Below are 52,393 nucleotides of genomic sequence, written 5' to 3'. Positions count from 1 at the left end.
GATTAAATTCCGAAACCCCTATCTGCGTATGCAGGTAGGGGTTTTGTTTTTTTCGCAGGAAAATCTGGCTTCGGGGTTTCTATGCAACGGCTCGGGGCATGGCTATCATGCGGGCCTCATTGTGAGGCGAGACTTGCATGCTGACGTTGTTAAAGCTTCTTAAGGATGGCAAGTTCCATTCGGGTCAGGCCCTGGGCGTCGCCTTGGGCGTCAGTCGTAGTGCGGTATGGAAGCAGCTACAGCATTTAGAGGCTGAGCTTGGCTTGTCCATCCACAAGGTGCGCGGACGTGGCTATCAACTGGCTGCGCCACTGACGCTGCTTGATCCTGCCGGCATAAAAGAACAGGCGCCCTCATGCGACTGGCCTATTCTGCTCTTCGACTCAATTGACTCCACTAACGCTGAAGCCTTGCGCGCCATAGACCGTGGCCAGGCTGCGCCATTCCTGGTGCTCTCCGAGCGGCAGACTGCGGGTCGCGGCCGACGTGGGCGAAATTGGGCCAGTCCTTTCGCTGAAAACATCTATTACAGCCTCGTATTGCGCATCGAGGGCGGAATGCGTCAGCTCGAAGGGTTGAGTCTTGTGGTTGGGCTTGCTGTCATGCAGGCGTTGAGAGATCTCGGTATCCCGGGCGCGGGCTTGAAGTGGCCCAACGATGTTCTGGTTGGCCAGAAAAAGATCGCCGGGATATTGCTCGAGTTGGTGGGCGACCCTGCTGATGTGTGTCACGTGGTGCTGGGTGTTGGAATTAATGTGAACATGCAGGCAACCGATGAGATTGATCAGCAATGGACATCCGTGCGGCTGGAGTCGGGCAAGGTGTTTGATCGCAATCACCTTGTCGCGCAATTAGGGTTAATGCTTCAGAAATATCTGGCCCGTCATCAGACTGATGGGTTTTCCGCTATTCAGCGGGAATGGGAGCAGAACCATCTTTGGCAGGGGCGGGCAGTCTCGTTGATTGCTGGCGTCAATCAGATTGATGGTGAGGTGTTGGGTATCGATAATCAGGGTGCCTTGCGCTTGAAGGTAAATGGTGTGGAAAAAGTCTTTAGTGGTGGTGAGCTCAGCCTGAGGTTGCGTGATGATTCTTGAGCTCGACTGCGGAAACAGTTTTATAAAGTGGCGCGTTCTCCATGCGGATGCCAAGCAGGTGTTTGGAGAGGGTGTGGTGGATTCGGATCTCGCGTTACTGGAAAGCCTGAATCGACTTGAGGGGCTATCCCTCAAACAATGCCGGTTGGTCAGTGTAAGAACGACTGAAGAGACTGGTGTATTGACTGCTCTGCTGGCACAAGCGTTCTCAGTGTTCGCGATATGCGCCGCGCCAGCGCGCGAGATGGCTGGCGTCCGAAATGGTTACGAAGAGTTCGAGCGGTTGGGGCTTGATCGCTGGCTTGCGATGCTTGGTGGATTTCATCTTTCTCCAGGGGCTTGTCTGGTGCTCGATTTCGGTACGGCAGTGACAGCTGATTTTATTGCCGGGGATGGAGAGCATCTTGGTGGGTTTATTTGCCCTGGAATGCCTCTGATGCGCAACCAGTTGCGAACGCATACCCGCAAGATTCGCTATGGCGATATCGCTGCCGAGCGTGCGCTGGAAAGCCTCGTGCCTGGCCGCACAACTGTTGAGGCGGTTGAGCGTGGATGTTCGCTGATGTTGAGGGGGTTCGTCCTGACTCAGCTGGAAATGGCGCGTAGTTATTGGGGGGAGGATTTTGCGGTATTCCTCACGGGAGGCGATGCGGCGCTCGTCTCCGAAATCGTACCGGATGCCAGGCTGGTTCCAGACCTGGTGTTTGTAGGTCTGGCGATGGCATGCCCTTTGTCTTGAGGTACTTATGCGTTGGTTGTTCCTACTGTTGCTGGTTCTCAATATCTTCTATTACATCTGGCATCAACAAGAGGCCCCGCTGCGTGCGAAAGATGTAACGCCTTTGAGCTTGTATCGAGGATCACAGCAGGATATCCGTTTGCTAAGCGAGGCAACTGATACGGGGCGTGAGAAGGGAAAGTCGGCGTCGACGGACAGTGGCTGCCTTTATTTGGGTGGTTTTACTCGTCAGGAAGTCGCCTTGGCAGCTGAGCGCCGACTGGGTGGGATGGATATCAAGGTTCAATCCTTGCCAAAAGACCCCACTGATTTGGCTGGTTACTGGCTCCGTGTAGCACCTGAAAGCCGGCGTTTAGTGGATGATCTTCAGCTGCTAAACCTTTCCAAAGAATTCAATGAGTTAAAACATAAAATAATGCCGTGCGAGGGGGTTGCGCCTGCGGAATAGTTTGCATAGAATGGCGCCCGCTTCGCAGTGAAGACCTTCAACGGTCAACAGTACGAAGCGGTGTCAACGCAGCTAACCTCAGGTTTTTAATGAGAAAATGCTTGACAGAAGGTCGGCATGATATAGAATGCCGGCTCGCTTAGGAGGGGTTCCCGAGCGGCCAAAGGGATCAGACTGTAAATCTGACGTCTACGACTTCGAAGGTTCGAATCCTTCCCCCTCCACCATTTTTAGCGAGAGCTGCAAGCTTCGCGGGTATAGTTTAGTGGTAGAACCTCAGCCTTCCAAGCTGATGATGCGGGTTCGATTCCCGCTACCCGCTCCAAGTTTGCAGGTCCTGCAAGGCGTTACGCTCTTGTAGCTCAGTTGGTAGAGCACACCCTTGGTAAGGGTGAGGTCAGCGGTTCAAATCCGCTCAAGAGCTCCATATAACAAGGCAGATATGAAAATATCTGCCTTTGTTTTAATGGAGGGTATTACTGTTTAATTCTTCTGCTGGGGGTTGCTTCGATGGCTAAGGAAAAGTTCGAACGTAATAAGCCGCACGTCAACGTAGGCACCATTGGTCACGTAGACCACGGTAAAACTACCCTGACCGCTGCGCTAACCCGTGTCTGCTCCGAAGTCTTCGGTTCGGCAAAGGTTGACTTCGACAAGATCGATAGCGCCCCAGAAGAAAAAGCACGTGGTATCACCATTAACACTGCTCACGTTGAATACGATTCGGCCGTGCGTCACTACGCACACGTTGACTGTCCAGGTCACGCCGACTACGTAAAGAACATGATTACCGGTGCTGCTCAGATGGATGGCGCTATCCTGGTTTGCTCGGCTGCTGATGGTCCGATGCCGCAAACTCGTGAGCACATTCTGTTGTCTCGTCAGGTTGGTGTTCCGTACATCGTTGTCTTCCTGAACAAGGCTGACATGGTTGACGATGCCGAGCTGCTGGAACTGGTTGAGATGGAAGTGCGCGATCTGCTGAGCACTTACGATTTTCCGGGTGACGACACTCCGATCATCATTGGTTCGGCGCTGATGGCGTTGAATGGTCAAGACGACAACGAGATGGGTACCACTGCCGTCAAGAAGTTGGTCGAGACGCTGGATACTTATATTCCGCAGCCTGAGCGTGCTATTGATAAGCCGTTCCTGATGCCGATCGAGGATGTGTTCTCGATCTCCGGTCGTGGCACCGTTGTGACTGGTCGTGTTGAGCGCGGCATTGTCCGCATTCAGGAAGAAGTTGAGATTGTTGGTCTTCGTGACACTGTCAAAACTACTTGCACTGGTGTTGAAATGTTCCGCAAGCTGCTCGACGAAGGTCGTGCTGGCGAGAACTGCGGCGTGTTGCTGCGCGGTACCAAGCGTGATGATGTTGAGCGGGGCCAGGTTCTGGTCAAGCCGGGCACCGTCAAGCCGCATACCAAGTTCACTGCTGAGGTTTACGTTCTGAGCAAGGAGGAGGGCGGGCGTCATACTCCGTTCTTCAAGGGCTACCGTCCGCAGTTCTACTTCCGTACTACTGATGTGACTGGTAACTGCGAATTGCCGGAAGGCGTCGAAATGGTGATGCCAGGTGACAACATTCAGATGACTGTCACCCTGATCAAAACCATCGCGATGGAAGATGGCTTGCGTTTCGCTATCCGTGAGGGCGGTCGTACCGTCGGCGCTGGTGTTGTAGCCAAAGTTATCGAGTAAATTGTTGTAATGTCTTTTTCGGGCCGGCATAATGGTCGGCCTGATTTTGTTTTAGGTCAGTAGCTCAATTGGCAGAGCGACGGTCTCCAAAACCGTAGGTTGGGGGTTCGATTCCCTCCTGACCTGCCAGATTCACTTGGTGTATCTGGCTTTCTTTTCACAGGATCTTCATAGATGACTCCTAAAGCTGAAGCTCAAGGCTCTCGCTTCGATCTGCTCAAGTGGCTTGTAGTAGTCGCCTTGGTGGTTGTTGGCGTTGTTGGCAATCAGTATTACTCTGCTTCGCCGATCCTGTACCGCGTACTTGCATTGCTCGCCATTGCTGCCGTAGCTGCCTTTGTAGGCCTGCAGACAGTCAAGGGCAAGTCTTTCTTTGTACTGGTTAAGGAAGCACGCACCGAAATTCGTAAAGTCGTATGGCCAACTCGCCAAGAAACCACGCAGACCACGCTGATTGTTGTGGCTGTTGTTCTGGTTATGGCGTTGCTGTTGTGGGGGCTTGATTCCCTGCTCGGCTGGCTTGTTTCCTTGATTGTCGGCTAAGGGTGTCCCGTGGCTAAGCGTTGGTACGTTGTGCATGCTTACTCCGGTTACGAGAAGCATGTCATGCGCTCGTTGGTAGAGCGCGTAAAGCTGGCTGGCATGGAAGATGGCTTTGGCGAGATTCTGGTTCCCACTGAAGAAGTGGTTGAAATGCGTAATGGCCAGAAACGCAAAAGCGAACGCAAGTTCTTCCCAGGTTATGTGCTGGTTCAGATGGACATGAATGAGGGTACTTGGCACTTGGTCAAGGATACTCCTCGGGTGATGGGTTTTATCGGCGGTACCGCTGATAAGCCTGCGCCGATCACTGATAAAGAGGCAGAAGCGATTCTGCGTCGCGTTGCTGATGGTAGCGACAAGCCGAAGCCGAAGACGTTGTTCGAGCCGGGTGAGTCGGTGCGTGTCAATGACGGTCCGTTTGCCGATTTCACCGGCACGGTCGAAGAAGTTAACTACGAAAAGAGCCGGATCCAAGTGGCAGTGCTCATTTTCGGTCGTTCTACTCCGGTAGAGCTAGAGTTCAGCCAGGTCGAAAAAGTCTAGCTGAGCAAGGATCCCAACCCCGCAGCCCTAGGCTGTGGGGTTTTGTCGTCACTGGGATAAACGCGCAAGTAACCGGGGAGCCTTTCGAGGCGTTCGAACCCGTAATTGGAGTGCCTCATGGCCAAGAAGATTACCGCTTACATCAAGCTGCAAGTGAAGGCCGCTCAGGCTAACCCAAGCCCACCTGTTGGTCCTGCTTTGGGTCAGCACGGCGTGAACATCATGGAATTCTGCAAGGCTTTCAACGCCCGTACTCAGGGTATTGAGCCAGGCCTGCCGACTCCAGTGATCATCACTGTCTACAGCGACCGTAGCTTCACTTTCGAAACCAAATCCACACCTGCTTCGGTTCTGCTGAAGAAAGCTGCTGGTCTGACTAGCGGTTCCGCTCGTCCGAACACCGTTAAGGTTGGCACCGTTACCCGTGCTCAGCTGGAAGAAATCGCGAAAACCAAAAACGCGGATCTGACTGCAGCTGATATGGACGCGGCCGTGCGTACTATCGCCGGTTCTGCTCGTAGCATGGGCCTTAACGTGGAGGGTGTGTAATGGCTAAGTTGACCAAGCGTCAAAAGGCTATCGCCGGCAAAATCGAAGCAGGCAAGTCCTACAACTTTGTAGACGCTGCTGCTCTGCTGGCTGAGCTGTCGACCGTCAAGTTCAGCGAGTCGTTTGACGTTGCTGTAAACCTGGGTGTTGACCCGCGTAAATCTGACCAGGTCGTTCGTAGCGCTACTGTGCTGCCACACGGCACTGGCAAGACCGTTCGCGTTGCTGTGTTCACCCAGGGTCCAGCTGCTGAGGCCGCTTTGGCTGCCGGCGCTGACCGTGTAGGTATGGACGATCTGGCTGCCGAAATGAAAGGCGGCGATCTGAACTATGACGTAGTTATCGCATCCCCGGATGCAATGCGCGTTGTTGGTCAGTTGGGTCAGATCCTGGGCCCACGCGGCCTGATGCCTAACCCTAAAGTCGGCACCGTAACGCCAGACGTAGCTACCGCGGTTAAAAACGCCAAGGCTGGTCAGGTTCGTTATCGCACCGACAAAAACGGCATCATCCACACCTCCGTTGGCAAAGTCGGTTTCGACGCCGTCAAGCTGAAGGAAAACGTTGAAGCCCTGATCGCTGATCTGAAGCGTATCAAGCCAGCTTCCTCGAAAGGTATTTACGTCAAGCGCGTTACCCTGAGCACCACCATGGGTCCAGGCCTGGTCATCGACCAAGGTTCGCTCGACGCGTAAGACACAGGTTGGCGCAAGCGATTGCGCCAATTGAAAGATTGGGGTCCCTGCCTGGCGGGGGCTATCCAAGACCGTAGGCGACGCAAGTCTTAAACCTCAAGCCTACGCAGATGGTGCTCCCGGTTCCTTACCGAATCAGACACCAAAACGACATCTGGCCTCGGTTGGATGAAACGGTAACAAGCAGGAGTTTTTCCCGTGGCAATTAAACTTGAAGACAAGAAGGCCATCGTCGCTGAAGTCAACAAGGCTGCCCAAGTTGCTCTGTCCGCTGTCGTGGCTGATGCCCGTGGCGTAACAGTAGGCGCTATGACCGGACTCCGTAAAGAGGCTCGTGAAGCTGGCGTTTACGTACGTGTTGTACGTAACACCCTGCTCAAGCGCGCCGTTGCTGGCACTCAATATGACGTGCTCAACGACGTGTTCACTGGCCCGACCTTGATTGCATTCTCCAAAGAACATCCGGGCGCTGCTGCTCGTATCTTCAAAGAGTTCGCTAAAGGTCAGGATAAGTTCGAGATCAAGGCAGCTGCGTTCGAGGGCAAGTTCCTCGCGGCTAATCAGATCGACGTACTGGCAAGCCTGCCGACCCGTGACGAAGCAATTTCTCAGCTGATGAGCGTGATTCAAGGCGCAACCAGCAAATTGGCTCGTACTCTGGCGGCTCTTCGCGACCAGAAAGAAGCCGCTGCAGCCTAAGGCTGAGCGACACCTTTCAGCGTTTATTGTTTATTTCGATGGCCGCGTAGGCTGTCACCCCAATACAGGAATTTATAGTCATGTCTCTGACTAACGACCAAATCATCGAAGCAATCGGCGAAAAATCCGTTCTGGAAATCGTTGAGCTGATCAAGGCAATGGAAGAGAAGTTCGGCGTTTCTGCTGCCGCTGCTTCCGCTGGTCCAGCTGCTGTCGCTGCTGTTGTTGAAGAACAAACTGAATTCAACGTCATGCTGCTGGAAGCTGGCGAGAAGAAAGTTAACGTGATCAAGGCAGTACGTGAACTGACCGGTCTGGGCTTGAAAGAAGCCAAGGCAGTAGTTGACGGCGCTCCTGGCATGGTTCTGGAAGCTGTTTCGAAAGACGCAGCCGACAAAGCCAAAGCCACTCTGGAAGAAGCAGGCGCTAAAGTCGAGCTGAAGTAAGCATCGACTTTGCTCCTCCAGCCCGAGCGTTAAGCGAAAGGCTGATGGCTGGTGGCTCTTGCCACCGGCCTTTTTCCGTTATTGGCAGCCGACTGGGTCGGTGCTGGTAACGAGCTGTAACCACCCGATGCGGTGGCGCAAACCATGGGGTTTGCACGATTTTCTGGCTGCTCCCGTCGGGAGGGGCCAAACAAGCAGGTGACCAAGCTGGGGAACGCTGATGGCTTACTCATATACTGAGAAAAAACGTATCCGCAAGGACTTTAGCAAGTTGCCGGACGTCATGGATGTGCCGTACCTCCTGGCCATCCAGCTGGATTCGTATCGTGAATTCTTGCAAGCGGGAGCGACTAAAGATCAGTTCCGCGACGTGGGCCTGCATGCGGCCTTCAAATCCGTTTTCCCGATCATCAGCTACTCCGGCAATGCTGCGCTGGAGTACGTCGGTTATCGCCTGGGCGAACCGGCATTTGATGTCAAAGAATGCGTATTGCGCGGTGTAACTTACGCCGTACCTTTGCGGGTAAAAGTGCGCCTGATCATTTTCGACAAAGAATCGTCGAACAAAGCGATCAAGGACATTAAAGAGCAAGAAGTCTACATGGGTGAAATCCCCCTGATGACTGAGAACGGTACCTTCGTAATCAACGGTACCGAGCGTGTAATCGTTTCCCAGCTGCACCGTTCCCCGGGCGTGTTCTTCGACCACGACCGTGGCAAGACGCACAGCTCCGGTAAACTGCTGTACTCCGCGCGCATCATTCCTTACCGCGGTTCGTGGCTGGACTTCGAGTTCGACCCGAAAGACTGCGTGTTCGTGCGTATCGACCGTCGTCGCAAGCTGCCTGCATCGGTACTGCTGCGCGCGCTCGGCTATACCACTGAAGAAGTGCTCGACGCGTTCTACACCACCAACGTTTTCCACTTGAGCGGCGAAACCCTCAGTCTGGAACTGATTGCTTCGCGTCTGCGTGGTGAAATCGCTGTTCTTGATATTCAGGACGAGAAGGGCAAGGTCATCGTTGAGGCTGGTCGCCGTATTACTGCGCGCCACATCAACCAGATCGAAAAAGCCGGTCTCAAGACCCTGGAAGTGCCTCTGGACTACGTCCTGGGTCGCACTACCGCCAAGGCCATCGTGCATCCGGCAACCGGCGAAATCCTGGCAGAGTGCAACACCGAGCTGAACACCGAGATCCTGGCAAAAATTGCCAAGGCCCAGGTTGTTCGCATCGAAACGCTGTACACCAACGATATCGACTGCGGTCCGTTCGTCTCCGACACTCTGAAGATCGACTCCACCAGCAACCAATTGGAAGCGCTGGTCGAGATCTATCGCATGATGCGTCCTGGCGAGCCGCCAACCAAAGACGCTGCCGAGACTCTGTTCAACAACCTGTTCTTCAGCCCTGAGCGCTATGACCTGTCTGCGGTCGGCCGGATGAAGTTCAACCGTCGTATCGGTCGTACCGAGATCGAAGGTTCGGGCGTGTTGTGCAAGGAAGATATCGTCGCGGTGCTGAAGACTCTGGTCGACATCCGTAACGGTAAAGGCATCGTCGATGACATCGACCACCTGGGTAACCGTCGTGTTCGCTGCGTAGGCGAAATGGCCGAGAACCAGTTCCGCGTTGGCCTGGTACGTGTTGAGCGTGCGGTCAAAGAGCGTCTGTCGATGGCTGAAAGCGAAGGCCTGATGCCGCAAGACCTGATCAACGCCAAGCCAGTGGCTGCGGCGGTGAAAGAGTTCTTCGGTTCCAGCCAGCTTTCCCAGTTCATGGACCAGAACAACCCGCTGTCCGAGATCACCCACAAGCGTCGTGTGTCTGCACTCGGCCCTGGCGGTTTGACTCGTGAGCGTGCTGGCTTTGAAGTTCGTGACGTACACCCGACTCACTACGGTCGTGTATGCCCGATTGAAACGCCGGAAGGTCCGAACATCGGTCTGATCAACTCCCTGGCGGCCTATGCGCGCACCAACCAGTACGGCTTCCTTGAGAGCCCGTACCGTGTGGTGAAAGACGCTCTGGTCACCGACGAGATCGTGTTCCTGTCCGCCATCGAAGAAGCTGATCACGTGATCGCTCAGGCTTCGGCCACGATGAACGACAAGAAAATGCTGATCGACGAGCTGGTAGCTGTTCGTCACTTGAACGAGTTCACCGTCAAGGCGCCGGAAGACGTCACCTTGATGGACGTATCGCCGAAGCAGGTAGTTTCGGTTGCAGCGTCGCTGATCCCGTTCCTCGAGCACGATGACGCCAACCGTGCGTTGATGGGTTCGAACATGCAGCGTCAAGCTGTACCTACCCTGCGCGCTGACAAGCCGCTGGTCGGTACCGGCATGGAGCGTAACGTAGCCCGTGACTCCGGCGTTTGCGTCGTGGCTCGTCGTGGTGGCGTTATCGATTCCGTCGACGCTAGCCGTATCGTGGTTCGTGTTGCTGATGATGAAGTTGAAACCGGTGAAGCTGGTGTCGACATCTACAACCTGACCAAATACACCCGTTCCAACCAGAACACCTGCATCAACCAGCGTCCGCTGGTGCGTAAAGGTGATCGGGTTCAGCGTAGCGACATCATGGCTGACGGCCCGTCCACCGACATGGGTGAACTGGCACTGGGTCAGAACATGCGCATCGCGTTCATGGCCTGGAACGGTTACAACTTCGAAGACTCCATCTGCCTGTCGGAACGAGTTGTTCAAGAAGACCGCTTTACCACGATCCACATTCAGGAACTGACCTGTGTGGCGCGTGACACCAAGCTTGGGCCAGAGGAAATCACTGCAGACATCCCGAACGTGGGTGAAGCTGCACTGAACAAGCTGGACGAAGCCGGTATCGTTTACGTAGGTGCTGAAGTAGGCGCAGGCGACATTCTGGTAGGTAAGGTCACTCCGAAAGGCGAGACTCAACTGACGCCGGAAGAAAAACTGTTGCGTGCCATCTTCGGTGAAAAAGCCAGCGATGTTAAAGACACCTCCCTGCGTGTGCCTACCGGCACCAAGGGTACGGTCATCGACGTACAGGTCTTCACCCGCGACGGCGTTGAGCGTGATGCTCGTGCACTGTCGATCGAGAAGACTCAGCTCGACGAGATCCGTAAGGATCTGAACGAAGAGTTCCGTATCGTTGAGGGCGCCACTTTCGAACGTCTGCGTTCCGCTCTGGTCGGCCACAAAGCCGAAGGCGGCGCCGGCCTGAAGAAAGGTCAGGACATCACCGATGAAGTTCTCGACGGTCTTGAGCATGGTCAGTGGTTCAAACTGCGCATGGCTGAAGATGCTCTGAACGAGCAGCTCGAGAAGGCTCAGGCCTACATCGTTGATCGCCGCCGTCTGCTGGACGACAAGTTCGAAGACAAGAAGCGCAAACTGCAGCAGGGCGATGACCTGGCTCCAGGCGTGCTGAAAATCGTCAAGGTTTACCTGGCAATCCGTCGCCGCATCCAGCCGGGCGACAAGATGGCCGGTCGTCACGGTAACAAGGGTGTGGTCTCCGTGATCATGCCGGTTGAAGACATGCCGCACGATGCCAATGGCACCCCGGTCGACGTCGTCCTCAACCCGTTGGGCGTACCTTCGCGTATGAACGTTGGTCAGATCCTTGAAACCCACTTGGGCCTCGCGGCTAAAGGTCTGGGCGAGAAGATCAACCGGATGATCGAAGAGCAGCGCAAAGTCGCTGAACTTCGTAAATTCCTCGACGAGATCTACAACCAGATCGGCGGTCGTAACGAAGATCTGGATAGCTTCTCTGACCAGGAAATCCTGGATCTGGCGAAGAACCTGCGTGGCGGCGTTCCAATGGCCACTCCAGTGTTCGACGGCGCGAAAGAAAGCGAAATCAAGGCCATGCTGAAACTGGCAGACCTGCCAGAAAGCGGCCAGATGCAGCTGACCGACGGCCGTACCGGCAACAAGTTCGAGCGCCCGGTTACTGTTGGCTACATGTACATGCTGAAGCTGAACCACTTGGTAGACGACAAGATGCACGCTCGTTCTACCGGTTCGTACAGCCTGGTTACCCAGCAGCCGCTGGGTGGTAAGGCGCAGTTCGGTGGTCAGCGTTTCGGGGAGATGGAGGTCTGGGCACTGGAAGCATACGGTGCTGCTTACACTCTGCAAGAAATGCTCACAGTGAAGTCGGACGATGTGAACGGCCGTACCAAGATGTACAAAAACATCGTGGATGGCGATCACCGTATGGAGCCGGGCATGCCCGAGTCTTTCAACGTGTTGATCAAGGAAATTCGTTCCCTCGGCATCGATATCGATCTGGAAACCGAATAACACGTGACGCGAATCGAGAGCGGGGCAGGATTGCCCGCTCTCTGCTCCGCCAGGAGGAAAGGCCTTGAAAGACCTACTGAATTTGCTGAAAAACCAGGGTCAAGTCGAAGAGTTCGACGCCATCCGTATTGGATTGGCATCGCCTGAGATGATCCGTTCGTGGTCGTTCGGTGAAGTTAAAAAGCCGGAAACCATCAACTACCGTACGTTCAAACCTGAACGTGACGGCCTGTTCTGCGCCAAGATCTTTGGCCCGGTAAAGGATTACGAGTGCCTGTGCGGTAAGTACAAGCGCTTGAAGCACCGTGGTGTGATCTGCGAGAAGTGCGGCGTTGAAGTCGCGCTGGCCAAAGTTCGTCGTGAGCGCATGGCGCACATCGAACTGGCCTCGCCAGTTGCCCACATCTGGTTCCTGAAATCGCTGCCGTCGCGTATCGGCTTGCTGATGGACATGACCCTGCGTGATATCGAACGCGTTCTCTACTTCGAGAGCTATGTCGTTATCGATCCAGGCATGACCACCCTTGAAAAAGGTCAGTTGCTGAACGATGAGCAGTACTTCGAAGCGCTGGAAGAGTTCGGCGACGATTTCGATGCCCGCATGGGTGCTGAAGCTGTCCGCGAACTGCTGCACGCTATCGATCTGGAACACGAGATTGGCCGTCTGCGTGAAGAAATTCCGCAAACCAACTCCGAAACCAAAATCAAGAAGCTGTCCAAGCGTCTGAAGTTGATGGAAGCCTTCCAGGGTTCCGGCAACCTTCCAGAATGGATGGTGCTGACCGTTCTGCCGGTTCTGCCGCCAGATCTGCGTCCACTGGTCCCGCTGGATGGCGGTCGCTTCGCGACTTCCGACCTCAACGATCTGTATCGTCGAGTGATCAACCGTAACAACCGCTTGAAGCGCCTGCTCGATCTGTCCGCTCCGGACATCATCGTGCGCAACGAAAAGCGTATGTTGCAGGAAGCCGTCGATGCACTGCTCGACAACGGTCGTCGTGGCCGCGCTATCACCGGTTCGAACAAGCGTCCTCTGAAATCCCTGGCTGACATGATCAAGGGTAAGCAAGGTCGTTTCCGTCAGAACTTGCTCGGTAAGCGTGTTGACTACTCCGGTCGTTCGGTAATTACCGTAGGTCCGACCCTGCGTCTGCACCAGTGCGGTCTGCCGAAGAAGATGGCTCTCGAGCTGTTCAAGCCGTTCATTTTCGGCAAGCTGGAAATGCGTGGTCTCGCTACCACCATCAAAGCTGCCAAGAAGATGGTCGAGCGCGAGCTTCCAGAGGTTTGGGACGTTCTTGCTGAAGTGATCCGTGAACACCCGGTTCTCCTCAACCGTGCACCGACCCTTCACCGTCTGGGTATCCAGGCGTTTGAACCGGTACTGATCGAAGGTAAGGCTATCCAGCTGCACCCTCTGGTCTGTGCTGCGTACAACGCCGACTTCGACGGCGACCAAATGGCCGTGCACGTACCGCTGACACTGGAAGCCCAGTTGGAAGCGCGTGCGTTGATGATGTCGACCAACAACATTCTGTCGCCAGCCAACGGTGAGCCAATCATCGTTCCGTCGCAGGACGTTGTATTGGGTCTGTACTACATGACTCGTGAAGCGATCAACGCCAAAGGCGAAGGTCGTGTGTTCGCGGATCTGCAAGAAGTTGACCGTGTGTTCCGTGCCGGCGAAGCCGCACTGCACGCTAAAGTCAAAGTGCGGATCCACGAAACCGTCAACGATCGTGATGGTGGCAGCGTCAAGAACACCCGTATCGTCGACACCACTGTCGGCCGTGCGCTGTTGTTCCAGGTTGTTCCGCCTGGCCTGTCGTACGACGTCGTCAACCAGCCGATGAAGAAAAAGGCGATCTCCAAGCTGATCAACCAGTGCTACCGCGTGGTTGGTTTGAAAGAGACCGTGATCTTCGCTGACCAGTTGATGTACACCGGTTTTGCCTATTCGACCATTTCCGGCGTTTCCATCGGTGTTAACGACTTCGTTATCCCGGATGAAAAAGCCCGCATCATCAATGCTGCCACTGATGAAGTGAAAGAGATCGAAAGTCAGTACGCCTCCGGCCTGGTAACCCAGGGCGAGAAGTACAACAAAGTGATCGACCTTTGGTCCAAGGCGAACGACGAAGTTTCCAAGGCGATGATGGCCAACCTCTCGAAAGAGAAAGTCATCGACCGCCATGGCGTCGAAGTTGACCAAGAGTCCTTTAACTCGATGTACATGATGGCCGACTCGGGCGCACGGGGTTCTGCTGCGCAGATCCGTCAGCTCGCCGGTATGCGTGGCCTGATGGCCAAGCCGGACGGCTCCATCATTGAAACGCCGATTACTGCGAACTTCCGTGAAGGTTTGAGCGTACTTCAGTACTTCATCTCCACTCACGGTGCTCGTAAAGGTTTGGCGGATACCGCGTTGAAAACTGCGAACTCCGGTTACCTGACTCGTCGTCTGGTAGACGTGGCGCAGGATCTGGTAGTAACCGAGATCGATTGCGGCACCGAACATGGCCTGGTAATGACTCCGCACATTGAAGGCGGTGACGTTGTCGAGCCGTTGGGTGAGCGCGTATTGGGTCGTGTCATCGCTCGTGACGTGTTCAAGCCAGGTACCGAAGAAATCATCGTTCCTGCCGGTACTCTGGTAGACGAGAAGTGGGTCGAATTCATCGAGCTGAACAGCATCGACGAAGTGATCGTGCGTTCGCCGATCAGCTGCGAAACCCGCTACGGCATTTGCGCCAAGTGCTACGGCCGTGACTTGGCTCGTGGTCACCAGGTGAACATCGGTGAAGCGGTCGGCGTTATCGCTGCCCAGTCCATTGGTGAGCCGGGTACCCAGCTGACCATGCGTACGTTCCACATCGGTGGTGCGGCAAGCCGGACCTCCGCAGCCGACAGCGTTCAGGTGAAGAATGGCGGTACCGTCCGTCTGCACAACCTGAAACACGTTGAGCGAGTGGATGGTTGCCTGGTTGCTGTGTCCCGTTCCGGTGAGCTGGCGATCGCTGATGACTTCGGTCGTGAGCGCGAGCGTTACAAGCTGCCATACGGTGCTGTGATTTCGGTTAAAGAAGGTGACAAGGTCGACGCTGGCGCAATCGTGGCCAAGTGGGATCCGCACACTCACCCAATCGTTACCGAAATGAAAGGTACCGTGACCTACGTGGGCATGGAAGAAGGCATCACGATCAAGCGTCAGACTGACGAATTGACCGGTATGACCAACATTGAAGTACTCGACGCCAAAGACCGTCCAGCTGCCGGTAAAGATATCCGTCCTGCTGTGAAGATGGTTGATGACAACGGCAAGGATCTGTTGCTGCCAGGCACTGACGTTATCGCTCAGTACTTCCTGCCAGCCAACGCCCTGGTCGGTGTTGCGGATGGTGCGAAAATCGCGATCGGTGATGTTATCGCTCGTATTCCGCAAGAGACTTCGAAGACCCGTGACATCACCGGTGGTCTGCCGCGTGTAGCCGACTTGTTCGAAGCTCGTCGTCCGAAAGAAGCCTCGATTCTGGCTGAAGTCAGCGGCACCATCGCGTTCGGTAAAGAGACCAAAGGCAAGCGCCGTCTGGTTATCACCCCGAACGACGGTACCGATCCGTACGAAGAGCTGATTCCGAAGTGGCGTCACCTGAACGTCTTCGAAGGCGAACAGGTAAACCGCGGCGAAGTTATCTCTGACGGCCCGAGCGATCCACACGACATTCTGCGTCTGCTGGGTGTGAGTGCGCTGGCCAAGTACATCGTGAACGAGATCCAGGACGTTTATCGTCTGCAAGGCGTGAAGATCAACGATAAGCACATCGAGACCATTCTGCGTCAGATGCTGCGTAAAGTTGAAATCGCTGAATCCGGCGACTCGACTTTCATCAAGGGCGACCAGATGGAGTTGACTCACGTTCTGGTAGAGAACGAGCGTCTGGCTGGCGACGAGAAGTTCGTTTCCAAGTTCACTCGCGTGCTGTTGGGTATCACAAAGGCGTCGTTGTCCACCGAATCGTTCATCTCGGCGGCTTCCTTCCAGGAAACCACTCGCGTACTGACCGAGGCGGCGGTAACCGGCAAGCGCGATTACCTGCGCGGCCTGAAAGAAAACGTAGTCGTGGGTCGTTTGATCCCGGCGGGTACCGGTCTGGCTTATCACAGCGAGCGCAAGCGTCGCCGTGATGCTGACAAACCGTTGCGCGTAAGCGCCAGTGAAGTGGAAGCTGCACTGACCGAAGCGCTGAACTCGAGCGGTAACTGAGTTCTGCGGTAAATAAGCTAAGGCCCTGGCCGTTCCGTTGATCGAATCGAGACAATTTGTCGAGGTTCGATGAGCGGGGAGGTCGGGGCCTTGCCTTGACTGGGGACAAGATCCTCTTTAGACTCTTGTACCCCTAAATTTGGCGGGAATTCGTTCCTGCCATTTTGCTTTTCTTGCAAGACAATAGCGTCGCAAGACAACAGTGGAGCTAGTAGATGGCAACTATCAACCAGCTGGTACGTCAGCCGCGTAAGCGTATCGTCGAGAAATCCGACGTGCCTGCGCTGCAGAACTGCCCGCAACGTCGTGGCGTATGCACCCGTGTGTATACCACCACGCCGAAAAAACCTAACTCGGCACTGCGTAAAGTATGCCGTGTGCGTCTGACCAACGGTTTCGAGGTTTCCTCGTACATCGGCGGTGAAGGCCACAACCTGCAAGAACACAGCGTGGTACTGATCCGCGGCGGTCGTGTAAAAGACTTGCCAGGTGTTCGTTACCACACCGTTCGCGGCTCTCTGGATACTTCCGGCGTTAAAGGTCGTAACCAGGGTCGTTCGAAGTACGGTACCAAGAAGCCTAAGTAGTAGCGGCTTTTTGTAAGAACTGATTTTCTATTTTTCTGAGTCGATAAGAGTAAGGTCGGAGGCGTCCCGAAAGGGCACCGATTCCGAGCGAACCTGAAGACCGTTTGAGGGCTTATCCATGCCAAGAAGACGCGTAGCAGCCAAGCGCGAAGTGCTTGACGATCCAAAATACGGCAGCCAGATCCTGGCCAAGTTCATGAACCACGTTATGGAAAGCGGCAAGAAAGCCGTTGCCGAGCGTATCGTTTATGGCGCGCTGGAAAAGGTTAAAGAACGCAAGAACAGCGATCCCCTGGAAATCTTCGAGAAAGCTCTCGACGCCATCGCTCCGCTGGTCGAAGTAAAGTCGCGCCGTGTAGGCGGTGCTACTTACCAGGTTCCGGTCGAAGTTCGTCCGTCCCGTCGTAACGCTCTGGCAATGCGCTGGTTGGTAGACTTCGCCCGTAAGCGCGGCGAGAAGTCTATGGCTCTGCGTTTGGCTGGCGAACTGTTGGACGCTGCCGAAGGTAAAGGTGCTGCAGTTAAGAAGCGTGAAGACGTGCACCGTATGGCTGAAGCCAACAAGGCTTTCTCGCACTACCGCTTCTAATTTTAGCGTCACTAATTTTGCGAGGGCTTTATGGCTCGTACAACACCGATTAACCGCTACCGTAATATCGGTATCGTTGCTCACGTGGATGCTGGTAAAACCACCACCACCGAGCGCGTCCTTTTTTACACTGGCAAAAGTCACAAAATGGGCGAGGTGCATGACGGCGCTGCGACCACAGACTGGATGGTGCAGGAGCAGGAGCGTGGTATTACCATTACTTCTGCTGCCATTACCGCCTTCTGGCAGGGTTCCGAGAAGCAGCACAAAGACCAATACCGCTTCAACGTCATCGACACCCCGGGTCACGTAGACTTCACTATTGAAGTTGAGCGTTCCCTGCGTGTTCTCGACGGCGCGGTCGTTGTGTTCTGCGGCACCTCGGGTGTTGAGCCTCAGTCGGAAACCGTATGGCGTCAGGCCAACAAATACGGCGTTCCACGTCTTGTTTACGTAAACAAGATGGACCGTGCTGGTGCCAACTTCCTGCGCGTGATCGGTCAGATCAAGCAGCGTCTGGGTCACACTCCGGTGCCAATCCAGTTGGCCATCGGTTCCGAAGACAACTTCCAGGGTCAGATCGATCTGATGGCTATGGAAGCTGTTTACTGGAATGACGCTGACAAAGGCATGGTTCCAGTTCGCAAGCCTATCCCTGCTGAACTGCAGGAACTGGCTGACGAGTGGCGCGGCAACATGGTTGAGGCTGCGGCCGAAGCCAGCGAAGAGCTGATGAACAAGTACCTCGAAGGTGAAGAACTCACCAACGCGGAAATCAAGGCCGCTCTGCGTCAGCGTACTATTGCTGGTGAGATCGTTCTGGCTGTTTGCGGTTCTTCCTTCAAGAACAAGGGTGTTCCCCTGGTTCTCGACGCCGTTATCGACTACCTGCCTGCGCCTGTTGATATTCCTGCCATCAAGGGTACTGACCCGGATGACGAGACTATCGATCTGGAGCGTCATGCAGACGACAACGAACCGTTCTCCGCTCTGGCATTCAAAATTGCCACTGACCCATTCGTGGGTACCTTGACCTTCGTTCGAGTTTACTCGGGCGTGTTGGCCTCCGGCGACGGCGTGATCAACTCGGTTAAAGGCAAGAAAGAGCGTGTGGGTCGTATGGTGCAAATGCACGCAAACGCCCGTGAAGAAATCAAGGAAGTACGCGCTGGTGACATCGCGGCCTTGATCGGCATGAAGGACGTCACCACTGGTGAGACTTTGTGCAACGCTGACAAGCCAATCATCCTGGTTCGTATGGACTTCCCGGAGCCGGTTATTTCGGTTGCCGTTGAGCCTAAGACCAAAGATGACCAGGAAAAAATGGGTATCGCTCTGGGCAAGCTTGCTCAGGAAGACCCGTCTTTCCGCGTCAAGACTGATGAAGAGACTGGTCAAACGATCATCTCCGGCATGGGCGAGTTGCACCTGGACATCCTGGTTGACCGGATGCGCCGTGAGTTCAACGTCGAAGCCAACATCGGTAAGCCTCAGGTTTCGTATCGTGAGCGCATCACGAAGAACTGTGAAATCGAAGGCAAGTTCGTTCGTCAGTCCGGTGGTCGTGGTCAGTTCGGCCACTGCTGGATCCGTTTTGCTCCTGCTGACGAAGGTCAGGAAGGTCTGCAATTCGTGAACGAAGTGGTGGGTGGTGTTGTTCCTAAGGAATACATCCCGGCGATCCAGAAGGGTATCGAAGAGCAGATGAAGAACGGCGTTGTTGCCGGCTATCCGCTGATCGGCCTGAAGGCCACTGTGTTTGATGGTTCCTACCACGACGTCGACTCCAACGAGATGGCGTTTAAGGTGGCTGCTTCCATGGCGACCAAGCAACTGGCCCAGAAGGGCGGTGGTGAGTTGCTTGAGCCGATCATGGCTGTAGAGGTTGTTACACCTGAAGACTATATGGGTGACGTGATGGGCGACCTTAACCGTCGTCGCGGCATGATCCTGGGTATGGAAGACACGGTTTCCGGCAAAGTGATTCGTGCCGAGGTTCCGCTGGGTGAGATGTTCGGTTATGCGACCGACGTCCGTTCCATGTCCCAAGGTCGCGCAAGCTACTCTATGGAATTCAAAAAATACAATACGGCTCCGTCGCACATCGTCGAAACCGTTACCAAAAAACAAGGCTGATTCAGCCCCTTTAGGCTAGGAGTTAATTGTCGTGGCTAAAGAAAAATTTGACCGTACCCTCCCGCACGTCAACGTTGGCACCATCGGTCACGTCGACCACGGTAAAACCACGCTGACCGCTGCTCTGACTCGCGTCTGCTCCGAAGTTTTCGGTTCGGCCGTTGTTGCTTTCGACAAAATCGACAGCGCTCCGGAAGAAAAGGCTCGTGGTATCACCATCAACACCGCGCACGTTGAATACAACTCGCTGATCCGTCACTACGCTCACGTTGACTGCCCAGGTCACGCTGACTACGTGAAGAACATGATCACCGGTGCTGCTCAGATGGACGGCGCTATCCTGGTTTGTTCGGCTGCTGATGGTCCGATGCCACAAACCCGTGAGCACATCCTGCTGTCCCGTCAGGTTGGCGTTCCGTACATCGTTGTCTTCCTGAACAAGGCTGACATGGTTGACGACGCTGAGCTGCTGGAACTGGTTGAGATGGAAGTGCGCGATCTGCTCAGCACTTACGACTTCCCAGGTGACGACACTCCGATCATCATCGGTTCGGCTCTGATGGCTCTGAACGGCCAAGACGACAACGAAATGGGCACCACTGCCGTTCGTAAACTGGTTGAGACTCTGGACAGCTACATTCCAGATCCAGTTCGTGTTATCGACAAGCCGTTCCTGATGCCAATCGAAGACGTATTCTCGATCTCCGGTCGCGGTACTGTTGTAACTGGCCGTATCGAGCGCGGTATCGTCAAGGTTCAGGATCCACTGGAAATCGTTGGTCTGCGTGACACTACCGTCACCACCTGCACCGGTGTTGAAATGTTCCGTAAGCTGCTCGACGAAGGTCGTGCTGGCGAGAACTGCGGCGTTCTGCTGCGTGGTACCAAGCGTGACGACGTTGAGCGTGGCCAGGTTCTGGTTAAGCCAGGTTCGGTCAAGCCGCACACCAAGTTCGAAGCTGAAGTCTACGTTCTGAGCAAAGAAGAAGGCGGTCGTCACACTCCGTTCTTCAAAGGCTACCGTCCACAGTTCTACTTCCGTACTACTGACGTGACTGGTAACTGCGAACTGCCGGAAGGCGTTGAAATGGTAATGCCAGGCGACAACATCAAAATGGTTGTCACCCTGATCAAGACCATCGCAATGGAAGACGGTCTGCGTTTCGCTATCCGTGAAGGCGGTCGTACCGTCGGCGCTGGCGTCGTAGCCAAAATCATCGAGTAAGCTCTTTTTGAGTTAGCTTTGATGAATTGAAAAAGCCCCCGCTTAGCGGGGGCTTTTTTATTGGGTTGACACCTATATGGGGCGTCTATAGAATTGCGCCTCCTTTTAACGGGCGTATTGCGCTCGGTGGGAATAGCAGCCGGAGTCTGAAATCCAATGCAAAATCAGCAAATCCGTATCAGGTTGAAGGCTTTTGACCATCGCCTGATCGACCAATCCACCCAGGAAATCGTGGAAACCGCGAAACGTACTGGTGCTCAAGTGCGTGGTCCAATTCCACTGCCTACCCGTAAAGAGCGGTTCACCGTTCTGGTCTCCCCGCACGTCAACAAAGACGCGCGTGACCAGTACGAGATCCGTACTCATAAGCGCGTACTGGACATCGTCCAGCCAACGGATAAAACCGTTGATGCTCTTATGAAGCTTGATCTTGCGGCCGGTGTGGAAGTACAGATCAGCCTCGGCTAAGACTCGGTCTTAGTCGTGTAACGCTCTGAAATGGGCGGCCATAGCGGGTGAAAGCCCCGTACACTCATGAGGTTTACAACATGACTATTGGTGTAGTCGGTCGTAAATGCGGTATGACCCGTATTTTCACCGAAGAAGGTGTCTCCATTCCGGTCACGGTCATTGAGATCGAGCCGAATCGCGTCACCCAGTTCAAAACTGAAGAGACCGATGGCTATCGTGCAGTGCAAGTCACTGTAGGCGAGCGTCGTGCTTCGCGTGTTACAGCTGCTCAAGCTGGCCACTTCGCTAAAGCGAACGTTGCCGCTGGTCGTACCGTAATGGAATTCCGCCTTGAAGAAGGCGAGTACCAGGCCGGCGATCTGATCAACGCTGAAATCTTCGCCGCTGGTCAACTGGTTGATGTAACCGGTCAGTCCAAGGGTAAAGGCTTCCAGGGTACGATCAAGCGTTGGAACTTCCGCGGGCAAGATAATACCCACGGTAACTCCGTGTCCCACCGCGTTCCAGGCTCTATCGGCCAGTGCCAGACTCCTGGTCGTGTATTCAAGGGCAAAAAAATGTCCGGTCATATGGGCGCTGAGCGCGTGACCGTGCAGTCCCTCGAAGTAGTGCGCGTGGACGCTGAACGCAATCTGTTGTTGGTCAAGGGCGCTGTTCCTGGCGCTACTGGCGGCAACTTGGTTGTACGTCCAGCAGCCAAGGCTCGCGGTTAAGGGGAAGCTGACATGCAATTAAATGTAAATGACGCTCAAGCGATCGAAGTTTCCGAACTGACATTTGGCGGCGAATTCAACGAGACGCTGGTTCACCAAGCAGTCGTGGCCTACATGGCCGGCGGCCGTCAAGGTAGCAAGCAGCAAAAGACCCGTTCCGACGTTCGTGGTGGCGGTAAGCGCCCATGGCGTCAGAAAGGTACTGGCCGTGCTCGTGCCGGTACTATCCGTAGCCCAATCTGGCGTGGCGGCGGTACCACTTTCGCAGCTCGTCCTCAGGATCACACCCAGAAGCTGAACAAGAAGATGTATCGCGCAGCAATGCGTTCCATCCTTGCTGAGCTGGTGCGTACTGATCGTCTGGTTGTGGTTCAGGACTTCGCTGTTGATGCACCGAAGACCAAAGATCTGCTGAACAAACTGACCGGCATGGGCCTGACTGACGTCTTGATCGTGTCTGAAGTAGTTGATCAGAACCTGTACCTGGCTGCTCGTAACCTGCCACACGTTGATGTACGTGACGTGCAAGGTTCCGATCCAGTTAGTCTGATCGCATACGACAAGGTGTTGATCACCGTGTCGGCCGTGAAGAAATTCGAGGAGCTGCTGGGATGAACCAGGAACGCGTATTTAAAGTTCTGCTTGGCCCGCACGTTTCCGAGAAGGCTACGGTTCTGGCTGACAAGAAAGGCCAGTTCGTTTTCAAGGTTGCAACTGACGCAACCAAGCTGGAAATCAAGAAGGCCGTCGAAAGCCTGTTCAGCGTGAAAGTAGAGCGTGTTACTACCCTGAATGTTCTGGGTAAGAGCAAGCGCACTGCTCGCGGTCTGGGCAAGCGTAATGACTGGAAGAAGGCAGTTATCTCCCTTCAGCCAGGCCAAGATCTCGATTTCAGCAGCAGTGCTGAGTAAGGAAGGGGTGCATCATGGCAATCGTTAAATGCAAACCGACTTCCCCTGGCCGCCGTTTTGTGGTCAAGGTGGTCAACCAGGAGCTGCATAAAGGCGCTCCTCACGCACCGCTGCTCGAGAAAAAATCGAAGACTGGTGGTCGTAACAACAATGGTCGTATTACCACTCGTCACATCGGTGGTGGCCATAAGCAGCATTATCGTCTGGTCGATTTCCGTCGCAACGACAAAGATGGCATCTCTGCCACTGTCGAGCGTATCGAATACGATCCAAACCGTACTGCTCACATCGCTCTGCTGCTGTACGCAGATGGCGAGCGTCGCTACATCATCGCCCCTAAAGGCGTGAGTGCTGGCGACCAGCTGATCGCAGGTGCTTTGGCGCCGATCAAGCCGGGCAACGCTCTGCAACTGCGTAACATTCCAGTTGGTAGCACCGTACACGGCATCGAATTGAAGCCAGGTAAAGGCGCGCAAATCGCTCGTTCCGCTGGTGCTTCGGCTCAGCTGATCGCTCGTGAAGGTGTCTACGTGACCCTGCGTCTGCGTTCTGGTGAGATGCGTAAAGTGCTGGCTGAATGCCGCGCGACCCTGGGTGAAGTCTCGAACTCCGAGCACAGCCTGCGTTCGCTGGGTAAAGCTGGTGCCAAACGCTGGCGTGGCGTTCGCCCAACCGTTCGTGGTGTTGCCATGAACCCGGTTGACCACCCACATGGTGGTGGTGAAGGTCGTACCTCTGGTGGTCGTCATCCGGTATCGCCATGGGGCTTCCCGACTAAGGGCGCGAAGACTCGTGGTAATAAGCGTACCGACAAAATGATCGTCCGTCGTCGCAAGTAAATAGAGGGATACGACAGTGCCACGTTCTCTGAAAAAAGGTCCTTTTATTGATCTTCACCTACTGAAGAAGATCGAAGTGGCGGCGGAAAAGAACGATCGCAAACCAGTTAAAACCTGGTCGCGTCGTTCGATGATCCTGCCACAAATGGTCGGTCTGACCATTGCAGTTCATAACGGTCGTCAACATGTTCCAGTTCTCGTGAACGAAGACATGGTCGGCCACAAACTAGGCGAGTTTGCCGGTACCCGCACATATCGTGGGCACGTGGCAGACAAGAAAGCCAAGCGTTAAGGGGTAAGGAACGATGGAAGTAGCCGCTAAGTTGTCGGGCGCTCGAATCTCCGCCCAGAAAGCCCGCTTGGTCGCCGACCAGATCCGCGGGAAGAAGGTGGGCGAAGCGCTCAACCTGTTGGCTTTCAGCAGTAAGAAAGCCGCCGAGATCATGAAGAAAGTGCTGGAGTCGGCCGTAGCCAACGCCGAGCATAACGAAGGCGCGGACGTTGATGACCTCAAAGTCAGCACCGTTTTCGTCAACGAAGGGCGTTCGCTGAAGCGAATCATGCCACGTGCCAAAGGCCGTGCTGATCGCATCGTCAAGCGGTCTTGCCATATCACTGTCAAGGTTGCTGACAAGTAACGGAGTCGAAGAGATGGGTCAGAAAGTACATCCCATTGGCATTCGCCTGGGAATCGTCAAGGAACACACCTCCGTCTGGTACGCAGACGGTCGGACTTATGCGGACTATTTGTTCGCTGATCTGAAGGTGCGTGAGTATCTCCAAGACAAACTAAAAAGCGCGTCCGTAAGCCGTATCGATATCCATCGTCCGGCTCAAACTGCACGTATCACCATCCACACCGCTCGTCCAGGTATCGTTATCGGGAAGAAAGGTGAAGATGTTGAGAAACTGCGTCAGGACCTGACCAAACAAATGGGTGTGCCTGTGCACATCAATATCGAAGAAATCCGCAAGCCGGAACTCGACGGTATGTTGGTTGCGCAGAGCGTAGCTCAGCAGCTGGAGCGTCGCGTAATGTTCCGTCGCGCTATGAAGCGCGCTGTACAGAACGCCATGCGCATTGGTGCCAAAGGCATCAAAATCCAAGTGAGCGGTCGTCTCGGCGGTGCTGAAATCGCACGTACTGAATGGTATCGCGAAGGTCGTGTGCCACTGCACACCCTGCGTGCCGACATCGACTATGCCAACTACGAAGCTCACACCACTTATGGTGTGATCGGTGTAAAGGTTTGGATCTTCAAAGGCGAAGTAATTGGTGGTCGCCAAGAAGAACTGAAACCACAAGCACCAGCGCCTCGTAAAAAAGCTGCTAAGTAAGGGGTACGCCAAATGTTGCAACCAAAGCGTACGAAGTTCCGCAAGCAGATGACAGGCCACAACCGTGGTCTGGCTCAGCGCGGTAGCAAAGTCAGCTTCGGCGAGTTCGCGCTGAAGTCTGTAGCTCGTGGTCGTCTCACCGCTCGTCAGATCGAGTCAGCGCGTCGTGCTCTGACCCGTCACGTAAAACGTGGCGGCAAGATCTGGATCCGTGTATTCCCGGACAAGCCTATCTCCAAAAAGCCACTCGAAGTTCGGATGGGTAAAGGTAAGGGTAGTGTGGAGTACTGGGTAGCCCAGATTCAGCCAGGCAAAGTCCTGTATGAAATCGAGGGCGTTTCTGAAGAGCTGGCGCGTGAGGCTTTTGCCCTGGCTGCTGCAAAGCTGCCGCTCGCCACCGCTTTTGTTAAACGGACGGTGATGTGATGAAAGCGAATGAACTTCGTGAAAAAGACGCGCCGCAGCTTAACGAGCAACTGCTCGGCCTGCTGCGCGACCAGTTCAATCTGCGTATGCAGAAAGCAACTGGCCAGTTGGGGCAGTCTCACCTGCTCCGGCAAGTTAAGCGTGACATCGCTCGCGTGAAGACTGTGCTCAAACAGCAGGCAGGTAAGTAATCATGGCTGAAGCCGAAAAAACCGTCCGTACGCTGACTGGCCGTGTTGTCAGCGACAAAATGGACAAGACCATCACCGTTCTGATCGAGCGTCGCGTTAAGCACCCGATCTACGGTAAATACGTTAAGCGTTCGACTAAGCTGCACGCGCACGACGAAACCAATCAGTGCCACATCGGCGACAAAGTCACTATTCGTGAAACTCGTCCTTTGGCCAAGACTAAGTCTTGGGCGCTGGTTGATGTTCTCGAACGCGCTGTGGAAGTCTAAGGACTAGGGGTCGGAGAAATTATATGATTCAGACTCAATCCATGCTCGATGTGGCCGATAACTCTGGCGCTCGCCGTGTTATGTGCATCAAGGTGCTGGGTGGCTCCCATCGTCGTTACGCTGGTATCGGTGACATCATCAAAGTTACCGTCAAGGAAGCAATTCCTCGCGGTAAAGTGAAAAAAGGCCAAGTGATGACTGCTGTTGTAGTCCGCACTCGTCACGGTGTACGCCGTGCTGATGGCTCCATTATCCGCTTTGATGGCAACGCTGCTGTTCTTCTGAACAACAAGCAAGAGCCGATCGGCACCCGTATCTTTGGGCCAGTGACCCGTGAACTTCGTACTGAGAAGTTCATGAAGATCGTCTCGCTCGCCCCAGAAGTGCTGTAAGGAGATCCGACATGCAAAAGATTCGTCGTGACGACGAGATCATCGTGATCGCCGGCAAAGACAAAGGTAAGCGCGGTAAGGTGCTTAAGGTTCTCGCTAATAACCGTCTGGTTATTGGTGGTCTGAACCTGGTTAAGCGTCATACCAAGCCTAACCCGATGTCGGGCGTACAAGGCGGTATCGTCGAAAAAGAAGCTCCACTGGACGCTTCTAACGTCGCCATTTTCAACGGCGAAACCAACAAGGCTGACCGCGTTGGTTTCAAAGTAGAAGACGGCAAGAAAATTCGTGTCTTCAAGTCGACCCAAAAAGCGGTTGATGCTTGAACACTGCTAGGTAGAAGACCATGGCACGACTAAAAGAGATTTACTGGAAGGAAATCGCACCGAAGCTTAAGGAAGAACTTAAGCTTTCGAACGTGATGGAAGTTCCACGCGTTACCAAAATCACCCTGAACATGGGTCTGGGCGAAGCAGTCGGTGACAAAAAAGTCATCGAGCACGCTGTTGCCGACCTGGAAAAGATCACCGGTCAGAAAGTCGTTGTGACTTACGCTCGGAAATCCATCGCTGGCTTTAAAGTCCGTGAAGGTTGGCCGATCGGCGTCAAAGTGACTCTGCGCCGTGAGCGTATGTACGAATTCCTGGATCGTCTGCTGTCGATCTCCCTGCCTCGGGTCCGCGACTTCCGCGGCCTGAATGCCAAGTCCTTCGATGGTCGTGGTAACTACAGCATGGGCGTAAAAGAGCAGATCATCTTCCCGGAAATCGACTACGACAAGATCGATGCTCTCCGCGGTCTGGACATTACCCTGACCACCACTGCCAAGAACGATGATGAAGGTCGCGCGCTGCTGCGTGCTTTCAAATTCCCGTTCCGCAACTGATTGGAGTAGGAAAATGGCCAAGATGAGCATGAAAAACCGCGAGCTGAAGCGTCAGCTCACGGTTGCCAAGTACGCCAAAAAGCGTGCAGCACTGAAAGCAATCATCGTCGATCTGAACGCAAGTCCAGAAGCGCGTTGGGAAGCTACAGTAGCTCTGCAGAAGCAGCCACGTGACGCAAGCGCTTCGCGCATGCGTAACCGCTGCCGCCTGACCGGTCGTCCACACGGCGTTTACCGCAAGTTCGGTCTCGGCCGTAACAAACTGCGTGAAGCTGCAATGCGTGGTGACGTACCTGGTCTGGTTAAAGCCAGCTGGTAAGCACTATCAAAGTCTCGGCGTCCAGGTTCGCAAGATCCTGACCGCCGGTGACCTTGAACTTGAATCAAGCCCCTATTGGGGCTTGATTCATTTGTGGGGTGTGTCTAGAATACCCGGCTCGCCTGAGCCCGTGCTTTTTTCGCATGGATGAGCTCGGCGACAAGTAGTAGCCGCAAGGCTAATTTTTTTGTATTAGGAGCGTCTAGCCCATGAGTATGCAGGACCCGTTAGCGGACATGCTAACTCGAATCCGTAATGCCCAGATGGCTGAAAAGTCCGTCGTAAGCATGCCATCTTCTACTTTGAAGGTAGCTGTTGCCAAAGTCCTGAAGGACGAAGGTTACATTGCGGGTTATCAGATCAGCAGCGAAATCAAACCACTGCTGTCCATCGAGCTGAAGTACTTCGAAGGCCGTCCGGTTATCGAGGAAGTGAAGCGCGTTAGCCGTCCAGGCCTGCGTCAGTACAAGTCCGTCGATGATCTGCCAAAAGTTCGTGGCGGTCTCGGTGTGTCTATCGTCTCCACCAACAAAGGTGTGATGACGGATCGTGCTGCGCGCGCTGCCGGTGTCGGCGGCGAAGTTCTTTGCACTGTGTTCTAAGGGGGGATAAGCATGTCACGCGTCGCTAAGAACCCCGTTAAGCTGCCAGCCGGTGTCGAAGTAAAATTCGCAGGCCAACAGCTTTCGGTGAAGGGTGCCAAGGGCACTCTCGAACTGAACATCCATTCGTCCGTTGAGATCGTTGAAGAAGCTGGTGAGCTGCGTTTCGCTGCTCGCAATGGCGATCAACAAACTCGCGCAATGGCTGGTACCACTCGTGCGTTGGTAAACAACATGGTCCAAGGCGTAAGCCAAGGCTTCGAGCGTAAGCTCCAGCTGGTCGGTGTTGGTTACAAAGCGCAAGCAAAAGGCACAGTGCTGAACCTGGCTCTTGGCTTCTCGCACCCAGTGGATTATGAACTGCCGGAAGGCATCACCGCTGAGACTCCTAGCCAGACCGATATCCTGATCAAGGGCATCGATAAGCAGCTGGTAGGTCAAGTGGCCGCCGAGATCCGCGACTTCCGTCCACCAGAGCCGTACAAAGGCAAAGGTGTGCGCTACGCGGACGAAGTCGTCCGTCGTAAAGAAGCCAAGAAGAAGTAGGGCATAGCAAATGACCGACAAAAAAGTTACTCGACTGCGTCGCGCTCGCAAAGCACGCCTGAAAATGCACGAACTCGAAGTCGTGCGTCTCTGCGTGTTCCGCTCGTCGCAGCACATCTACGCCCAGGTCATTTCGGCCGACGGCAACAAAGTCCTGGCATCTGCCTCGACTTTGGATAAAGAACTGCGTGATGGCGCCACTGGCAACATCGACGCGGCCACTAAGGTTGGCCAGCTGGTCGCTACGCGTGCTAAAGCCGCTGGCGTCTCGCAGGTGGCTTTCGACCGCTCTGGCTTCAAGTACCATGGCCGCGTCAAGGCGCTGGCTGATGCTGCTCGTGAAGCTGGGCTGGAGTTCTAAGTTATGTCAAATAACGACCAAAAGCGCGACGAAGGCTACATTGAGAAGCTGGTTCAAGTTAACCGCGTAGCCAAAACCGTTAAAGGCGGCCGTATCTTCACTTTCACCGCGTTGACCGTGGTAGGTGATGGTAAAGGGCGTGTTGGCTTCGGCCGTGGCAAGTCACGTGAAGTGCCTGCTGCGATCCAGAAGGCAATGGAAGCTGCTCGTCGCAACATGATCCAAGTTGATCTGAACGGCACCACCCTGCAGTACGCAATGAAGTCCGGTCACGGTGCTTCGAAGGTGTACATGCAGCCTGCTTCTGAAGGTACCGGTATCATCGCTGGCGGCGCTATGCGTGCTGTCCTCGAAGTTGCTGGCGTTCAGAACGTTCTGGCCAAGTGCTACGGCTCGACTAACCCGGTAAACGTGGTTCACGCCACTTTCAAAGGTTTGAAAGCTATGCAGTCTCCTGAATCCATTGCCGCCAAGCGTGGCAAAAGCGTCAAGGAGATCTTCTGATCATGGCTACCGTTAAAGTTACGCTGATCAAAAGCATGACCGGCCGCATCCCTAACCACAAACTGTGCGTTAAGGGTCTGGGTCTGCGTCGCATCGGTCACACTGTAGAAGTACTTGATACTCCCGAGAATCGCGGGATGATCAACAAGGCTTACTACATGCTGCGTGTCGAGGGTTAATCGATGAAACTCAATGATCTGAGTCCAGCGCCGGGTTCCCGTCGCGAAAAGCATCGTCCGGGCCGTGGTATCGGTAGTGGTTTGGGCAAGACCGGTGGCCGTGGCCACAAAGGTCAGTCCTCCCGCTCCGGTGGCACCATTGCTCCAGGCTTTGAAGGCGGTCAACAGCCGCTGCATCGTCGCCTGCCGAAGTTCGGTTTCGTTTCCCTGAAGGCCATGGACCGCGCAGAAGTGCGTCTGTCCGAGCTGGCTAAAGTGGAAGGCGACATCGTCACCGTGCAGTCCCTGAAAGATGCCAACGTGATCAACGTCAACGTACAGCGTGTGAAAATCATGCTGTCCGGCGAAGTGACTCGCGCTGTTACCATCGGAAAGGGAATCGGCGCCACCAAAGGTGCGCGTTCGGCTATCGAAGCAGCTGGCGGCAAGTTCGAGGAATAAATGGCTAAGCAAGGTGCTCTCTCTGCGCTCGGCAAAGGCGGTATGTCTGAACTCTGGGCTCGTCTGCGTTTTCTGTTCCTGGCGATTATCGTCTACCGAATAGGCGCACACATCCCGGTTCCAGGTATCAACCCGGACCGACTCGCGGACCTGTTTCGACAGAATGAGGGGACCATTCTTAGCTTGTTCAACATGTTTTCCGGCGGCGCGCTGGAGCGGATGAGCATCTTTGCACTGGGGATCATGCCGTACATTTCGGCATCGATCATCATGCAACTGATGACAGCCGTCAGCCCGCAGCTGGAGCAGTTGAAGAAGGAAGGTGAAGCTGGCCGTCGCAAGATCAGCCAGTACACCCGCTACGGCACTGTCATCCTCGCTCTCGTTCAAGCTATTGGCATGTCCATTGGCTTGGCAGGGCAGGGTGTTGCGTTCACTGGTGACTTTGGCTTCCATTTCGTCGCGGTATCCACTTTTGTGGCTGGTGCGATGTTCATGATGTGGCTGGGTGAGCAGATTACTGAGCGTGGTGTTGGCAACGGTATCTCGATGTTGATTTTTTCGGGTATCGTCGCCGGTCTTCCGAGAGCGATCGGGCAGTCTTTCGAGTCTGCACGTCAGGGTGATATCAACATCTTCGCCCTGGTTGCCATCGGTTTGCTGGCAGTAGCGATTATCGGTTTCGTGGTGTTCATTGAGCGTGGTCAGCGTCGTATTGCTGTTCACTACGCCAAGCGTCAGCAGGGCCGCAAGGTCTTCGCTGCGCAGACTAGCCACTTGCCGCTGAAGGTGAACATGGCCGGTGTTATTCCGGCCATTTTCGCGAGCAGCATTTTGCTGTTCCCGGCTTCGTTGGGTGCCTGGTTCGGTCAGTCTGAAGGTATGGGCTGGTTGCAGGACATCTCGCAGTCGATCGCTCCTGGTCAGCCGTTGAATATTCTGCTGTTTAGTGCAGGGATTATTTTCTTCTGCTTCTTCTATACGGCGTTGATGTTCAATCCGAAAGACGTAGCGGAAAACCTGAAGAAGTCCGGTGCCTTTATTCCGGGCATCCGTCCAGGTGAGCAGTCTGCGCGCTACATTGATGGCGTTCTGACTCGCTTGACCATGTTCGGTGCTCTTTACATGACGGCCGTGTGCTTGTTGCCCCAGTTCCTGGTGGTTGCAGCAAACGTACCGTTCTACCTTGGCGGGACCTCGTTGCTGATCGTCGTCGTGGTTGTGATGGACTTCATGTCCCAAGTACAATCGCACCTCGTTTCGCACCAGTACGAATCCCTGATGAAGAAAGCCAACCTGAAGGGTTACGGCAGCGGCATGTTGCGCTGAGTACCCATAAGGTTCGAGGAGTTGGTGATGAAAGTTCGTGCATCGGTGAAAAAGCTGTGCCGTAACTGCAAGATTATTCGCCGCGAAGGTGTTGTTCGAGTAATTTGCAGCGCGGAACCGCGTCACAAACAGCGCCAAGGCTGAGTGTGATTGTGCTTCAAGCCCGGTAGCTAGTGCGCTACCGGGTTGATTATTTGTTATTACAGCGATATTATCTCGCGCCCTATTTCTTGGCTTCCGGGGCGTAGGTAGCTGTCAATTGGAGTCCCACTGAATGGCCCGTATTGCAGGCGTTAACATTCCAGATAACAAGCATACTGTTATCTCGCTGACCTACATCTATGGTGTTGGTCGCACTACTGCGCAGAAGATCTGTGCAGTGACTGGGGTAAACCCAGCCGCAAAGATCAAGGATCTGAGCGACGAGCAGATTGAACAGCTGCGTGGCGAAGTGGCGAAGTTCACCACTGAAGGTGACCTGCGTCGCGAAATCAACATGAAAATCAAGCGTTTGATGGACCTCGGTTGCTATCGCGGTCTGCGTCATCGTCGTGGTCTTCCAGTGCGCGGTCAGCGTACCAAGACTAACGCGCGTACCCGTAAAGGTCCGCGTAAGCCGATCCGCAAGTAATCGCCCCAGCGAATCGACAGGAAATTAATCATGGCTAAACCTGCTGCTCGTCCTCGTAAAAAAGTTAAAAAGACAGTGGTTGATGGCATTGCCCACATCCATGCATCTTTTAACAACACAATCGTGACCATCACCGACCGTCAAGGCAACGCTCTTTCCTGGGCTACCTCCGGTGGTTCGGGTTTCCGCGGTTCCCGCAAGTCCACCCCGTTTGCTGCTCAAGTAGCTGCTGAACGTGCTGGTCAAGCTGCGCTGGAATACGGTCTGAAAAACCTCGACGTTAACGTCAAAGGTCCAGGCCCAGGTCGTGAATCTGCAGTCCGCGCTTTGAACGGCTGTGGCTACAAGATCGCCAGCATCACCGACGTGACGCCAATCCCGCACAACGGGTGCCGTCCGCCGAAGAAGCGCCGCGTGTAATCCAGGAGATTGTAAAGAATGGCTCGTTACATTGGTCCAAAATGCAAACTCGCTCGTCGCGAAGGCACCGATCTCTTTCTGAAGAGCGGCGTGCGCGCGATCGAATCGAAGTGCAACATCGAAGCAGCACCTGGTATCCACGGCCAACGCCGCGGTCGCCAGTCCGATTACGGCACCCAACTGCGTGAAAAGCAGAAGGTCCGTCGTATCTACGGCGTTCTCGAGCGTCAATTCAGCGGCTACTACAAAGAAGCTGCTGGCAAGAAAGGTGCAACCGGTGAAAACCTGCTGCAACTGCTCGAATGCCGTCTGGACAACGTTGTATACCGTATGGGTTTTGGCTCTACTCGTGCCGAATCCCGTCAGCTGGTATCGCACAAATCCGTCAGCGTTAACGGTCAGACCGTAAACGTACCGTCCTACCAGGTTCGTGCTGGTGACGTGGTCGCGATTCGCGAGAAAGCAAAGAACCAACTTCGCATTGTCCAAGCTCTCGATCTGTGTGCCCAACGTGGCCGCGTAGAATGGGTAGAAGTAGACACTGAGAAGAAGTCGGGCGTTTTCAAGAACGTTCCTGCTCGCAGTGATCTGTCCGCCGACATCAACGAAAGCCTGATTGTCGAGCTCTACTCCAAGTAAGGGCTAGAAAATAGGTGCATCCATGCAGATTTCGGTAAATGAGTTCCTGACACCCCGCCATATTGATGTGCAGGTTGTCAGTCCAACCCGCGCCAAGATCACACTCGAGCCTCTCGAGCGTGGTTTCGGCCACACCCTGGGCAACGCGCTGCGACGCATCCTGTTGTCCTCAATGCCCGGCTGTGCAGTAGTCGAGGCCGAGATTGACGGTGTGCTCCATGAGTACAGCGCCATCGAAGGCGTACAGGAAGACGTAATTGAAATCCTGTTGAACCTTAAAGGTCTGGCTATCAAGCTGCACGGTCGTGACGAAGTTACGCTGACCTTGTCGAAGAAGGGTTCGGGGGTGGTTACCGCTGCCGATATTCAGCTGGATCATGATGTCGAGATCGTTAACCCCGATCACGTAATCGCTAACCTGGCGTCTAACGGCGCCCTGAACATGAAGCTCACCGTAGCTCGTGGTCGTGGTTATGAACCGGCAGACTCGCGTCAGAGCGATGAAGACGAAAGCCGCAGCATCGGTCGCTTGCAGCTTGACTCTTCGTTCAGCCCGGTTCGCCGTATCGCATACGTGGTGGAAAACGCCCGTGTCGAGCAGCGTACTAACCTGGACAAGCTGGTTATTGATCTGGAAACCAACGGTACCCTGGATCCTGAAGAGGCTATCCGCCGCGCTGCAACCATTCTGCAACAGCAGTTGGCTGCGTTCGTCGACCTCAAAGGTGACAGTGAGCCAGTGGTTGTCGAGCAGGAAGACGAGATCGATCCGATCCTGCTTCGCCCGGTTGACGATCTGGAACTGACTGTACGTTCGGCTAACTGCCTTAAGGCGGAAAACATCTACTACATCGGTGACCTGATTCAGCGTACCGAAGTAGAGCTGTTGAAGACTCCGAACCTTGGCAAGAAATCCTTGACTGAAATCAAGGACGTTCTGGCCTCCCGCGGTCTGTCCCTCGGCATGCGCCTCGACAACTGGCCGCCTGCAAGTCTTAAGAAGGACGACAAGGCGACTGCCTGATCGTCGTAATCACCGAACGTTGTGTTTGGTAAGGAATGAACCATGCGTCATCGTAAAAGTGGTCGTCACCTGAGCCGCACCAGCTCGCACCGCAAGGCCATGTTTCAAAACATGGCGGTGTCGCTGTTCGAGCACGAGCTGATCAAAACTACACTGCCGAAAGCTAAAGAACTGCGTCGCGTTGCTGAGCCGCTGATCACTTTGGCCAAGACAGACAGCCTGGCTAACCGCCGTCTGGCTTTCGACCGTACTCGTTCGAAAGCTATCGTTGGTAAGCTCTTCAACGACCTGGGCAAGCGCTATGCTACCCGTGAGGGTGGCTACCTGCGCATCCTCAAGTGCGGTTTCCGCACTGGCGACAACGCGCCTATGGCGTATGTCGAGTTGGTTGATCGTCCTGCCGGTGGTGAAGCTGTATCCGCTGAGTAAGACGTCAGTCTGAAACGAAGAACCGGGCCTAGTGCCCGGTTTTTTGTGCGCGCTCGAAAAGCATTGCCAACAAGGCATAACCAGAAAGGTAATTAGTAATTTTCTATCGATGGCTACAACGTAATGAATTTGTAGCTGTAACGTTCGTGATCAATACTCCCCTTCAGCCGATTAGCCGGCAGTTAAAGACTGACAGAGGAAGAGATCGCATGAGTCAAAATAAAACGCTGACCACCGCCAGTGGCGCTCCTGTCGCCGACAACCAGAATTCCCGTTCCGCCGGCCCTCGTGGCCCGCTGCTGCTCGACGACTTTCACCTGATCGAGAAGCTTGCCCACTTCAATCGCGAGAACATCCCTGAGCGCCGTGTACACGCCAAGGGTTCGGGTGCTTACGGCACGTTTACCGTGACTCGCGACATCACCGAGTACACCAGCGCCAAATTGTTTGAATCGGTCGGCAAGCAAACGCCGACGTTCCTGCGCTTTTCTACGGTTGGCGGCGAACGTGGTTCGGCCGATACCGAGCGCGATCCACGTGGCTTTGCCCTGAAGTTCTACACCGAGGAAGGTAACTGGGACATCGTCGGCAACAACACGCCAGTATTCTTTATCCGTGATCCGTTGAAATTCCCGGACTTTATCCACACCCAGAAGCGTTTGCCGCAGAGCAATCTGAAAAGCGCGCAGATGATGTGGGACTTCTGGTCGCACTCGCCTGAGGCGCTGCACCAGGTCACTATTCTGTTCTCCGACCGCGGTATTCCTGACGGCTATCGTCACATGCACGGCTTTGGTAGCCACACCTACAGCTTGATCAACGCCAATGGCGAGCGGCACTGGGTGAAGTGGCATTACAAGACACAGCAAGGGATCAAGAATCTGGCGCCGGCTGAAGCGGCACGTTTGGCCGGTACCGATCCGGATTACGCGCAGCGTGACCTGTTCGGCGCGATTGAGCGTGGTGACTTCCCGAAATGGCGTGTATGCATTCAGATCATGACCGAGGCCCAGGCTGCGGCGCATTATGAAAACCCGTTCGATGTGACCAAAACCTGGTCGCAGAAGGAGTTTCCGCTGATCGAAGTCGGCGAGCTGGAGCTCAACCGCAATCCGCAAAACTACTTTGCCGAAGTCGAGCAAGCGGCATTCGGCCCGAGCAACATGGTCCCGGGCGTTGGCCTGTCGCCAGATCGAATGCTCCAGGGCCGCGTGTTCGCTTATGCCGACGCGCATCGCTACCGCATCGGCACCAACCATCAGCAATTGCCGGTGAACGCACCTCGCAGTCCGGTGAATAGCTATCAGCGCGATGGTTCGATGGCATTCGGCAGCAATGGCGGTGCAGCACCTAACTATGAGCCGAACAGCTACGTCGATTCGCCGAAACAAGCGCCTCGCTACGCTGAGCCACCGTTGGCATTGAGCGGTGCCGCTGATCGTTACGATCATCGTGAAGACACTGACTACTACAGCCACGCCGGGGCGCTGTTTCGCCTGATGACTGACGAGCAGAAAACACTGCTGGTCAACAACATTGCCGGAGCCATGGCCGGCGTTTCCGGTGATGTGATAGATCGTCAATTGCAGCACTTCTTCAAGGCCGATCCGGCGTATGGAGAAGCAATCGCAAAGGCGTTGGGCGTACAGCTTAACGAAGTCTAAACGATAAGCAGAACCGCCCTCATTTGGGCGGTTTTTGCGTTATTTGAACCACTTTTCTCAGAATATCTTCGCTTTTATCGCGCAAGCGGAGTGACCAAACAGTCTCCTTGGTTCAAACTACAGACTTTCAAGCAGGGAGATGTAGGGCGATGCAAGGCCACCCAGACGTAATCGATTACCTCAACACGTTGCTGACCGGCGAACTGGCCGCGCGTGATCAATATTTCGTTCATTCGCGGATGTATGAGGACTGGGGTTTCACCAAGCTCTACGAACGAATCAATCACGAGATGGAAGAAGAAGCAGGGCACGCCGATGCCTTGATGCGCCGCATCCTGATGCTGGAAGGCACGCCGCGCATGCGTCCGGACGATCTCGATGTCGGCACTACGGTGCCTGACATGCTCGCTGCCGACCTGCGCCTGGAATACAAAGTCCGCGCCGCGCTCTGCAAGGGCATCAAACTCTGCGAGCAGCACAAGGACTATGTCAGCCGCGAGATGCTGCGGGTTCAATTGCATGACACTGAAGAAGACCACACCTACTGGCTTGAAAAGCAGATGGGTCTGATCAAGTTGATCGGTCTTGAGAACTACCTGCAATCCCACGCCTGATTGACACCCGATACAAAAAAAGCCCCTGTCACCGATGAAGTGACAGGGGCTTTTTCGTGGGCCCAATTCAGGCCTTGTCGCGAGCCAACAGCGGCTTGAGGTAGAAGCCGGTGTGAGACTGCTTCATCTCGGACACTTCCTCCGGTGTTCCGACAGCAATGATCTGTCCACCCTTTGAACCACCTTCAGGTCCCAGGTCCACCAACCAGTCAGCGGTCTTTATCACGTCGAGGTTATGCTCGATCACCACCACAGTGTTGCCGTGGTCGCGCAGTCGATGCAGCACGTCGAGCAGTTGCTGAATATCCGCGAAGTGCAGGCCGGTGGTCGGCTCGTCGAGGATGTACAGCGTCTTGCCGGTATCGCGTTTGGACAGCTCGCGGGACAGTTTCACCCGCTGGGCCTCACCCCCCGACAGCGTCGTCGCCGATTGCCCCAGCTTGATGTAAGACAGACCCACGTCCATCAACGTCTGAAGCTTGCGCGCCAGCGCCGGGACCGCATCGAAGAACACCCGCGCTTCCTCGATGGTCATCTCGAGGGTCTCGTGAATGCTCTTGCCCTTGTACTTGATCTCCAGCGTCTCGCGGTTGTAACGCTTGCTCTTGCAGACGTCGCACGGGACATAGATGTCCGGCAGGAAGTGCATTTCCACCTTGATCAAGCCATCGCCCTGACACGCTTCACAGCGTCCGCCCTTCACGTTGAAGGAGAAGCGGCCCGGGCCATAACCACGGGAACGGGATTCCGGCACGCCGGCGAACAACTCACGGATCGGCGTGAACAGCCCGGTGTAGGTCGCCGGGTTGGAACGCGGCGTTCGGCCAATCGGGCTCTGGTCGATATCGACGACCTTATCCAGATGCTCCAGCCCCTTGATGCTATCGTGAGCGGCCGCCTCAAGCGTCGTTGCACCATTGAGTGCCGTAGCGCTCAAGGGAAACAGCGTGTTGTTGATCAGCGTCGACTTGCCCGAGCCGGACACACCGGTCACGCACGTCAACAGACCAATCGGAATGTCCAGGTCGACATTGCGCAAGTTGTTGCCGCGAGCGCCCTTGAGCGACAGCGACAACTTCTTGTTACGCGGTGTGCGTTTGGCTGGAACCGCGATCTTCACTCGGCCTGACAGGTATTTGCCGGTCAACGAATCAGGATGCGCCATCACTTCGGCCGGCGTCCCTTCGGCAACAATATGCCCACCGTGGACCCCCGCCCCCGGCCCGATGTCCACCACGTAGTCGGCCAGGCGAATAGCATCTTCGTCATGCTCGACCACGATCACCGTGTTGCCGATGTCGCGCAGGTGCTTGAGCGTGCCGAGCAACCGATCGTTATCGCGCTGATGCAGACCGATCGACGGCTCATCGAGGATGTATAGAACCCCCACCAGGCCGGCGCCAATCTGACTGGCCAGGCGAATTCGCTGAGCTTCACCGCCGGACAACGTGTCGGCACTGCGATCCAGCGAAAGATAGTCGAGGCCCACGTTGACCAGGAACTGCAGGCGCTCGCGGATTTCCTTGAGAATCTTGTCGGCAATTTCACCGCGACGGCCCGTGAGCTTCAGTATGCCGAAATACTCACAAGCATCGCCAATCGGCAGATTGGTCACCGCCGGCAGCGTCTTCTCGCCCACCCAGACGTGCCGCGCCTCGCGACGCAGGCGGGTGCCACGGCAATCCGGGCAAGGCTGGGTGCTGAGGAACTTGGCCAGCTCTTCACGCACAGAAGCCGACTCGGTTTCGCGGTAGCGACGTTCCAGGTTCGGCACGATGCCTTCGAACGGGTGCGAGCGTTTGACGATATCGCCGCGGTCGTTCAGGTATTTGAAGTCGACGTTTTGCGAACCGCTGCCATGCAGAATGAATTTCTGCTGATCCGCCGAAAGGTCGTTGAACGGCACTTCCAGGCTGAACTTGTAGTGCGAAGCCAGCGACCCGAGCATCTGGAAGTAATAGACGTTGCGCCTGTCCCAGCCGCGAATAGCGCCCTCGGCCAGGGTCAACTCGCCGTTCACCAGACGCTTGATGTCGAAGAACTGCTTGACCCCCAGACCATCGCAGGTCGGGCAAGCGCCGGCGGGGTTGTTGAAGGAGAACAGCTTGGGTTCCAGCTCGCTGATCGCATGGCCGCAAATCGGGCAGGCGAAGCGCGCGGAGAAGATGATCTCTTCGCCGGGCTCGTCGTCCATCGGCGCGACCAGTGCGATCCCGTCCGCCAGCTTCAGCGCGGTCTCGAAGGACTCGGCCAGACGCTGTTGCAGATCGGCGCGGACCTTGAAGCGGTCGACTATTACATCAATCGAATGCTTCTTTTGCTTATCCAGCTTCGGCAGTTCATCCAGTTCGCAGATCCTGCCGTTGACCCGGGCCCGCACAAAACCCTGGGCGCGCAGTTCTTCGAAGACCGACAGGTGTTCGCCTTTACGCTCGCGGATCACCGGGGCCAGCAGCATCAGCTTACTGCCCTCCGGTTGGGCGAGGACCAGGTCGACCATCTGGCTGACGGTTTGCGCTTCCAGCGGAATGTCGTGATCCGGGCAACGCGGAATACCCACGCGAGCATAAAGCAGACGCAGGTAGTCGTAGATTTCGGTGATGGTGCCGACCGTCGAGCGCGGGTTGTGCGAGGTCGATTTCTGTTCGATGGAAATGGCTGGCGACAAACCTTCGATGGTGTCGACGTCAGGCTTTTCCATCATCGACAAAAACTGCCGGGCATAGGCCGACAGCGATTCGACGTAGCGGCGCTGGCCTTCGGCATACAGCGTGTCAAACGCCAGGGACGATTTGCCGGATCCGGACAGGCCGGTGATGACGATCAGTTTGTCCCGTGGCAGGGTCAGGTCGATGTTCTTCAGGTTGTGGGTTCGGGCCCCACGAATCAGGATCTTGTCCAAAGTGGCCTCGCTTGGCGGGCGTCGAAAACGTAGGAGTATACGGCCAAATACTGGATGGATGCACACTATCAAACGAGCGGAGTTGTGTCTTACATGAAGAGTCTGTCAGCGGAGCGCGTCAAAGCGTCGCGATATACCCCGTCAATCGATGGGACTGGTAGAATCGCCGCCGGTTCACATGAGGTTTTTCCATGCACGATCCCCACAGCGAACGCATGAGTGGCAGTGAGACCCGCGCAGCAAGCGGTCTGGCCCTGGTGTTCGCCTTCCGTATGCTTGGCATGTTCATGGTGTTGCCGGTACTGGCGACCTATGGGATGGATCTGGCAGGAGCGACCCCGGCCCTCATCGGACTGGCGATTGGCGCTTACGGCCTGACCCAGGCGATCTTTCAGATTCCTTTCGGCTTCATTTCCGACCGCATCGGCCGTCGTCCGGTGATTTACCTCGGGCTCATCATCTTCGCCCTCGGTAGCGTGCTGGCGGCCAATGCCGATTCGATCTGGGGCGTCATCGCCGGACGCATCCTGCAAGGCGCCGGGGCGATTTCCGCCGCGGTGATGGCGCTGCTGTCAGACTTGACCCGCGAACAGCACCGGACCAAAGCCATGGCCATGATCGGCATGACGATTGGTCTGTCGTTCGCTGTGGCCATGGTTGTAGGACCGCTGTTGACCCGCGCCTTCGGCCTGTCGGGGTTGTTCCTCGCCACGGGCGGCATGGCGCTGTTCGGCATCGTGATCGTCATGTTCATGGTGCCGCGTTCCACCGGACCGTTGCAGCACCGTGAGTCCGGCGTCGCGCGGCAGGCGCTGATCCCGACGCTCAAGCATCCGGACCTGCTGCGCCTGGACCTTGGCATTTTTGTGTTGCACGCGATGTTGATGTCGAGCTTCGTTGCATTGCCCCTGGCCCTGGTGGAAAAAGCCGGGCTGCCCAAAGAGCAGCACTGGTGGGTCTACCTCACCGCGCTGCTGATCTCCTTCTTCGCCATGATCCCGTTCATTATCTACGGCGAGAAGAAACGCAAAATGAAACGAGTTTTATTGGGCGCAGTGCTGACGCTGATGCTCACTGAGCTATTCTTCTGGCAGTTCGGCGACAGCCTGCGAGCTCTGGTGATCGGGACGGTGGTGTTCTTTACCGCGTTCAACTTGCTGGAAGCTTCGTTGCCATCGCTGATCAGCAAGGTTTCACCGGCGGGCGGCAAAGGCACGGCAATGGGGGTTTATTCCACCAGCCAGTTCCTCGGTTCGGCGCTGGGCGGGATCCTCGGCGGCTGGATGTTCCAGCACGGCGGTTTGTCGGTTGTATTCCTCGGATGCGCCGGCCTGGCTGCACTTTGGCTGGCCTTTGCTGTTACCATGCGCGAACCTCCCTACGTGACGAGTCTGCGCTTGCCGCTGTCGCCCGAGGCGATCCGCGAAGCGGGTCTGGTTGAGCGCCTGAAGGCCGTCGTAGGGGTAACAGATGCAGTGATCGTCGAAGATGAAGCGGCGATTTACATCAAATTGGACACAGAACTATTGGATCGCACCACCCTTGAGCGCCTGGTGAACAACCCGGCCGGGGCAGCGTGCGTAGCCTAGGAGAACGTTATGGCCCGTGGGGTTAACAAAGTCATATTGGTCGGCACTTGCGGCCAGGATCCCGAAGTTCGCTACTTGCCTAACGGTAACGCCGTGACCAACCTGAGTCTGGCGACCAGCGAACAGTGGACCGACAAGCAAACCGGTCAGAAGGTCGAGAAGACTGAATGGCACCGTGTTTCGATGTTTGGCAAGGTGGCCGAGATCGCCGGTGAATACCTGCGTAAAGGTTCGCAGGTCTACATCGAAGGCAAGCTGCAGACCCGCGAGTGGGAAAAAGACGGTATCAAGCGTTACACCACTGAAATCGTGGTCGACATGCAAGGCACCATGCAACTGCTCGGCGGCCGTCCACAGCAGGGCGACCAACAAGGCGGGGGCAATAACTACCAGCAGTCCGCCCCGGCTCCACGCCAGCAGGCTCCACGCCCGCAGCAGTCGGCACCGCAGCAGTCGCGTCAGGCTCCGCCTCCACAGCAGGCAGCGCCACAACCGGCTCCTGATTTCGACAGCTTTGATGACGATATCCCGTTCTGAACCTCAGTTTTTCAGAACCGTAGACAAAAAAAAGCGAAGCCATATGGCTTCGCTTTTTTGTTGCCGCTGTTAACTGGCCAACGTGGTCACATTGGCCCGTGCCGAATGCAGCTTCTTGTAGCTTTCGATCAACCGAAGGTGCCTGTCGAGCCCCTCCAGTTTGGTGCTGGTCGGCGTCAAACCATGGAAGCGTACACTGCCATCCACCGAGCCGATCACTGCATCCATCCGCTCGTTACCGAACATCCGACGGAAATTGGCCTCGTAGTCTTCCAGCTCCAGGTCTTCGTCCAGCTTCATCTCCAGCACCGCGTTGACGGCTTGGTAGAACAAGCCACGCTCAACCGTGTTGTCGTTGTACTGCAGGAACATCTCCACCGCCTCTTTCGCCTCTTCAAATTGCTGCAAGGCGAGATAGATCAGCAGCTTCAACTCCAGGATTGTCAGCTGACCCCAGGCGGTATTGTCGTCAAACTCAATGCCGATCAGGGAGGTGATGTCGGTGTAGTCATCCAGTTCACTTTCCACCAGGCGCTCAGCCAGCGCTTGCAGTTCTTCGTCGTCCAGGCGATGCAGGTTCAGGATATCGGCGCGGAAGAACAGCGCTTTGTTGGTGTTATCCCAAATCAGGTCGTCCACCGGATAGATTTCCGAATAGTCCGGCACCAGGATGCGGCACGCCGTCGCGCCGATATGCTCGTAGACCGCCATGTACACTTCTTTGCCCATGCCTTCGAGAATGCCGAACAAGGTTGCAGCTTCCTCGGCATTCGAGTTTTCACCCTGGCCGGAGAAGTCCCACTCCACGAATTCGTAATCGGACTTGGAGCTGAAGAAGCGCCACGACACCACGCCGCTGGAATCGATGAAGTGCTCGACGAAGTTATTCGGCTCGGTCACCGCATGGCCTTCAAACGTCGGCTGGGGCAAGTCGTTGAGGCCTTCGAAGCTACGGCCCTGGAGCAATTCGGTCAGGCTGCGTTCCAGTGCCACTTCCAGGCTCGGGTGCGCGCCGAACGAGGCGAACACGCCGCCGGTACGCGGGTTCATCAGCGTGACGCACATCACCGGGAATTCGCCTCCCAGGGACGCATCCTTCACCAGCACGGGGAACCCTTGCTCTTCCAGCGCCTGAATACCGGCCAGGATCCCGGGGTACTTCGCCAGCACATCGGCCGGCACGTCCGGCAATGCAAATTCACCTTCGATGATTTCGCGTTTGACCGCGCGCTCGAAGATCTCCGACAGGCACTGCACCTGGGCTTCGGCCAGCGTGTTACCGGCACTCATGCCATTGCTCAGGAACAGGTTTTCAATCAGGTTGGACGGGAAATACACCACCTCGCCATCCGACTGGCGCACATAGGGCAGCGAGCAGATGCCGCGCTCTTCATTGCCCGAGTTGGTGTCGATCAGGTGGGAACCACGCAACTCGCCGTCGCGGTTGTAAATCTTCAGGCAGTACGCGTCGAGGATTTCGGCCGGCAGTTCATCTTTACGGCCAGGCTTGAACCAGCGTTCGTCCGGGTAATGCACAAACGGCGCGTTGGCGATCTCTTCGCCCCAGAACTGGTCGTTGTAGAAGAAGTTGCAGTTGAGTCGCTCGATAAACTCGCCCAACGCCGACGCCAGCGCGCCTTCCTTGGTTGCGCCCTTGCCGTTGGTAAAACACATCGGCGAGTGCGCATCGCGGATATGCAGCGACCACACGTTGGGCACGATATTGCGCCACGAGGCGATTTCAATCTTCATGCCCAGGTCCGCCAGAATGGCCGACATATTGGCGATGGTCTGCTCCAGCGGCAGATCCTTGCCCGCAATATAGGTGCTCGCCTCTGAACTGGAAGCAGGCATCAGCAACGCCTGGGCATCGGCGTCGAGGTTTTCCACCTCTTCGATCACAAACTCAGGCCCGGCTTGCACGACTTTTTTCACGGTGCAGCGGTCGATGGAGCGCAGGATGCCCAAGCGGTCCTTCTCGGAAATGTCCGCGGGCAACTCGACCTGGATCTTGAAAATCTGGTTGTAGCGGTTTTCCGGGTCAACAATGTTGTTCTGCGACAGGCGGATGTTTTCGGTGGGGATACTGCGAGTGTCGCAATACAACTTCACGAAATACGCCGCACACAACGCTGACGACGCCAGGAAGTAGTCGAACGGACCCGGTGCCGAGCCATCGCCCTTGTAGCGGATAGGTTGATCGGCCACCACCGTGAAGTCGTCGAACTTGGCTTCAAGTCGAAGGTTGTCGAGAAAGTTGACCTTGATTTCCATGGGGGATTACCAGAATAACGGCTAGACGAATGGCCGCCATTATCCGGCATTTCAGCCGTAAGTCTTGCGGGCGTCTGTCGATATCTCCATCTCGGGCCTTTTTAGGGGGCGATGGAGCGATCAGTCGAGTATCAGATGCGGCAAGAACCGGCTTGAATCCTTGGTGATCAAGCTGTTGTCCTCACGTACACCGATCCCCGCCGCTTGATCGCCGACGACCCAGGAGCCAATCAACGTAAAGCTGTCGCCAAACTGCGGAAGCGGCGCGAATTCCTGCAGGATAAACGGCGCATCGGTGTAGGGGCCGTCCTCTTTCACGATCAGACCGTCAGCCGTTTGCAGCTCGATATTGGCGCCTTCCCGGGAGAAGAACGGCTTGCGCACCCAGCCTTTCGGCACGGCTTTGCCCGGCTCGGTATCCAGGTGCGCCGCGAGCAGGTTCGGGTGACCTTTGTTGAACTCCCACAACAGCGGCAAGATGCCTTTGTTGGAAATGATGGATTTCCAGGCCGGCTCGAAAAACTGCGTATCACTCTGGGCAATCGCTGCACCGAAGGGTTCGTGGAAGATGAACTCCCAGGCGTGCAGCTTGAACAGGTGAGGGATCCAGCGATCTTCAAGGTCGACGAAACGTCTGTCACTGGTCAGGCCGATGTCTTCGATATCGATGTGGCGTGATTCGATGCCGACCTTTTCCGCCACCAGCCGCAGGTAATCGGTGGTGCCCTTGTCTTCGACCGAATCTTTCATCGAGGCGAAATAGAAAGGCTGCTTGAGCTGCAATTGAGCGAAGGCCTGATGCAGTTTGGTGTCGATGCTGTTGAACTGGTCGGCGTGCTTGGGCAGCACGCCGCGTTCGATGCATTGCTCCAGCCAGCCCCACTGAAACGCCGCGGCCTCATACAGGCTGGTCGGCGTGTCGTAGTTGAGTTCCAGCAACTTGGCGGGCCCGGTGCCGTTGTAGGAGAAGTCCATGCGCCCGTACAGGTGCGGGTGACCTTCAAGCCATGAGGTGCGAACCATGTCGAAGAATGGCGCGGGAATGCTCAGGCGCTCCAGCAACTCCTCGCTCTGCACCACGCGGGCCACCAGGTCCATGCACATCTCATGAATCTCGGTGGTCGGGTCCTCGAGATCGTTCTCGATCTGCTTGAGCGAGAACTGGTAATACGCGCTCTCGTCCCAGTAGGGTTCGTTGTCGATGGTGTGGAACAGAAAGCCGAGATTCTCGGCCGTCTGTTTCCAGTCAGGACGCTCTGTGCAATGGATCTTCTTCATGGCCCGGTTTCCTTAACTGCTCGATCCGCCGCCGCCCCAGCCACTGCGTGCGCTGGCCTTGCTGCCGAAGCCTCCACGGGAGGTGGACGAAGCCACGGATACTGGCTTGCTGGTAGAAGAGCGGACCGAGTCGGCGTAGTTGCTGCTGCCGTACCTCGCCTGATTGGACTTGGTGAACGTCGAGCCCTTCGAAATCCGCTGGCTGAGCGTCGAGTTCGAGTAGCTGCCGCGATCATCGCGATAGCGGTACACCGGCTCGGAGTAGTAGCTGTTGCGGTTGCTGCTCAGCATGTTGCCGATCAGAAGGCCGGTCAGCAGGCTGCTGGTGGAGAAACCCGAGCCGCCACTGTTCGCCGATTCAGAGGCGGGTAACTGAGCCTTGGCCGCGTCCACCTGGGATTGCGTCACCTGGCCATCAGCGGTCAGTTCGAAACCGCCGAGTTTTGGGATGAACTTGCCGGCGGAATCCTGTTGGCACCAGTCGGCGACAAAGTCGGCATCGCAATCGGCTTGGTTGTCGTACACCGGCGCAATGCGGCGATGCTCGGCCATGGCCGTCATGTAGGCGTCCGAGCAGACGTCTACCGGAAGCTTTTCATCGGCGCACTGCTGAACGGACTGGAAGTTGTACTTCTTCTGCACCGCGTAGGTTTTTTCCGTCGGCCCGCAGCCTGATATCGCCATGGCGACCGACGCTGCCAGCGAAAGCTGAACGTACTTGCTTCGTTTCATCGGGATCTCCGGGCGCAATCAGTTCTGAGAAGGAGTCATGCACGCGGCGTTCAACATGCCGACGCTGATGGCCACGGCTGCCACGTAGATGCCCGCCGCGATTTCACCTTTCTTGATGCGCTCAGAAGTACCTTTGAGCACCAGGCTGGTCACCATGAATGCCAGCAGTTGCACGAGGGCGGCGATCACCGCCCAGACGACGAAGTCGAGAATGCTGATCGAATAGGCAATCACGTTGCTGGCCGGAATGGCGAAACCGATGATGGCGCCACCCAGGGCAATGGCGGCGGCCACGTTGCCCGAACGGATCAGTTCGAATTCCTTGTGCGGGGTGATGCGGGTGTAGATGAACTGGAACAGCGCGAACAGCACGGCGGCGCCGAGGATGTACGAAACAAACCCGAACACGGCGGCTTTGTTCAGGGAGATGGAGAGTGCTTCTAGCATGGACTTCTTCCTTTTTAGAACGTATTCAGGTCGGTTGTGTACAGCGAGATGCCCAGCGACGTACTCAAGCTGATGGTGCCTTCGGCGTCTTCTTCGACGGAAAACAGCAGGAATTCCCGGCGATCAGTCAGGCCGGTTTCGCGGGCGTAGAGCATCGAACGGTGCTCAATGCTGTAGGCGTCATCCGGGTTTTGCAGCTGTTCGCTCAGCGCTACCAATTCTGTCTGGCCATCCTCGGTGCCCCATTCGCGGGTGTATTCGACGCCGTTATGGGTGTAGGTCGGCAGGCCGATCAGGCTTTGCGGACCGGCCAATCGGCGCAGCTCCGCTTCACTGCTGATGGTGATGTAACTGAGGTAGTTGAACAGAATCACCGACTCGACCTGCCCGGCAATTTCACCGGTGGTGTGCACCTGCAGCCAGTAGTCTTCGTCGTTCATGTAATAGCGCGACAGCCATGTCGACTGCCCGAGATCAACGGTGCCGTTGCTCCAGATCTGTTGCGAGCCCGGGATCGTCACCGTGGTGTTGCCGTCGAGCAACAATCTCAGGGAAGTGTCGAACATCACGCCCTTGCCCAATGCCAGGCCCAGCGGACCGGTGGCGGGCAGGGTTTCGCTGGCTGTCCATTTCGATTCTGTATTCGCTTTCGGGGCCTCAAGCCCCATCAACTGTTTAAACCATCCCATTGGAGATTTCCTTGAGGCGAGTGGAGGCGATGTAGAAGAGTTCGCCGCCCTCAACGCGGGTAGCGCCGGGCGGGTTGATCGACGGTTGTCGGGCGCCTTTGGCGCGATAGCCGATGAGCGTCGCGTTGTGATGTTCTTTCATCCGTGTGTACAGATCGCCAAACGTCGCTTCAAAGGCCTCGGGCAGTTTCATCAGGTATTGAGTGGCGCCTTGACCCACGCACAGCAGTTCATTAATGACCACTGACGAGCCCGGATCCTGCGAGGCGCGCACCAACATCTCGATGGCCATGCTGGAAGTGCATTCCAGGCTGGGCGCGTAGGCGCTGGCGAGCGCAGCGATTTCACTGTCATTGAAGTGGGCGACCACATGCCCGACAGGCTTCAGTTGATTGACCGCCAGCACGGTGGCCAGGGTCAGGTCGTCGGAATGGGTTCGCACCAGGACGCGCTCGGCACCGGGAACCCCTGCGCGCAGTAGTAACGCCACAGAGGACAGGCTTTCACCTTTGATGAAGCTCGCTTTGCCCGGCATCGGGTTTTCTTCAAGGGTGCAATCGCAAATGACGATCAGGTTGTCGTTCGAGGTTTCGTCCTGAAGCAACAACTCAATGACCCGTTCGCTGGACGCGCCTTCCCAGCCGATGAGAACCGTATGGCCGACCTTGCCGGTGAAATCGCCTTTGCCCTTCATGCCTTTTCTCCATGCATCGATGACGCTGCTGGTGGTTTTGCCGATGGCTGCCGTCAGCAGCGCAATGCCCCCGAGCATGACCCAGGTGGCCACGAAAATCCGTCCCGCCGCTGTCTGCGGCGCGAGATCGCCGTAGCCGACGGTGAGTGTGGTGGTCAGATAGAAGTAAGTAAACGTGGCGGGCGCGGTGAGGTGTTGTTCGCCCAGTAACACCAGGCCCAGATACGCCGTAATCAGGTGCACGCCCAAGGCAATGACCAGTCCGGCCCAGCCGAAACGGTGGAAGAGGGACGAGGCATACAGGCGCAATAAAAGGAAAATCGACATTTCGTCCCTGACTCCGTGGGTACTTGTTCCTGGCGACTTCATCGCCTCGGCGTCTGAATGCGCAAGTGCGTTCAACCGGCGGCATTAAACCTGCTGCGCGGCGCCGAGAAAAGTACCTTGGCTGCAATAAATCCGGCGAGGGCACCAAACAGATGGCCTTCGAAGGAAACACCCTGGCGAGGCAGGAAGCCAAAAATCAGACCGCCGTAGAGCAGGGCCACGACGCCGGCCGTTATCAGGTTGCCCCAGCTCCTGTGGAACCAGGCGCGGGACAAGAGGTACGCCCACAGTCCGAACACCCAGCCGCTGGCGCCGATGTGTACGCCTGCAAAGCCGAACAGCCAGACCAGCGAGCCGCCCAGCAGAATAATGATCGCGCTGACGGCAATGAACCGGTTGAGCCCTTCGATAATGACCAGGGTACCCAGAATCAAAAAGGCAATCAGGTTCGCGCTCAGGTGCGCAAAGGAAGCGTGCAGGAAAGGCGAGGTGATGATGCCGAGCAGACCGTGCACGGTTCTCGGGATCAAACCGAAGGCCATGAGGCTGTAGCCGGTCGCGACATTGACCAGTTGCAGCGCGACCATGAAGAGCGCCAGGCCTGCGATTGTCTTGAAACCCTTCAGGGTATCCATCCTTGACCTCGATTCACTGAAAACTGAAACGCAACCTATTGTGGGAGCGAGCTTGCTCGCGATGGCGATGTATCAGTCAGCATTAATGTCGACTGGCAGATCGCAATCGCGAGCAAGCTCGCTCCCACAGGTTTTGCATTCGGCAGTTACTCGGCCGATTTTTGCTTCAGGCGTTCCAGGATCGCATTGGCGCTGCCAGCGTCCGGGGTGATGCCGGCATCGCGCAGTTTGCGTTCCAGGTCAGTACCGGTCGACGCATCGGCCAGTTGGTCCTGAGCTTCCAGTTCAGCCGCGCGTTGCTGCTGCTTGGCCTGCAGGCGGTTCAGCGTACCGACGGCGGTTTCCAGCTTGCCGTTGGCGCCGCCACTGGCAATCGAAGCGCTGACCTGGGCTTTCTGTACGCTTTCGCGGGCCTTGGCCATGTCCACTTGCTGGCGCAGGCTCTTGATGCGGTTTTCGGCCTTGGTGATGTCTTTGCGCATGTTTTCAGCGTAACCGCCGAACTCGGTGGCTTGCTTTTGCTCGACGTCCAGTTCGTTGGTCAGGGTCGAAATGGCTTCGGCCACTTCCAGGGCCAGGTCTTCACGGTTGGCCTGGATGGCGGCCAGGGCCTTGGATTCCAGGTCCTTGATCTTGGCGTTGTACTCGCTGACGCGGTCAGCCGACAGTTTGTGCTTGGCCATGATGGTGACCAGTTCACGCTTGGCGTTGGCCAGGGCGCTGTCCGCATCTCGAATTTCCTGGTCAAGGATGCGCAGGGCCTGTTGGTCGACGATCGATTCGCCGACTTCGTTGGCACCGCCACGCAGCGCGGTGAACAATTTGCTCCAGATGGACTGAGTCATTGGATATTTCCTGTTCCCGAATAATTAATTGAAAAAACGTTCGAAGGCTTCGCTGGCGCGCTGGACGTTGTCGACCAGGGTTTTCACCTCGGTCACGATGTTCGTCAGGCTGGAGTCGGAGCTCAAGGCGCCAAACATGTTGTAAACAATCTGCCCGTTTGGCATGGACTCGATACCGATCGAGGACAGCGGGAACATCTCCCGGCTGCGCAGCACGGCGTCATTGAAGGCCGGTACGTCATTGATGGACTCGACGTCGACCAGAACGGTATCGACGATGATCTGTTCACCCACCACGGCGATGTAAATCGGCAAGCCACCGAAATCGTTCATTTCCAGCTTGATGCTGGACTCGGAGCCTTGAACGAGAGAAAGCGTGATGTCGTTTGAAACCACTTCGTCCAGGGCTTGAAGGGCGCTGAAGAGGCGATCGATGTTCCAGTTTGTACCTGCGCTCATGTAATTCTCCGACATGAATGAGCCAGCCAGAATCGGTTGGCGAAGCTGTTTCTCCATCTGCTTGAGCAGGCTTCGGTTTTCGGGAAGCACCCAAGTCTCGTGTTTCACATAACCGGCGGCACCCAGGCCCGCGCGCATCTGCTTCATGTAAAAGCTCGATGGCTTTTTCGCGGACGGTTTCGAGCGCTCTCCCTTGCGGCTTGCCGAATCGGTATCGGGCCCCGTGGGAGGACTCGATGGAGAGCTGCTTTTCATGGGGCTGACCTCGTTGTGAAAAACTCACGCGTGAGAAACACTACAGGCAATTTTTGCCACGCTCAATAGCTCACGCGTGAGATTTTTTGTCATACATTTTTCGCTCCACGAAAAAGGCCCGCAGCGCTCAAGCGCGGCGGGCCCTTTTTGGAATTTGATCAATACGTTGCGTGGTTAGCGGTTAGCCGCCAGGAATTCGTCAGTGGAAATCACGCTCGCATAGGCGAAACCCAGGGCCGACATAAAGGCGGCGTGAACGTGGGCGGCGGGCACCGTGACGCCGTTGAATTCCAGATCGCGTGAGGCACAGGCGTCGTGGATCACGGTGACGGTGTAGCCAAAGTCCGCGGCGGCGCGGGTGATGCCGTCCACACACATGTGGCTCATGCTGCCAACGACCACCAGTTCCTTGATGCCTTGCTCGTCGAGGATCGATTTCAGTTCGGTTTCACGAAACGAGTTGACGAAGTGCTTGAGCACCACCGGCTCATCGGCGCGGTTCAGAACTTTGGGGTGCAGCTTCGCGCCTTCGGAACCCGGGGTGAAGAAGGGGGCTTCTTCGGAGGTGAACTCGTGACGGATGTGCACCACCGAATCACCGGCGTCGCGAAAGGCTTTGAGCAGACGGACGGCGTTGTCGGCGGCAGCGTCGGCGCCGACCAGCGGCCACTTGCCTTGAGGGAAGTAGTCGTTTTGGATATCGACTACGATGAGTGCTTGCTTGGCCATGACTGTTTCCTCGAAATAGGTGTGTTGGGTGTGGAACGAAGTATTGGCTCTGGCAGGCCTTCCGAGGATTGGCCGCACCGACAATAGAAGGGGGAAAACTGACAATGGACGCAGAAAGGGCAATCGCCGAACTCGGTGTGCTGATTTATCCCGGCGCGCAGATGGCGGCGGTGCATGGGCTGACAGACCTGTTCGGGGTGGCCAACCGGATTGCCGCCGAGCATCAGGCTGCGCAATTGCCGTTGCTGCGGGTCAGCCATTGGCAAGTTGATGGCGAGCAGGCGCCCGAGCGGGTGTACGACAGTCATCCCGGGCCCGACCGCACCTTGGTGGCGGTGTTGATTCCGCCATCGATTGCCGGATTTTCCGAAGGCCAGGCACCGCAGGCGTTGATCCACTGGATGCGTCAGCAACACGCCCGGGGCGCGACCCTCGGCGGCGTCTGCGTGGGCTCGATTCTGCTGGCGGAAAGCGGCTTGCTCGACGGCCGCAGCGCCACCACCCACTGGACCTCGGCCAAAAGCTTCGCCGAGCGTTACCCGACCATCAAGCTCATGGCCGACACGCCCATCGTCGACGACGGCGACCTGATCACCACCGCCGGGCTGATGGCCTGGTCCGAGCTGGGTTTGCGCCTGGTCGACCGTTTGCTCGGCCCGAGCATCGCCACCGGCACCGCGCGTTTTCTGGTGGTGGAACACAGCGACAGCGCGAGTGAATGCGGCAGTAACTTTTCACCGATTCTCAGCCACGGCGATGCGTCGATTCTCAAGGTTCAGCACTGGCTGCAAAGCACCGGTGCCACCGACGTGTCGCTGACGGCGATGGCCGAGCGGGCAGGGCTGGAGGAACGCACGTTCCTGCGCCGTTTCCGCGCAGCGACCGGGTTGAAACCCACCGAGTACTGCCAGCACCTGCGGGTCGGCAAGGCTCGGGAAATGCTTGAGTTCACCAACGGCACCATCGATCACATTGCCTGGACGGTGGGGTATCAGGATCCGAGTGCGTTTCGGGCGACGTTCAAGAAGATTACCGGGTTGGCGCCGAGTGATTACCGGTCACGGTTTGGGGTGATGCCTACTGCCGTATCACGGTAGTCGAAACACCCCAAATCCCCTGTGGGAGCGTGGTTGGGCCTTGGTCGTGCAAAATGCAGGAGCTAGAACTCTCGTCGTGCAGAATCGAGCAGGCGTCGTGCCATTACGATTTCTGCAACCGATTGAATTCAATGACGTTTCGATCAAGCAGCCCTTGGCTTGATCTCTGCACCCCTTCAACTACATTCATCAAAAGCCGATTGAAAGG

At 56.0% G+C, this 52,393-nt stretch carries 60 protein-coding genes and 4 tRNA genes; 53 read left to right on the top strand and 11 right to left on the bottom strand.

Annotation, left to right across the window (positions count from 1 at the left end):
- Positions 1-137: 137 nt before the first annotated feature.
- The 50 genes from birA (at position 138) to bfr (ending at position 36,696) form a co-directional block, all read left to right on the top strand.
- Positions 138-1,097, top strand: a complete 960-nt coding sequence (birA, locus tag K0F88_RS29240) for a bifunctional biotin--[acetyl-CoA-carboxylase] ligase/biotin operon repressor BirA (protein WP_219097511.1) — start codon at positions 138-140, stop codon at positions 1,095-1,097.
- The gene (locus K0F88_RS29235; protein ID WP_219097510.1) at positions 1,087-1,836 is read left to right on the top strand and encodes a pantothenate kinase; all 750 of its coding nucleotides are present in this window, start codon (positions 1,087-1,089) and stop codon (positions 1,834-1,836) included. The genes birA and K0F88_RS29235 overlap by 11 nt, the downstream gene beginning before the upstream one ends.
- Before the next feature lie 7 nt (positions 1,837-1,843).
- A complete protein-coding gene (locus K0F88_RS29230) occupies positions 1,844-2,284 on the top strand; it encodes a hypothetical protein (protein ID WP_219097509.1) in 441 nt (146 codons plus the stop codon).
- Positions 2,285-2,426: 142 nt separating this feature from the next.
- Positions 2,427-2,511: transfer RNA gene (locus K0F88_RS29225), tRNA-Tyr, on the top strand.
- Between the two features lie 24 nt (positions 2,512-2,535).
- Positions 2,536-2,609 (top strand) — tRNA-Gly (locus K0F88_RS29220).
- Positions 2,610-2,635: 26 nt separating this feature from the next.
- Positions 2,636-2,711 (top strand) — tRNA-Thr (locus K0F88_RS29215).
- Positions 2,712-2,794: 83 nt separating this feature from the next.
- Positions 2,795-3,988: an elongation factor Tu gene (tuf, locus tag K0F88_RS29210; RefSeq protein WP_010467251.1), complete on the top strand. Its 1,194-nt coding sequence runs from the start codon at positions 2,795-2,797 to the stop codon at positions 3,986-3,988.
- 53 nt (positions 3,989-4,041) lie between these two features.
- Positions 4,042-4,117: transfer RNA gene (locus K0F88_RS29205), tRNA-Trp, on the top strand.
- Between the two features lie 45 nt (positions 4,118-4,162).
- Complete coding sequence (secE, locus tag K0F88_RS29200; protein ID WP_008145488.1) at positions 4,163-4,531, top strand: preprotein translocase subunit SecE; 369 nt, start codon at positions 4,163-4,165, stop codon at positions 4,529-4,531.
- A 9-nt stretch (positions 4,532-4,540) separates the two neighbouring features.
- Positions 4,541-5,074, top strand: a complete 534-nt coding sequence (gene nusG, locus K0F88_RS29195) for a transcription termination/antitermination protein NusG (RefSeq protein ID WP_007896622.1) — start codon at positions 4,541-4,543, stop codon at positions 5,072-5,074.
- A gap of 117 nt (positions 5,075-5,191) precedes the next feature.
- On the top strand, positions 5,192-5,623 hold the full coding sequence (gene rplK, locus K0F88_RS29190; protein ID WP_003210097.1) for a 50S ribosomal protein L11: 432 nt from the start codon (positions 5,192-5,194) through the stop codon (positions 5,621-5,623).
- Positions 5,623-6,318 carry a 50S ribosomal protein L1 gene (rplA, locus tag K0F88_RS29185; protein WP_007896626.1) on the top strand — a complete coding sequence of 232 codons (696 nt, stop codon included), beginning with the start codon at positions 5,623-5,625 and terminating at the stop codon, positions 6,316-6,318. The genes rplK and rplA overlap by 1 nt, the downstream gene beginning before the upstream one ends.
- 198 nt (positions 6,319-6,516) lie before the next feature.
- Complete coding sequence (gene rplJ / locus K0F88_RS29180; RefSeq protein WP_010467255.1) at positions 6,517-7,017, top strand: 50S ribosomal protein L10; 501 nt, start codon at positions 6,517-6,519, stop codon at positions 7,015-7,017.
- A gap of 80 nt (positions 7,018-7,097) precedes the next feature.
- Positions 7,098-7,463 carry a 50S ribosomal protein L7/L12 gene (gene rplL, locus K0F88_RS29175; RefSeq protein WP_010467258.1) on the top strand — a complete coding sequence of 122 codons (366 nt, stop codon included), beginning with the start codon at positions 7,098-7,100 and terminating at the stop codon, positions 7,461-7,463.
- 220 nt (positions 7,464-7,683) lie between these two features.
- On the top strand, positions 7,684-11,757 hold the full coding sequence (gene rpoB / locus K0F88_RS29170) for a DNA-directed RNA polymerase subunit beta (RefSeq protein WP_219097508.1): 4,074 nt from the start codon (positions 7,684-7,686) through the stop codon (positions 11,755-11,757).
- Positions 11,758-11,821: 64 nt separating this feature from the next.
- Positions 11,822-16,021, top strand: coding sequence for a DNA-directed RNA polymerase subunit beta' (gene rpoC, locus K0F88_RS29165; RefSeq protein WP_162438842.1), 4,200 nt, complete (start codon positions 11,822-11,824; stop codon positions 16,019-16,021).
- A gap of 215 nt (positions 16,022-16,236) precedes the next feature.
- Positions 16,237-16,608 carry a 30S ribosomal protein S12 gene (gene rpsL, locus K0F88_RS29160; RefSeq protein WP_002555494.1) on the top strand — a complete coding sequence of 124 codons (372 nt, stop codon included), beginning with the start codon at positions 16,237-16,239 and terminating at the stop codon, positions 16,606-16,608.
- Positions 16,609-16,726: 118 nt separating this feature from the next.
- Positions 16,727-17,197: a 30S ribosomal protein S7 gene (rpsG, locus tag K0F88_RS29155; protein WP_002555493.1), complete on the top strand. Its 471-nt coding sequence runs from the start codon at positions 16,727-16,729 to the stop codon at positions 17,195-17,197.
- Between the two features lie 30 nt (positions 17,198-17,227).
- Positions 17,228-19,333, top strand: a complete 2,106-nt coding sequence (fusA, locus tag K0F88_RS29150; RefSeq protein WP_219097507.1) for an elongation factor G — start codon at positions 17,228-17,230, stop codon at positions 19,331-19,333.
- A 31-nt stretch (positions 19,334-19,364) separates the two neighbouring features.
- Positions 19,365-20,558 (top strand): elongation factor Tu, encoded by a 1,194-nt coding sequence (gene tuf / locus K0F88_RS29145; protein ID WP_007896660.1) that lies wholly within the window; start codon positions 19,365-19,367, stop codon positions 20,556-20,558.
- 156 nt (positions 20,559-20,714) lie between these two features.
- Complete coding sequence (gene rpsJ, locus K0F88_RS29140) at positions 20,715-21,026, top strand: 30S ribosomal protein S10 (protein WP_003186070.1); 312 nt, start codon at positions 20,715-20,717, stop codon at positions 21,024-21,026.
- Between the two features lie 80 nt (positions 21,027-21,106).
- Positions 21,107-21,742 (top strand): 50S ribosomal protein L3, encoded by a 636-nt coding sequence (gene rplC / locus K0F88_RS29135; protein WP_003186059.1) that lies wholly within the window; start codon positions 21,107-21,109, stop codon positions 21,740-21,742.
- 12 nt (positions 21,743-21,754) lie between these two features.
- On the top strand, positions 21,755-22,357 hold the full coding sequence (gene rplD, locus K0F88_RS29130; protein ID WP_007896707.1) for a 50S ribosomal protein L4: 603 nt from the start codon (positions 21,755-21,757) through the stop codon (positions 22,355-22,357).
- On the top strand, positions 22,354-22,653 hold the full coding sequence (rplW, locus tag K0F88_RS29125) for a 50S ribosomal protein L23 (RefSeq protein WP_002555488.1): 300 nt from the start codon (positions 22,354-22,356) through the stop codon (positions 22,651-22,653). The genes rplD and rplW overlap by 4 nt, the downstream gene beginning before the upstream one ends.
- A gap of 14 nt (positions 22,654-22,667) precedes the next feature.
- Positions 22,668-23,492, top strand: a complete 825-nt coding sequence (rplB, locus tag K0F88_RS29120) for a 50S ribosomal protein L2 (RefSeq protein ID WP_003176423.1) — start codon at positions 22,668-22,670, stop codon at positions 23,490-23,492.
- A 16-nt stretch (positions 23,493-23,508) separates the two neighbouring features.
- Positions 23,509-23,784: a 30S ribosomal protein S19 gene (rpsS, locus tag K0F88_RS29115; RefSeq protein WP_002555486.1), complete on the top strand. Its 276-nt coding sequence runs from the start codon at positions 23,509-23,511 to the stop codon at positions 23,782-23,784.
- A 13-nt stretch (positions 23,785-23,797) separates the two neighbouring features.
- The gene (gene rplV, locus K0F88_RS29110) at positions 23,798-24,130 is read left to right on the top strand and encodes a 50S ribosomal protein L22 (protein WP_003103908.1); all 333 of its coding nucleotides are present in this window, start codon (positions 23,798-23,800) and stop codon (positions 24,128-24,130) included.
- Positions 24,131-24,143: 13 nt separating this feature from the next.
- Positions 24,144-24,830, top strand: coding sequence for a 30S ribosomal protein S3 (rpsC, locus tag K0F88_RS29105; protein ID WP_003176422.1), 687 nt, complete (start codon positions 24,144-24,146; stop codon positions 24,828-24,830).
- Between the two features lie 12 nt (positions 24,831-24,842).
- Positions 24,843-25,256 carry a 50S ribosomal protein L16 gene (gene rplP, locus K0F88_RS29100; protein WP_007896757.1) on the top strand — a complete coding sequence of 138 codons (414 nt, stop codon included), beginning with the start codon at positions 24,843-24,845 and terminating at the stop codon, positions 25,254-25,256.
- Positions 25,256-25,447, top strand: a complete 192-nt coding sequence (gene rpmC, locus K0F88_RS29095) for a 50S ribosomal protein L29 (RefSeq protein ID WP_008030901.1) — start codon at positions 25,256-25,258, stop codon at positions 25,445-25,447. The genes rplP and rpmC overlap by 1 nt, the downstream gene beginning before the upstream one ends.
- A gap of 2 nt (positions 25,448-25,449) precedes the next feature.
- A complete protein-coding gene (rpsQ, locus tag K0F88_RS29090) occupies positions 25,450-25,716 on the top strand; it encodes a 30S ribosomal protein S17 (RefSeq protein ID WP_003176419.1) in 267 nt (88 codons plus the stop codon).
- 23 nt (positions 25,717-25,739) lie between these two features.
- The gene (rplN, locus tag K0F88_RS29085; protein ID WP_002555479.1) at positions 25,740-26,108 is read left to right on the top strand and encodes a 50S ribosomal protein L14; all 369 of its coding nucleotides are present in this window, start codon (positions 25,740-25,742) and stop codon (positions 26,106-26,108) included.
- Between the two features lie 11 nt (positions 26,109-26,119).
- Positions 26,120-26,434 (top strand): 50S ribosomal protein L24, encoded by a 315-nt coding sequence (gene rplX / locus K0F88_RS29080; protein WP_003176416.1) that lies wholly within the window; start codon positions 26,120-26,122, stop codon positions 26,432-26,434.
- A gap of 20 nt (positions 26,435-26,454) precedes the next feature.
- Positions 26,455-26,994, top strand: a complete 540-nt coding sequence (gene rplE, locus K0F88_RS29075; RefSeq protein WP_003176415.1) for a 50S ribosomal protein L5 — start codon at positions 26,455-26,457, stop codon at positions 26,992-26,994.
- A gap of 13 nt (positions 26,995-27,007) precedes the next feature.
- On the top strand, positions 27,008-27,313 hold the full coding sequence (rpsN, locus tag K0F88_RS29070; RefSeq protein WP_003176414.1) for a 30S ribosomal protein S14: 306 nt from the start codon (positions 27,008-27,010) through the stop codon (positions 27,311-27,313).
- A gap of 209 nt (positions 27,314-27,522) precedes the next feature.
- Positions 27,523-27,915 carry a 30S ribosomal protein S8 gene (gene rpsH / locus K0F88_RS29065; RefSeq protein ID WP_003186040.1) on the top strand — a complete coding sequence of 131 codons (393 nt, stop codon included), beginning with the start codon at positions 27,523-27,525 and terminating at the stop codon, positions 27,913-27,915.
- Positions 27,916-27,927: 12 nt separating this feature from the next.
- On the top strand, positions 27,928-28,461 hold the full coding sequence (rplF, locus tag K0F88_RS29060) for a 50S ribosomal protein L6 (RefSeq protein WP_003176412.1): 534 nt from the start codon (positions 27,928-27,930) through the stop codon (positions 28,459-28,461).
- 10 nt (positions 28,462-28,471) lie between these two features.
- Positions 28,472-28,822, top strand: coding sequence for a 50S ribosomal protein L18 (rplR, locus tag K0F88_RS29055; RefSeq protein ID WP_003186037.1), 351 nt, complete (start codon positions 28,472-28,474; stop codon positions 28,820-28,822).
- A 3-nt stretch (positions 28,823-28,825) separates the two neighbouring features.
- Positions 28,826-29,326, top strand: a complete 501-nt coding sequence (gene rpsE / locus K0F88_RS29050; RefSeq protein WP_007943782.1) for a 30S ribosomal protein S5 — start codon at positions 28,826-28,828, stop codon at positions 29,324-29,326.
- A gap of 2 nt (positions 29,327-29,328) precedes the next feature.
- Positions 29,329-29,505, top strand: coding sequence for a 50S ribosomal protein L30 (rpmD, locus tag K0F88_RS29045; RefSeq protein ID WP_003186033.1), 177 nt, complete (start codon positions 29,329-29,331; stop codon positions 29,503-29,505).
- Between the two features lie 3 nt (positions 29,506-29,508).
- The gene (rplO, locus tag K0F88_RS29040; RefSeq protein ID WP_010467269.1) at positions 29,509-29,946 is read left to right on the top strand and encodes a 50S ribosomal protein L15; all 438 of its coding nucleotides are present in this window, start codon (positions 29,509-29,511) and stop codon (positions 29,944-29,946) included.
- Positions 29,947-31,275, top strand: coding sequence for a preprotein translocase subunit SecY (gene secY, locus K0F88_RS29035; RefSeq protein ID WP_077574735.1), 1,329 nt, complete (start codon positions 29,947-29,949; stop codon positions 31,273-31,275). It abuts the gene before it with no gap.
- 27 nt (positions 31,276-31,302) lie between these two features.
- Positions 31,303-31,419 (top strand): 50S ribosomal protein L36, encoded by a 117-nt coding sequence (rpmJ, locus tag K0F88_RS29030; RefSeq protein WP_002555468.1) that lies wholly within the window; start codon positions 31,303-31,305, stop codon positions 31,417-31,419.
- 130 nt (positions 31,420-31,549) lie between these two features.
- Positions 31,550-31,906: a 30S ribosomal protein S13 gene (gene rpsM, locus K0F88_RS29025; protein WP_003186020.1), complete on the top strand. Its 357-nt coding sequence runs from the start codon at positions 31,550-31,552 to the stop codon at positions 31,904-31,906.
- A 30-nt stretch (positions 31,907-31,936) separates the two neighbouring features.
- On the top strand, positions 31,937-32,326 hold the full coding sequence (rpsK, locus tag K0F88_RS29020; protein WP_002555466.1) for a 30S ribosomal protein S11: 390 nt from the start codon (positions 31,937-31,939) through the stop codon (positions 32,324-32,326).
- Between the two features lie 18 nt (positions 32,327-32,344).
- Positions 32,345-32,965 carry a 30S ribosomal protein S4 gene (gene rpsD / locus K0F88_RS29015; RefSeq protein ID WP_003210056.1) on the top strand — a complete coding sequence of 207 codons (621 nt, stop codon included), beginning with the start codon at positions 32,345-32,347 and terminating at the stop codon, positions 32,963-32,965.
- A gap of 22 nt (positions 32,966-32,987) precedes the next feature.
- The gene (locus K0F88_RS29010; protein WP_003186012.1) at positions 32,988-33,989 is read left to right on the top strand and encodes a DNA-directed RNA polymerase subunit alpha; all 1,002 of its coding nucleotides are present in this window, start codon (positions 32,988-32,990) and stop codon (positions 33,987-33,989) included.
- Between the two features lie 42 nt (positions 33,990-34,031).
- Positions 34,032-34,418, top strand: coding sequence for a 50S ribosomal protein L17 (gene rplQ / locus K0F88_RS29005; protein ID WP_008145500.1), 387 nt, complete (start codon positions 34,032-34,034; stop codon positions 34,416-34,418).
- A gap of 209 nt (positions 34,419-34,627) precedes the next feature.
- Positions 34,628-36,082 (top strand): catalase, encoded by a 1,455-nt coding sequence (locus K0F88_RS29000; protein WP_219097506.1) that lies wholly within the window; start codon positions 34,628-34,630, stop codon positions 36,080-36,082.
- A 149-nt stretch (positions 36,083-36,231) separates the two neighbouring features.
- Positions 36,232-36,696 (top strand): bacterioferritin, encoded by a 465-nt coding sequence (gene bfr, locus K0F88_RS28995; protein WP_007943775.1) that lies wholly within the window; start codon positions 36,232-36,234, stop codon positions 36,694-36,696.
- A 67-nt stretch (positions 36,697-36,763) separates the two neighbouring features.
- Here the strand turns inward: bfr and uvrA are convergent, their stop codons facing one another.
- Positions 36,764-39,598, bottom strand: a complete 2,835-nt coding sequence (gene uvrA, locus K0F88_RS28990; RefSeq protein WP_010467278.1) for an excinuclease ABC subunit UvrA — start codon at positions 39,596-39,598, stop codon at positions 36,764-36,766.
- A 191-nt stretch (positions 39,599-39,789) separates the two neighbouring features.
- Between uvrA and K0F88_RS28985 the strand changes: the two genes are divergently transcribed.
- Together K0F88_RS28985 and K0F88_RS28980 are read left to right on the top strand one after the other, a co-directional pair.
- A complete protein-coding gene (locus K0F88_RS28985; RefSeq protein ID WP_219097505.1) occupies positions 39,790-41,187 on the top strand; it encodes an MFS transporter in 1,398 nt (465 codons plus the stop codon).
- A 9-nt stretch (positions 41,188-41,196) separates the two neighbouring features.
- Positions 41,197-41,724: a single-stranded DNA-binding protein gene (locus tag K0F88_RS28980; protein ID WP_010467282.1), complete on the top strand. Its 528-nt coding sequence runs from the start codon at positions 41,197-41,199 to the stop codon at positions 41,722-41,724.
- A 69-nt stretch (positions 41,725-41,793) separates the two neighbouring features.
- On the opposite strand, the gene K0F88_RS28975 is transcribed toward K0F88_RS28980, so the two are convergent.
- The 10 genes from K0F88_RS28975 to K0F88_RS28930 form a co-directional block, all read right to left on the bottom strand.
- Positions 41,794-43,998 (bottom strand): OsmC domain/YcaO domain-containing protein, encoded by a 2,205-nt coding sequence (locus K0F88_RS28975; protein WP_219097504.1) that lies wholly within the window; start codon positions 43,996-43,998, stop codon positions 41,794-41,796.
- Positions 43,999-44,118: 120 nt separating this feature from the next.
- Complete coding sequence (locus tag K0F88_RS28970) at positions 44,119-45,276, bottom strand: glutathionylspermidine synthase family protein (protein WP_219097503.1); 1,158 nt, start codon at positions 45,274-45,276, stop codon at positions 44,119-44,121.
- A 12-nt stretch (positions 45,277-45,288) separates the two neighbouring features.
- A complete protein-coding gene (locus K0F88_RS28965) occupies positions 45,289-46,008 on the bottom strand; it encodes a DUF1190 domain-containing protein (protein ID WP_219097502.1) in 720 nt (239 codons plus the stop codon).
- Positions 46,009-46,026: 18 nt separating this feature from the next.
- Entirely contained in the window at positions 46,027-46,455 is a 429-nt protein-coding gene (locus K0F88_RS28960; RefSeq protein WP_219097501.1) for a DUF350 domain-containing protein, read from the bottom strand.
- Between the two features lie 14 nt (positions 46,456-46,469).
- Entirely contained in the window at positions 46,470-47,144 is a 675-nt protein-coding gene (locus K0F88_RS28955) for a DUF2491 family protein (RefSeq protein WP_219097500.1), read from the bottom strand.
- Positions 47,131-48,165, bottom strand: coding sequence for an ion channel (locus K0F88_RS28950; protein WP_219097499.1), 1,035 nt, complete (start codon positions 48,163-48,165; stop codon positions 47,131-47,133). Before K0F88_RS28950 ends, K0F88_RS28955 begins: the two co-directional genes overlap by 14 nt.
- 71 nt (positions 48,166-48,236) lie before the next feature.
- Positions 48,237-48,800: a rhomboid family intramembrane serine protease gene (locus K0F88_RS28945; RefSeq protein ID WP_219097498.1), complete on the bottom strand. Its 564-nt coding sequence runs from the start codon at positions 48,798-48,800 to the stop codon at positions 48,237-48,239.
- Between the two features lie 146 nt (positions 48,801-48,946).
- Entirely contained in the window at positions 48,947-49,645 is a 699-nt protein-coding gene (locus K0F88_RS28940; RefSeq protein WP_219097497.1) for a PspA/IM30 family protein, read from the bottom strand.
- 24 nt (positions 49,646-49,669) lie between these two features.
- On the bottom strand, positions 49,670-50,251 hold the full coding sequence (locus tag K0F88_RS28935; RefSeq protein ID WP_219097496.1) for a YjfI family protein: 582 nt from the start codon (positions 50,249-50,251) through the stop codon (positions 49,670-49,672).
- A gap of 282 nt (positions 50,252-50,533) precedes the next feature.
- A complete protein-coding gene (locus tag K0F88_RS28930; protein ID WP_094470402.1) occupies positions 50,534-51,088 on the bottom strand; it encodes a cysteine hydrolase family protein in 555 nt (184 codons plus the stop codon).
- 104 nt (positions 51,089-51,192) lie between these two features.
- Between K0F88_RS28930 and K0F88_RS28925 the strand changes: the two genes are divergently transcribed.
- On the top strand, positions 51,193-52,185 hold the full coding sequence (locus K0F88_RS28925) for a GlxA family transcriptional regulator (RefSeq protein ID WP_094470403.1): 993 nt from the start codon (positions 51,193-51,195) through the stop codon (positions 52,183-52,185).
- Positions 52,186-52,393: the final 208 nt, after the last annotated feature.

It is taken from the genome of Pseudomonas sp. UMAB-40 (assembly GCF_900095275.1).
Lineage (GTDB): Bacteria > Pseudomonadota > Gammaproteobacteria > Pseudomonadales > Pseudomonadaceae > Aquipseudomonas > Aquipseudomonas mandelii_B.
This window is presented reverse-complemented; position numbering and strand designations above follow the sequence as displayed.

Excerpts from the sequence above, each read along its gene's own strand:
- rplF (WP_003176412.1), top strand. The coding sequence starts at position 27,928 with ATGTCACGCGTCGCTAAGAACCCCGTTAAGCTGCCAGCCGGTGTCGAA.
- K0F88_RS28980 (WP_010467282.1), top strand. The coding sequence starts at position 41,197 with ATGGCCCGTGGGGTTAACAAAGTCATATTGGTCGGCACTTGCGGCCAG.
- rplX (WP_003176416.1), top strand. The coding sequence starts at position 26,120 with ATGCAAAAGATTCGTCGTGACGACGAGATCATCGTGATCGCCGGCAAA.
- rplO (WP_010467269.1), top strand. The coding sequence starts at position 29,509 with ATGAAACTCAATGATCTGAGTCCAGCGCCGGGTTCCCGTCGCGAAAAG.
- rplD (WP_007896707.1), top strand. The coding sequence starts at position 21,755 with ATGCAATTAAATGTAAATGACGCTCAAGCGATCGAAGTTTCCGAACTG.
- K0F88_RS28930 (WP_094470402.1), bottom strand. The coding sequence starts at position 51,088 with ATGGCCAAGCAAGCACTCATCGTAGTCGATATCCAAAACGACTACTTC.
- rpsN (WP_003176414.1), top strand. The coding sequence starts at position 27,008 with ATGGCCAAGATGAGCATGAAAAACCGCGAGCTGAAGCGTCAGCTCACG.
- rpmJ (WP_002555468.1), top strand. The coding sequence starts at position 31,303 with ATGAAAGTTCGTGCATCGGTGAAAAAGCTGTGCCGTAACTGCAAGATT.
- rplE (WP_003176415.1), top strand. The coding sequence starts at position 26,455 with ATGGCACGACTAAAAGAGATTTACTGGAAGGAAATCGCACCGAAGCTT.
- rplR (WP_003186037.1), top strand. The coding sequence starts at position 28,472 with ATGACCGACAAAAAAGTTACTCGACTGCGTCGCGCTCGCAAAGCACGC.
- rplV (WP_003103908.1), top strand. The coding sequence starts at position 23,798 with ATGGAAGTAGCCGCTAAGTTGTCGGGCGCTCGAATCTCCGCCCAGAAA.
- bfr (WP_007943775.1), top strand. The coding sequence starts at position 36,232 with ATGCAAGGCCACCCAGACGTAATCGATTACCTCAACACGTTGCTGACC.
- K0F88_RS28945 (WP_219097498.1), bottom strand. The coding sequence starts at position 48,800 with ATGGATACCCTGAAGGGTTTCAAGACAATCGCAGGCCTGGCGCTCTTC.
- fusA (WP_219097507.1), top strand. The coding sequence starts at position 17,228 with ATGGCTCGTACAACACCGATTAACCGCTACCGTAATATCGGTATCGTT.
- rpsJ (WP_003186070.1), top strand. The coding sequence starts at position 20,715 with ATGCAAAATCAGCAAATCCGTATCAGGTTGAAGGCTTTTGACCATCGC.
- birA (WP_219097511.1), top strand. The coding sequence starts at position 138 with ATGCTGACGTTGTTAAAGCTTCTTAAGGATGGCAAGTTCCATTCGGGT.
- rpoB (WP_219097508.1), top strand. The coding sequence starts at position 7,684 with ATGGCTTACTCATATACTGAGAAAAAACGTATCCGCAAGGACTTTAGC.
- K0F88_RS28985 (WP_219097505.1), top strand. The coding sequence starts at position 39,790 with ATGCACGATCCCCACAGCGAACGCATGAGTGGCAGTGAGACCCGCGCA.
- rpsL (WP_002555494.1), top strand. The coding sequence starts at position 16,237 with ATGGCAACTATCAACCAGCTGGTACGTCAGCCGCGTAAGCGTATCGTC.
- K0F88_RS28935 (WP_219097496.1), bottom strand. The coding sequence starts at position 50,251 with ATGAAGCAGATGCGCGCGGGCCTGGGTGCCGCCGGTTATGTGAAACAC.
- rplL (WP_010467258.1), top strand. The coding sequence starts at position 7,098 with ATGTCTCTGACTAACGACCAAATCATCGAAGCAATCGGCGAAAAATCC.
- rplQ (WP_008145500.1), top strand. The coding sequence starts at position 34,032 with ATGCGTCATCGTAAAAGTGGTCGTCACCTGAGCCGCACCAGCTCGCAC.
- rpsG (WP_002555493.1), top strand. The coding sequence starts at position 16,727 with ATGCCAAGAAGACGCGTAGCAGCCAAGCGCGAAGTGCTTGACGATCCA.
- rpsC (WP_003176422.1), top strand. The coding sequence starts at position 24,144 with ATGGGTCAGAAAGTACATCCCATTGGCATTCGCCTGGGAATCGTCAAG.
- K0F88_RS29230 (WP_219097509.1), top strand. The coding sequence starts at position 1,844 with ATGCGTTGGTTGTTCCTACTGTTGCTGGTTCTCAATATCTTCTATTAC.
- rpsH (WP_003186040.1), top strand. The coding sequence starts at position 27,523 with ATGAGTATGCAGGACCCGTTAGCGGACATGCTAACTCGAATCCGTAAT.
- K0F88_RS28975 (WP_219097504.1), bottom strand. The coding sequence starts at position 43,998 with ATGGAAATCAAGGTCAACTTTCTCGACAACCTTCGACTTGAAGCCAAG.
- K0F88_RS28950 (WP_219097499.1), bottom strand. The coding sequence starts at position 48,165 with ATGTCGATTTTCCTTTTATTGCGCCTGTATGCCTCGTCCCTCTTCCAC.
- K0F88_RS29000 (WP_219097506.1), top strand. The coding sequence starts at position 34,628 with ATGAGTCAAAATAAAACGCTGACCACCGCCAGTGGCGCTCCTGTCGCC.
- rplB (WP_003176423.1), top strand. The coding sequence starts at position 22,668 with ATGGCAATCGTTAAATGCAAACCGACTTCCCCTGGCCGCCGTTTTGTG.
- rplN (WP_002555479.1), top strand. The coding sequence starts at position 25,740 with ATGATTCAGACTCAATCCATGCTCGATGTGGCCGATAACTCTGGCGCT.
- rpsM (WP_003186020.1), top strand. The coding sequence starts at position 31,550 with ATGGCCCGTATTGCAGGCGTTAACATTCCAGATAACAAGCATACTGTT.
- rplW (WP_002555488.1), top strand. The coding sequence starts at position 22,354 with ATGAACCAGGAACGCGTATTTAAAGTTCTGCTTGGCCCGCACGTTTCC.
- K0F88_RS28965 (WP_219097502.1), bottom strand. The coding sequence starts at position 46,008 with ATGAAACGAAGCAAGTACGTTCAGCTTTCGCTGGCAGCGTCGGTCGCC.
- K0F88_RS28970 (WP_219097503.1), bottom strand. The coding sequence starts at position 45,276 with ATGAAGAAGATCCATTGCACAGAGCGTCCTGACTGGAAACAGACGGCC.
- K0F88_RS29235 (WP_219097510.1), top strand. The coding sequence starts at position 1,087 with ATGATTCTTGAGCTCGACTGCGGAAACAGTTTTATAAAGTGGCGCGTT.
- K0F88_RS29010 (WP_003186012.1), top strand. The coding sequence starts at position 32,988 with ATGCAGATTTCGGTAAATGAGTTCCTGACACCCCGCCATATTGATGTG.
- K0F88_RS28960 (WP_219097501.1), bottom strand. The coding sequence starts at position 46,455 with ATGCTAGAAGCACTCTCCATCTCCCTGAACAAAGCCGCCGTGTTCGGG.
- tuf (WP_010467251.1), top strand. The coding sequence starts at position 2,795 with ATGGCTAAGGAAAAGTTCGAACGTAATAAGCCGCACGTCAACGTAGGC.
- rplK (WP_003210097.1), top strand. The coding sequence starts at position 5,192 with ATGGCCAAGAAGATTACCGCTTACATCAAGCTGCAAGTGAAGGCCGCT.
- secY (WP_077574735.1), top strand. The coding sequence starts at position 29,947 with ATGGCTAAGCAAGGTGCTCTCTCTGCGCTCGGCAAAGGCGGTATGTCT.
- rpmC (WP_008030901.1), top strand. The coding sequence starts at position 25,256 with ATGAAAGCGAATGAACTTCGTGAAAAAGACGCGCCGCAGCTTAACGAG.
- K0F88_RS28940 (WP_219097497.1), bottom strand. The coding sequence starts at position 49,645 with ATGACTCAGTCCATCTGGAGCAAATTGTTCACCGCGCTGCGTGGCGGT.
- rpsD (WP_003210056.1), top strand. The coding sequence starts at position 32,345 with ATGGCTCGTTACATTGGTCCAAAATGCAAACTCGCTCGTCGCGAAGGC.
- secE (WP_008145488.1), top strand. The coding sequence starts at position 4,163 with ATGACTCCTAAAGCTGAAGCTCAAGGCTCTCGCTTCGATCTGCTCAAG.
- rpsK (WP_002555466.1), top strand. The coding sequence starts at position 31,937 with ATGGCTAAACCTGCTGCTCGTCCTCGTAAAAAAGTTAAAAAGACAGTG.
- rpsE (WP_007943782.1), top strand. The coding sequence starts at position 28,826 with ATGTCAAATAACGACCAAAAGCGCGACGAAGGCTACATTGAGAAGCTG.
- rplP (WP_007896757.1), top strand. The coding sequence starts at position 24,843 with ATGTTGCAACCAAAGCGTACGAAGTTCCGCAAGCAGATGACAGGCCAC.
- K0F88_RS28925 (WP_094470403.1), top strand. The coding sequence starts at position 51,193 with ATGGACGCAGAAAGGGCAATCGCCGAACTCGGTGTGCTGATTTATCCC.
- rpsQ (WP_003176419.1), top strand. The coding sequence starts at position 25,450 with ATGGCTGAAGCCGAAAAAACCGTCCGTACGCTGACTGGCCGTGTTGTC.
- rplC (WP_003186059.1), top strand. The coding sequence starts at position 21,107 with ATGACTATTGGTGTAGTCGGTCGTAAATGCGGTATGACCCGTATTTTC.
- K0F88_RS28955 (WP_219097500.1), bottom strand. The coding sequence starts at position 47,144 with ATGGGATGGTTTAAACAGTTGATGGGGCTTGAGGCCCCGAAAGCGAAT.
- rplA (WP_007896626.1), top strand. The coding sequence starts at position 5,623 with ATGGCTAAGTTGACCAAGCGTCAAAAGGCTATCGCCGGCAAAATCGAA.
- rpmD (WP_003186033.1), top strand. The coding sequence starts at position 29,329 with ATGGCTACCGTTAAAGTTACGCTGATCAAAAGCATGACCGGCCGCATC.